Below are 57,671 nucleotides of genomic sequence, written 5' to 3'. Positions count from 1 at the left end.
ACAAAAAGAACTTGCAGAACAAACAAAAGACAAAAAACAGGACAATGAATCGTTAAAGCAGAAACAGGATGCACTTAACAAGGAAATGAAAGACCTGAAAGATGACCTGAAAAAACTGCAAGAAAAAAATCAGTTTCTTGAAAGGCCCAATCCTTTCGAAAATCCTGAAAAAGATGTGCAGGATATACAAAAAGAACAGCAGGATAGTAAAGATGCTTTAGATAAAAAGGATTCAAAAAACGCTAGCCAAAAACAGCAAAAAGCTGGTGAGCAGATGGAAAAACTATCTAAAAAAATGAGTGATATGCAGCAGCAGGGTGAAGAAATGGAAAACAACCTGAATGCTAAAGAGTTACGGCGCCTATTGGAAAATTTATTGACCACTTCTTTTGATCAGGAAAAAGTAATGCTTGCTTTAAAAAAAATGACCGCGGCAGATCCTTCCTATACCAGCAACGTTCAGAAACAGCGCAGCATTAAAGACAACCTTAAAACTATCGCTGATAGCTTATACAGCCTAAGTAAACGTGTTCCCCAGATAGAATCGACAGTTAACGAGGAGATGAACAAGATTAACTTCAACCTGGATAAAAGTTTGGAAAATTTGGGTGATAGAAGAACATCTGAGGCTAATCGTTTCCAGCAATTTACCATGACTTCTATCAATAATCTAACTTTGATGTTGAGCGAAGCATTAAGTCAACTGCAAAATATGCAGAAGAACGGTAAAGGCGGCAGCGGAAAAAAACAAAAACAAGGAATGAAGCAGCTCTCTCAAATGCAGGAACAACTGAATAAGAGCATGCAAAAAGCCAGGGAACAGATGCAAAAACAAGGTGGCAATCAAGGTACAGTCGGTAAAGGACAAATGAGCCAGGAGTTTGGTAAAATGGCGCAGCAACAGCAGATGATCCGCCAGGCACTCGAAAAGATCAACCGTGAAGAGAACAAAGATGGCACCGGTAAAATGGGCAACCTAAACGAAGCCATTAAAGAAATGAAACAGACTGAAAGCGATCTGGTTAACAAACGTTTGCAACAAGAAACCTTAAACAGGCAAAAAGAATTATTAACCAAATTACTAGAAGCAGAAAAAGCTGAACGTGATCAGGAAGAAGATTCAAAAAGAGAAAGTAAAGCCGCTAAGGAGTTCCCTCCATCCTATCAAAAGATGGTCGATCAGTTTAAAAAACAGCAACAAAATGGTAATGATATGCTACAGAAACTACCTCCTAGTTTAAATTATTATTACAAAAACAAAATTGCAGAGTATTTGAAATCGTTGAATATGGTGCATTAATATGATGCGAGAAGTCGTCATTGCGAGAAGGCTTTTTCAGCCGACGAAGCAATCTTACAACGATCGCTAATAGCCTGTGCATTAAGATTGCTTCGTGCCTCGCAATGACGGATCTTTTTATTTAAATATGTATTGGTACGGATGCTGTGTGGTTGAGATAACGACAACTATTTCTTAAGTTTGCAGCCATAAAACAAAAAAACAATGCCTGCAATATCATTTTTTACTGAATCAGTTAGCTATAATCTTCCTCAGAAAATAAAAGTAAAGAAGTGGATTAAAGCTACCATCGAGAAAGAAGGATTTAATTTGCAGGAACTAAATTTCATTTTTTGTAGCGATGAATATCTTTTAGGCATCAACCAACAATATTTAAACCACGATACCTATACCGATATTATTACTTTTGATAATTCTGAAGAAGAAAAACAGATTGTAAGCGATATTTTCATCAGCATTGAGCGTGTTAAAGAAAATGCCAAGACCTTTAAAACAGCAGAATTTGATGAGGTTTGCCGCATTATGATCCATGGAACCCTGCATTTACTGGGTTACAAAGACAAAGGAAAAGATGCCAAGACCCTGATGACCGAAAAAGAAGATGAGTATCTTGGTTATAGAGCGGTAGTTGGATTAGTTTAGTCTAAACTTTTTTCCTGATGGCATTCTGAGCGCAGCGAAGAACCCGGAGGCTCTGCGAAGCAAATCTTTTAATGATTATCACAACACCCCATTTCCATATCCTACCCTTTCTTGGACTTTGTACTCCATAATTTCCATGGCTTGCTAAGACAAGTAAATAATCCCATCTCAATATTTAATGGCGTTCGTCTAACAGTTAAGGGCGTTCGTCGACAATTAGTCTGTACTGGTATAATACACCTGGATTTCATGCAACATTTTCTGTCAACCGCAGTCTTATATTCAAAAAACAACAATTACATGCTGGGGTGTATATCCTGGACATTTCAAGATAAAGTTTAGTTTTAGTTAATGATTGAGACAGCGGCGGAGCGATTCCAGCCGCTGTTTTCTTTTATTGAAACTATTCACTAATACCAATGAATTACTGAATAGACAAACTAATGCATCAATATTCTGCCATTTTTAACTGGTATTAGCAGTCCTTTAAATTTAGAATATGCCGTTGCAACTAATTTATCCTTACCTTTGCACTAATTTTCCTTTATAAATCCGAAATACAAAAAAATTGAGCACACTAATTGCGGCAGAAGGCTTAGGGCATGGTTATCATGACGAATGGCTATTTAAAAATTTAACCTTAGGTATTAACTCTGGTCAGCGCGTGGCGTTGGTTGGAATTAATGGCGCGGGCAAGAGTACACTTTTGAAATTGCTGGCAGAAAGGTTCCCTCCACTCGAAGGTAAAATTGTAAAAAATAAAGCTGTTAAAATTGGTTTTCTTGATCAGGAACCACAGTTTACTGAAGGTTTCTCAATCAGCGACCATATATTTTCTTTAGAAAATAAACAACAGCAGTTGATTAAGGAATATGAAGAATTAATCGAAGACCCTAACCCAGACGAAAAAACACTTAACCGTTTATATGAAGAGTTAAGTGAACATAATGCCTGGGAATATGAGCACGAGATTAAAACCATTTTAAACAGAATGGGTATTACTCACCTTCAACAGAAAATATCTACCCTATCTGGTGGACAAAAGAAACGTTTGGCTCTGGCTAAACTTTTAATTGAAGACCCGGAAATTCTGGTGCTTGATGAGCCAACCAACCACTTGGATATTGATACCATTGAATGGCTGGAGAAATTATTAACTACCGGGCAAAAAACTATTTTACTTGTTACGCACGACAGGTACTTTTTGGATAATGTTTGTAATACCATTGTTGAGTTAGATAGAGGTAAGATTTATAACTATAATGGAAATTACGCTTACTTCTTAGAAAAGAAAAGCGAAAGAGAAGCTTTAGACGCAACAGTTTTACATAAGAACCAACAGCTATTAAAGAAAGAATTGGAATGGATGAGGCGCATGCCACAGGCACGTGGAACCAAATCTAACGCCAGAATCAATGCTTTTTACGATTTAGAGGAAAAATCAAAGAAAAAGTCTGATAATCAGAGTATTAACCTCCAAATGAAGATGTCTCGTCAAGGCGGGAAAATTATTGAGGTAGAACACATCAAAAAAGCATTTGATGGCCGTCCAATCATCAACGATTTTAGTTATACCTTTAAAAAAGGAGATAGAATTGGTTTAGCAGGAAAAAATGGTACTGGTAAATCTACTCTGCTAAATATCATTACGAGTCAATTAAAGCCAGATGCTGGTAAAGTTGATACTGGGGAGACAACTGTTTTTGGTTATTACAAACAAGGTGGTTTAACTTTCGATCCAAAGGAGAGGGTAATTGATATTGTAAAATCGGATGCCGAATATATTAAGATGGCTGATGGTTCAGTAATTACGGCCTCTGCCCTATTAACTCTATTTCTCTTCCCGCCAAAGAAACAACATGGCATGGTTGAGAAATTAAGTGGTGGTGAAAAGAAACGTTTGAACCTGATGAAGGTGCTCATGCAAAATCCGAATTTTTTAATTCTGGATGAACCAACGAACGATCTTGACATAGACACCCTGAACGTTCTTGAAGAATTTTTAGAAAACTTTCCAGGCATATTAATGTTGGTTTCTCACGACAGGTACCTGCTCGACAAAATGAGTGATCAACTATTTATCATGGAGGGAGAAGGTGTTGTTAAAATTTATAATGGTAATTATTCAGAGTACCGTTTAAGTTTAGAACAGCCAAAAGCAAAAACAGAAACTAAAAAAGGACCCGCCCCGGCTGTGGAACAAGCACCCGTTAAAGCTGCAAAAAAACTAAGTTTCAAGGAGCAAAAAGAATTAGAAGATAGCGAAAAAGGAATTGCGGAAACAGAGAAAAAAATAGCATTACTTAACGAAAGTTTAGTTAAAATCGATGCGACCGACTATGTAAAAATCCAGGAAGTTTCCAGCGAAATTGAAACCCTCCAAAGTAAACTTGACGAGTACACCATGCGTTGGCTCGAACTTTCAGAATAAAATAAAGCAATTCAAACCTAATTTACACGTTATGTTTCACGTGGAACGTTAATAAAAATTGCAAGTTTATTCGAGCAAACGAATGAATGATAAGATTACTAATAGGTCTTTAACTATATTCAGACTGAATGTGATTATTAAAATATTACAACTAAAACTATACACGATGCTGAGTTTATTTCAGCATCTTATAAAAGTTAAAACCAATTGTTCCACGTGGAACAATTAAAGAAATATAATATAAAATGTTTTCAAAATACGATTTGATTGTTGTTGGTGCTGGTCATGCAGGCTGTGAAGCTGCTGCCGCTGCTGCCAATTTAGGATCATCTGTTTTATTAATTACAATGAACATGGGCACCATTGCCCAAATGAGTTGTAACCCTGCTATGGGTGGTGTGGCTAAAGGACAGATTGTTCGCGAGGTGGATGCAATGGGTGGTTACTCAGGTATAATCTCTGATAAATCGACCATTCAATTTAGAATGCTCAACAAATCTAAGGGTCCTGCTATGTGGAGTCCTAGAGCACAAATTGACAGAATGCGCTTTGCAGAAGAATGGCGTTTAGCATTGGAGCGAACACCTAACCTTGATATATGGCAAGACAGTGTTGTTGGTTTGTTGGTAAGAGAAAAGACAGTATATGGTGTTAAGACTTCTTTAGGTATTGAGATAGAAAGTAAAGCAGTAGTACTTACCAATGGAACATTTTTGAATGGTGTAATGCACATCGGAGAAAAGAAATTTGGAGGAGGTAGGACAGCTGAAAGAGCATCAACCGGTATTACCGAACAACTGGTTGAATTAGGCATGGAAGCAGGCAGAATGAAAACTGGTACTCCCCCACGCGTAGATGGAAGAAGTTTGGATTACACCAAAATGGAAGAACAATGGGGTGATGAAAATCCAGGTAAATTCTCCTATACAGATACCGAAGTTTCAACCGATCAACGTTGTTGCTGGATCACTTATACCAATGGAGATGTTCATGAAACTTTAAAGGAAGGTTTCGAAAAATCGCCAATGTTTACCGGGAGAATTAAAGGTTTAGGTCCGAGATATTGTCCATCTATTGAAGATAAAATTAATCGTTTTGCTGAGCGTGACAGACATCAGATTTTCGTTGAACCTGAAGGATGGAATACCTGTGAAATTTATGTAAATGGATTTTCAACATCACTTCCGGAAGATGTACAATTTAAAGCACTAAGATTAATACCAGGTTTTGAGCAGGCAAAAATGTTCAGACCCGGCTATGCCATTGAATACGATTTCTTCCCACCTACCCAACTGTCTTTAACATTAGAAACGAAATTGATCAGCAATTTATTTTTAGCCGGACAAATAAACGGAACTACAGGTTATGAAGAGGCGGCTTGCCAAGGCTTCATGGCTGGTATAAATGCGCATCAAAAAATTACAGATAAACATGAGTTGATCATGAAAAGATCTGATAGTTATATCGGTGTTTTAATTGATGACCTGGTAACGAAAGGAACAGAAGAACCTTATCGCATGTTTACCTCGAGAGCAGAACACCGCTTATTATTAAGGCAAGATAATGCCGATATCCGCCTGTCTCCTATCGGACATGAATTGGGTTTAATTTCTGACGAGCGTTTAGAAAAGGTAAATCAGAAAATTGCAAATGCTGATGCTTTGGTTAAGTTCACCAAAAACCAGGGCATAGAAATGAGCGATGCCAATCCAATGCTTGAAAGTTTAGGATCAAGTGTTTTAAATCAAAATGTTAAAATACACAGCCTGGTTGGTAGACCTCATGTTGGTTTGCCCGACCTGATCAAGGTAAGCAAAGCGCTTGCAGTAGTAACAAAAGATTTAGACAATGAGACTATTGAACAAGCCGAAATCAAAATTAAGTATGAAAGCTATTTTGAAAAAGAAAATGAAATTGTAGCCAAAATGCTGAAGATGGAAGACAAAGAAATTAAACCAGATTTCGACTACAATAAAATTGTTTCCATTTCAAAAGAGGCCAGAGAAAAATTATTTAAAATCAAACCACGTACTTTAGGTCAGGCTTCACGAATTTCTGGCGTTTCACCTTCAGATATATCAGTTTTAATGGTATATATTAATAAGTAATTGATTATCAATACTTTAAGTAAATTAAAATAAACTTAAAATAAAGCGATATAAGCTTAAAAAAATATTTTTTAATGTTACGGTTCCAAAAAGTATAAAAATTCGTCAGAACGTTTAAAATATGCCAAATTTAAAAACTCAATACTTTAACCTTAAAAATTTAGCGGTTGTGTTAACCTCGCTCCTATTTTTTGGTTGTGCAAGTATCCAAACACCACAAGGTGGTCCAAAAGATACAAAGCCACCAAAAGTTTTAAGCATGACTCCAAAAAATCAAACGAGGAATTTTAATGCTAAAAAAATTGTGATCGAGTTTGATGAATATTTTAATATTAAAGATGAGTTTAAAGAATTTTCGATTTCTCCTGATCAGGAAAAACTTCCGGTTTTAAAGAAGCGTCAAAAAAGATTAGAAATTGCACTTCAGGATTCTTTGGAAAAAAATACAACCTATACTTTAAACTTTGGAAAATCGATAGCCGATGTCAACGAAGGAAATGTCGTTAAAAATCTATCTTACGTTTTTTCAACCGGTCCAGAAATCGATTCTTTATCCATCAGTGGTAAAGTAATCAATTCGCTAACTGATGAACCAGAGAAAGAAGCTACTGTGTTTATACTGCCACTCGAACGAGATACCATATTCGGAAAAAGACGCCCTTCCATTTATACTACTACCGATAGTTCCGGAACTTATAAACTGAACAACCTGAGAAAGGGTACATATAAGGTATATGCCATTAAAGAAAGCAGTGGTGGTGGTGATAAAATATACCAGCAGATTTCAGATGAAGTTGGATTTATAAAAGAGCCGGTTATAATTGTTAAGAATATAGAAAACATAGATCTGCAGATCTTTAAAGAATTGGCTCCAGAATTCCGTGTATTAGACCGGAAACTAAATAATGACGGTAGCATATCGATTATCTTTAATCAGCAGCTTAAAAGCCCTAAAATTACGGTTACTGATCCTCCTGCGGTTGACGTAGGCAAATACGTCCAGTTCACTAAAAATAATGATACGGCAAAAATATGGTTAAAAGACATGAGTTTTGATTCAGTAAAGGTTGCTATTCAGGATCAAGGCAAGATTTTGCAGACGTTAAACTTTACCAGGGGTAAAAAAGATACTTATACACGCGATTTAACCATAGCAGATAACCTGTCCGGAGGTAAATTAAATCCGTTTCAGCAATTAACGCTGACTTTTCCATTTCCGATGACAGGTGCTGATCCATCCAAGATTACCCTACTGGAGGACTCTGTAAAAAGAACGAACTTCGAATTGGTAAAAGACAGTGTAGATCAACAGAAATACTACCTGAAATATCCCTGGAAAACTAAAAGAACTTACGACTTAAAAATAGGTGCAGGTGCGTTTACGGCTATATTTAATGCAAAAAATAAAGATTTATCCAAAAAATTTACGCTGGAGAGTTCAGACGCCTACACTACCCTGGTATTAAATGTAACTGTTCCGGATACGTCGAAAAGCTATGTAATTCAATTTCTTAATGAAAAAAAAGATATTATAAAATCTTTTCCGGTCAGTAAAAATACTAAAGTTACTTTTTCTAAATACCCTGCAGGTAAGTATATGCTCAGGGTAATTTACGATGACAATAAAAACGGAATCTGGGATACAGGAAGTGTTAAAGGCGGTTACCAACCCGAAAAAGTTTGGTACTTAAAAGCATTAATGGATTTAAAACCCAATTGGGAACGGGAAGATCCTCTAGTGATACCTGCACCTCCAATTAAGTAAAAAAATAGTCATCTCGACTGGAACGGAGAGATCTATCCCGAGACAGATTTCTCCATTCCGTTTCACTTCAGTCGAAATGACGGAAGCTATTCGGTAAACCAGCCCGAATACATAACATAGTTATCAGGAAGTTTATTCAACAAAGCCCTTTGCTCATCAGTAATGGGCTTTATTTTTTTTGCAGGTGTACCAGCATACAAATAGCCTGTTTCGCAGATGGTATTTTCCAGTACTACAGATCCGGCAGCAATAATACAATACTCTTCTATCACCGCATGATCCATTACTATAGCGCCCATGCCGATCAACACATTATCCTGAACAGTACAACCATGTACGATTGCATTATGACCTACAGACACTCTATTACCGATGTGTGTAGATGCTTTTAAGTAGGTGGCATGGATTACTGCACCATCTTGTATATTAGATTCATTTCCGATCGTAATCGCATTTACATCGCCTCTAATCACGGCATTAAACCATACTGAACATTTATCACCTATTATTACATCACCAACTATGGTAGCATTCTCTGCAATGAAATTGTCTTTTCCAATTTCAGGATATTTATCTTTTACGGGTAGTATTAAAGGCATAATATAATGTAAGATGGTTGATGAAAAATGGACGTGTTAAAGTTCCCTTAAGGGGATTTAAAGGTGTACTAAAAAACAGTATCTACCAGTTCCTTAGCATGTTCCGGATAATCTGTAGTATAATGTAATCCCCTACTCTCTTTTCTTTGCATCGCTGATTTAATCACCAGGTAAGCCGTTTGGATGACATTCCGTAGTTCGCAAAGTTTAACCGAAACCTTATTCTTTTTATAAAATTCTTCTGTCTCCTGGTAAATTAAAAACAAACGGCGATGTGCCCTTTCTAAACGGAAATCAGAACGTACAATGCCTACATAATCACCCATCACTTTTTGCAGCTCTCTTAGGTTATGTGTTACCAATACATCTTCATTACTTTGGGTAACCCCTTGAGAATTCCATTCAGGAATGTGATCCGGAATAATATTATTTTTAAAGTTCTCAATAGCATCCTGGTAAATGCGGTGTGCAAAAACTGTTGCTTCAAGTAAAGAATTGGAAGCCAAACGGTTAGCACCATGCAAACCAGTTGAAGAACACTCTCCACAGGCATACAAATTTTTAATTGAAGAGCGACCATATTCATCAACCAGAATACCACCACACATATAATGAGATGCAGGAGTAACTGGTATATAATCTTTTGTCATATCAATCCCTATAGATAAACATTTAGCATATATATTAGGGAAGTGCTTCAGAATATCTTCCTTCTTACGCATCGTAATATCCAAATAAACAAAATCATCACCTGATTTCTTCATTTCATTGTCTACCGCACGTGCAACAATATCGCGTGGTGCTAAAGATTTACGTTCATCATATTCATGCATAAATTCCTCGCCACTCTTACGTCTTAAAACGCCACCAAAACCCCTCAACGCTTCTGATATTAGGAACGATGGATACTCTCCAGGATGATACAAAGCCGTTGGATGGAACTGAATAAACTCCATATTCCTCACTTTTCCTTTTGCCCGGTAAACCATTGCCATACCATCTCCCGTTGCAATAACCGGATTTGTTGTGGCCGAATACACATGTCCGGCACCACCCGAAGCCATCACAGTTACATTTGCCACAATCTTTTCCACATCGTTAAGCTCTGTGTTAAAGGCATATATACCATAACAGTTAATATCTTCGGTACGTTTATCCACAAACTCACCTAAGTGATGCTGTGTTATCAACTCCAGCGCAAAGTAATGTGTTAATATCTCTATGTTGTTATTCTCATGTATTTCACTTAGTAACACCCGCTCAATCTCATATCCGGTGATATCTTTATAGTGCAAAACGCGGTGTTCTGAGTGACCACCTTCTTTAGCTAAATCGTAAAAACCAGCGTTATCCTTATCGAAATTTATACCATAGTCAATGATCTCCTGAATACGCTGAGGCCCCTCTTTTACAACGATTTCCACAATTTTTTCATCGCATAATCCGTCACCCGCAATCAGTGTATCTTCTATATGTTTTTCAAAAGAATCACCTTTATCCACCACAACTGCAACGCCGCCCTGAGCGTATTTTGTATTCGATTCGTCTTCATTCGACTTTGTAACAATTAAAACCTTACCGAACTTTGCAGCTTTAAGTGCAAAACTCAAACCCGCTATACCTGAACCAATTACCAGAAAATCTACTTTCCTCATTAATAAAAACATTTACTTTATCCACGATGTTAACAACTAGTTAATAAATGTTAACTCTGTGTCTAAATTATCCTAACAAATAAATTTGAATGTTTAAAGCTACTCTAAAAACACAATTTGCCACAATCTTTTGCACTATTTTTAAGCAGCTTTATATAAGTAATTAACTTTTTACCCACTTATAAACAATTAACATTCCAGTATTGATAAAAATTGAACCGATTTTCGATAACCCTGGAAATCAAACTTATGATGTTATAAAAATGTAATCTAAATGTTAGTAAACGATTAACAACTTATATAAAAGAAAGAATTTTATCAACTTGCCAACATTATTAACACACTAATAAACAAACAAGATTTATTTATTTAAAATAACTTATTAATTATTGAGACGTGGAAAGCTTTATCTTTGGCCAACGTCAAAATTCAAAAAAGGAAAATTTTAAAATGAACATAGATGTCTTAGAAGAAATCAACAAAAAAGGTTTCGCAGAAGAAGAAATTGATCCTACACTTGATCTTTTTGCAGAGATTGAGAAATTAAAAAAGGAAAAGAATGCCATCATCCTGGCACATTATTACCAAGAGCCTGACATACAGGATATTGCGGATTATATTGGCGATAGTTTGGGCTTATCTCAGGAGGCTGCAAAAACAGATGCAGATGTAATTGTTTTTGCAGGTGTGCATTTTATGGCCGAAACGGCGAAGATTTTATCGCCTGAAAAAACGGTTTTATTACCTGATGTAAAGGCAGGATGTTCATTAGCAGATAGTTGTCCGCCGCATTTATTTAGAAAGTTCAAGGAAAAATATCCGGATCATCTGGTCATCACTTATGTAAACTGCACGGCCGAATTAAAAGCTTTAAGTGACATTGTTTGTACAAGTACCAACGCGGTGCAGATTGTAGAGAGTTTACCGAAAGATCAAAAAATCATTTTTGGCCCGGATCGTAACTTAGGTGCTTACGTTGCGAAAAAAACAGGTAGGGATCTTGTATTATGGAACGGTGCCTGCATGGTTCATGAAATTTTTTCGCAGGAGAAAATTACAAAACTGAAAGAACGTCACCCGAATGCGAAATTTATTGCGCACCCGGAATGTGAAGAAGTAGTTTTAAAAATGGCTGATTATATCGGTTCAACAACGGGACTTTTAAAATATACGATTACCAATCCTGCTACCGAATTTATTGTAGCTACCGAAAGTGGAATTATCCACCAGATGGAAAAAGCAAATCCGACAAAGACGTTTATACCGGCGCCACCAAATAACAGCTGTGCCTGTAACGATTGTCCGTATATGAAAAGAAATACTTTAGAAAAACTATATTTATGTATTAAAAATGGTCTGCCTGAAGTAACTGTTCCTGAGCATATTATTGAACAGGCGCGTAAACCGATCCAAAGGATGTTGGATATTTCGGCTGAATTGGGGTTGTAAGCCTGACTTCCGAAGTTTCCCAGAGTCCGCAGGCTGGCAAAACTTCGGAAGTCTAATTTTTTATTTATGGAAAAAAACAACATCCTTAAAAATTACTCAGGCTTATTATGGCTTTTGGCAGGTATTACTGTTGGAAGCATAGTGGGTTTAATTTTTGGAAAAAGTGTTGAAAGTATTAAACCCCTGGGTGATATATTTTTGAACTTGTTGTTTACCGCGGTTATTCCATTGGTATTTTTTGCAGTTTCATCAGCCATTGCAAATATAGACAGGACTAAAAAACTAGGGAGATTATTAACCGTAATGGTTTTGGTTTTCCTGGCAACAATACTGATTTCTGCGATTTTAACACTGGCAGCGACATGGCTTTTTCCGATCCATCAACAATTGGGAAGTGCAACAATACCGACAGAACCTGAAAAAATTCAATCATTTGGCGAACAAATGACACAACTTTTAACCGTAGGTGAATTTTTCGAGATCGGAAGTAGAAAAAATATGCTGGCACTGATTATTTTTTCAGTTTTGGTGGGATTTTCTACTTTATACGCAGATAAGGAAGGTGAGGGCTTTAAAAAATTCCTTGTTTCTGGTAATGAAGTGATGAAAAAACTCATTATTTTAATCATGAAACTCGGGCCGATAGGTTTAGGTGCCTATTTTGCCTATCAGGTTGGTGTATTCGGTCCACAGCTTTTTGGAACCTATGCAAAAGCTTTAGGTTTGTATTATGGTGTTGGGGCATTTTATTTTATTGTTTTTTTCACTTTATACGCTTTCGTTGCAGGTGGATTTAAAGCCATAAAAGTATTTTGGAAAAATAATATTGTACCTTCTTTAACTTCTATCGGTACCTGTAGTAGTATTGCCACTATTCCGGCTAATTTAGAAGGAACAACAAAAATGGGAGTGCCTGCTTACATCACCAATGTGACGGTTCCTTTGGGATCAACTTTGCATAAAGATGGTTCGAGCATTAGTTCAATCATAAAAATTGCGGTGGTTTTTGCCATTTTTGGTAAAGATTTGGTACATGTGGATACCATTATTTTAGCCTTAGGTATTACGGTTTTGGTGAGTATAGTAGAAGGTGGAATACCAAATGGAGGATATATTGGGGAGTTATTAATGGTTTCGGCCTACCAATTGCCACCGGAAGCTTTGCCACCCGCAATGATTATCGGAACTCTGGTTGATCCGATGGCTACATTGTTGAATGCTACCGGCGATAATGTTGCAGCGATGTTAATTGCCAGGTTTACAGAAGGTAAAAATTGGATGGAAAATATTAAATAGATAAATCCGTCACCCTGAACTTGTTTCAGGGTCTTATTTGTTAAGATGCTGAAACAAGTTCAGCATGACGATAATTGTAATATAATTTATGTTTGAAAATAAAGAGCGTACAGATATTAATGAATTAGGCGAATTTGGGTTGATTAAACACCTGACTACTAATTTTAAAATTAAAAACGATTATTCGGTAAAAGGTGTGGGCGATGATGCAGCCGTTTTGGATGCAAAAGGAAAACAGACCTTGATTTCGACCGATTTATTGCTGGAGGGAATTCACTTCGATTTGGCTTATGTGCCTTTAATGCACCTGGGATATAAAGCAGTGCAGGTAAACTTGAGTGATATTTATGCGATGAATGGAAAAGCCAGTCAGATTACGGTTTCGCTGGGTTTATCAAGTAAATTTCCGCTTGAAGCTGTAGAAGAAATTTATAAGGGCATTGAGCTGGCCTGCAATAAATATAACATTGATTTAATCGGTGGCGATACTTCCTCAAGTAAACAAGGTTTGGTTATCAGTATTACCAGTATTGGTTATGCGGATGCAGATAAAGTAGTGTACAGAAATGGTGCTCAGGAACATGATTTATTGTGTGTTTCTGGTGATTTGGGTGGTGCTTATTTAGGGCTGCAAATTTTAGAAAGAGAGAAATTAATCTATCTGGAAAATCCACAGATCCAACCAGATTTAGAAGATAAAGATTATATCATCGAAAGACAATTGAAACCTGAAGCCAGGATGGATATTATTGCACTTTTAGATGAAATGAATATTAAGCCAACCTCTATGATCGATGTTTCGGATGGCTTGGCTTCTGAAATTTTGCACCTGGCAGAACAATCAGATAAAGGAATGACCATTTACGAGGAGAAAATACCTTTAGATCCAATGACTTATGAAACTGCCCGCGAGTTAGGTTTAGATCCAACGGTTTGTGCTTTAAGTGGTGGTGAAGATTATGAATTGTTGTTTACCATCAGTCAGGAAGATTATAAAAAACTGAAACATGATGTAGACATCACCGTAATTGGCCACGTTACCGATAAAAATTCGGGCTGTAAAATGGTTTCTAAATCAGAAAAAGTACACGAGCTGAAGGCTCAGGGCTGGAATGCTTTTAATAAATAGACTTTAGTTAAAAACGACATGTCGTCATCTCGACTTTAGCGTAGCGAAATGGAGAGATCTGCTGATATAGATTTCTAGACTCGTTGCACTTCGCTCGAAATGACGACATTGTTGTTTTAAAACCTTTTTTTGTATAAATTACAGAAATCTGACGACTTTGCCTTATAATTATGAAAATTATAAATCTTGCGTTTCGTTAATATCCAAATATTTCGCATCAATCTGTTTAGTAGCTTTCGCACCCAATTTCTTAATCTTTTCAGAAGTATTGGTTAGATTACCCGCGCCGATTGATAATTTGTTAATGGCTTTATCATAAGCATCCTGTCCGTTTTTGATGTATTTGCCAATGTTTTCCATGTCGGCAACAAAACCCACAAACTTATCGTACATGCTGCCACTTAAACGGGCAATTTCCATTACGTTGCGGTTTTGGCGTTCCTGTTTCCACATACTGGCAATGGTGCGCAAGGTAGCCAATAGGGTTGACGGACTCACAATTACTACCCTCCTGTCCCATGCAAAATTGAAAAGTTCTGCATCTTTTTGAACCGCAATACTGAAAGAAGATTCGATTGGAACAAACAATAAAACAAAATCCGGAGAATTGATTTTATATAAATCCTGGTAGTTTTTAGCAGATAATTCCTGGATGTGATTCTTAATGGAGGCCAGGTGCTGTTTTACATAGCCTTCACGCTCTTCATCTGTGTCTGCTGATACAGATCGTTCATAAGCGACCAAACTTACCTTAGCATCAACAACAAGGTGTTTATCGTCCGGGAGGTCGATTACCACATCGGGCTGGTAGCGGCTACCTTCTGCGGAGGTATGAGAAGCCTGGATACGGTATTCCTGATCCCTAACTAAACCAGAACGCTCCAGTACCTTTTCCAGAATGATCTCTCCCCAGTTTCCCTGTTTTTTACTATTGCCTTTTAAAGCTTTGGTTAAATTATTGGCATCTTCCTGGATGAGTTTGCTTTGAATCTGCAGTTCTGAAATTACACCTTTCAAAATATTCCTTTCGTCCGATTCGGCTTTGTAAACCTTTTCTACTTTATCTTCAAAAGCTTTTATATTTTCTTTTAAAGGATTGAGAATAATATCGAGGTTGGTGCGGTTCTGTTCAATAAATTTGGTAGATTTTTCTTCCAGAATTTTATTGGCAATTAATTCGAAGTCTTTATTCAGTTTTTGTTGCGACTGCTCATAACTTAATTTTTGTTCAACTAATTTTTCTTTTTCGGCCAGGTAGAATGATCTGGTGCTTTCCAGCTCACGGTTGGCGTCGGCAAGCCGATCGCGTTCAGCCTGTAATTCATCAATTAAGCGTTGTTGTTCTTCTTTTAGCAAGGCAGTAATGTGATCTTTTTCAGTAGATAAATTAGAAACACGTTCGTCGGCTTTGGCTAAACTAATTTTTAAGACTTCATTTTCGCTTTTCATCCGTTCAAAATCTTCTATCGATACAACAGATAGTGCAGCCTGGGGTTTCTTTAGCAATAAAATGACCAGAACAATTAAAATAACAATTAGTAAAGCAATGCCGACAGTCTCCATAATGATAAAAATTTTAGTAAAAATGGAGATTTAAAATAGATATACCAAAAAAAATTAGTCAAAATGAAACATAAAAAAACGTAAATTTTTTCTATAATTGGCTATTAGTATTTTATAAATGAACGCATTAACTGTCCTTATTTCTTGTCCTGATCAAGTTGGTTTGGTTACCAATATTACCCGGGTTCTGGCTGCACATCAATTGAATATTATCGCCATGCGGGAGTTTGTTGATGAAGCAAATAAAGCGTTTTTTACAAGGATTGCCTGTACCGGAGATTTAGAAGATGCGGAAAAATTAAAGGGAAAACTTTTAGAAAATCTTCCCAATGCTGCAGAGGTTAATTTGATTACGGAAAAGGAGAAGCAGATTGCCGTTTTGGTAACTAAAGAGTACCACTGTTTGGCGGAAATACTGATCAAAAACCAGTTTAAAACTTTAGGTGCCAATGTTAAATGTGTCATCGGAAATTATGAAAGCCTGAGGGATTTTACTGAAAAACTGGGCATCCCATATTTTTATGTAGATCATAGCAATAAAGGTAAAAGTGTATTTGAGTCTGAAATAAAAGAAATTATCAATCAATTTGAGGTAGATTACCTGGTATTAGCCAAGTTTATGCGGATTCTGTCAGCTGATTTTGTAAAAGATTATGCGGGTAAAATCATCAATATTCATCATTCATTTTTACCAGCTTTTATTGGTGCCAATCCCTATCGCCAAGCTTTTGAACGTGGGGTAAAAATTATTGGGGCTACTGCACATTTTGTTACCGATAATTTGGATGAAGGTCCGATTATTACCCAACACACCAATCACGTTGATCATAATTTTGGCGTAAAAGAAATGGTTCGTGCTGGTAAAGAGATAGAGAAAAAAGTATTATTAGAAGCGTTGGAACTTATTTTTGAAGATCGCGTTTTTGTGAGTGGGAATAAAACGGTGGTGTTTAAATGATGTAAAATGTAAAATGGATGATGGAATTGATGTCACTCCTTTTCCACTGTTTGTCATACTGAATGCAATGAAGGATCTTTAAAAACAGAAATATAACAGTAAACTCAGCGTGCTCTGTGTTAAAAATGCTATAAGCTTTTCAGCAGCAGATTCGCTACATCTTCTCCTGTTTGAGCACCAATAGCAACGCCCATTCCGTTACACCTCGTGGCACAAAAGATATTCGGCTTAATCTCTTCTATAAGTGGTTCAAGAGTTTTTCCGAAAGCCATAATCCCGCTCCAGCGGTAATCAATTTCGTATTTAGTTGTTGGTAAAATTACTTCTTTTAGTAATTGTTCGAGCGCTGATTGAACTGGTTCCGTTTGGCCAAAAGCAGTAGTTTCTTCAGCTTTAAAATTGAGATTTCTGCCGCCACCCAATAAAATTCTGTTCTTTATATTTCTGAAGTAGTAATAACCTTTATCGTAATGGAAAGTACCTGCTATCTTTAAATCTTTAATGGGTTTGGTAATTAAAACCTGACCGCGGCCTGGGTTAATATCAATATCAGGGTAAAGATCTTTAATAAAGGCATTGGTTGTAACGATCAACCGTTTACAGAAAAAGTTTCCGTTTTTGGTGATCAAGCGGGAACCATTTGATTCTTCTTCAATACAATCTACCGTAAAATTGTTAAAAATGCTAATCCCGAGTTGTTGTGCATATTGGATTAAAGCAAACATCATTTTACCGCTGTCAATCTGCGCTTCATATCGGTTTTCTATCAAAGTTTCAATTGATTCGAAACCAAAAGCTTTTATTTTATTATTGCTAATGCTAAAAGCATTGGATCCAATAATGTCGTTAATAAGATAGTTATAATGTTCAATTTTGGATACACATGTGTCGGCCAAAAAATGGTGTTCCTGTTTAAATAATTCGTATCCGCCCAAACATTGGTAATCAATGGTTTTATCGCCCAATAAGTTACGCAGTTTGAGCAGACCTTTCCACCTTCTTTCTATCAGTGAGGCAAGCTGTTCAGGTCCGCAGGTTTCTTCCTGCACTATGAGTTCAGAAATACTACCAAAACATGCGAAACCCGCATTTTTTGTACTTGCACCAGCAGGGAAAAGGCCCCGTTCCAGTATCATAATTTTTAAGGATGGTACTGATTTTTTAAGGTGGATGGCAGCATTTAAACCCACAATTCCGCTACCGATAATAATGACATCATAATTTAAAAAGGATTCTTTTTCCCAGTATGAAAGATCAATTAACATAATATAAATGTACTGTTTTTTAACATTCAAATAATATGGGAACGCTTTTTGATATATGCCAAACGAAAAACATACATAAGAAAATGGGAGTTTATTTAATATTAATCATCCCGGTATTATTGCTGAGCATGTTTGTACAATGGCGGTTTAGAAACAAGTTTTCCAAGTATGCCGAGATGCAATTAAGCTCTGGTTTATCGGGCAAGGAGGTAGCAGAAAGAATGCTGCATGATAATGGGATATATGACGTGAAAGTGATGAGTACCGAAGGGCAATTAACAGATCATTACAATCCATCAGATAAAACCGTTAATTTAAGTACAGATGTATATTATAGCCGTAGCGTAGCGGCGGCGGCAGTAGCAGCTCACGAATGTGGACATGCAGTGCAACAGGCGAAATCCTATAACTGGTTACAGTTAAGAAGCAGCATGGTGCCGGTAGTGAGCATATCATCTAATCTTTTACAATGGGTATTATTAATTGGAGTATTGTTAATAGGTTTTACCGGAAACCCAATTGTTTTGGCCATTGGTGTAGTGGGTTTAACATTGGTAACCATATTTAGTATCATTACCCTACCAGTTGAATTTGATGCCAGTAACCGAGCATTGGCCTGGCTAAAAAATAATAATGGTGTAATGCAAACACAAGAAGAAAATGCGCAGGCTAAAGATGCACTTTGGTGGGCAGCCATGACGTATGTGGTAGCAGCCGTTGGTGCATTAGCCAATTTATTATATTATGCATCGATGCTTTTTGGAAGAAGCAGGGATTAAGAAATATCCAATTATGAAAAATACAAAGCGGCTGGGATAATAATCCTGGCCGTTTTTGGTTTTCCATCACCCTGACCTGTGGCGCAGCGGAAAGCTACATAGTATTTATTCAGGGTCTTTTTAGCATAGATATATATAAAGTATATTAATCAAACATTGGTTATTAAGTTTTATATCCAGTTTTTTTGGAAAGCAGGTTTTGTGGTAATAGGAGTGCTTCGGTCCCGCTCCCGCTTCTGCCGATAGAAAAATATCGGCATCCCGCTTCGATCGGGTTTAGGTGGCACGGGTAAGTTGGTACTATCTGGGGTTGCAGGGTGCAGAGGAAGGATTTATACGTTATGCTGTTAAACCTTTGATATTAGCAGAACCCCTGCAATTTAAACCTGATTGCAATGGAAAGCCCGTAAACGAGGAACGAGTGCGGACTTGGAATGAAAAGCAGGACTGACTTTAAAATGGAATCCTGAAATTGCTTTTCTAAAAAATGAATGTTGGTTTCGCCCTTCGACTACGCTCAGGGTGACAAAAATAAAGAAAAAAATTAATTTAATTTATAAGGGGCAACCAATTGAAATTCGGGAATATCGACATCGAATTGTGAACCGTCGATATCACGTTTCATCAAATATGTACCTTTCATGCTGCCCATATCAGTTTTTAGGTTACAACCTGAAACGTACACATGCGTTTCGCCAGGTTGAATAATAGGCTGCAAACCGACAACACCCTCACCTTCTACTTCCCTACGGCTGGAGTTCGAATCGAAAATTAACCATTGGCGGCGCATTAACTGCACAGCATAATCAGATAGGTTGGAAATTTCTACGCGATAAGCGAACATAAAATGCTCGTTGGCCGGATTTGAATATTCTGGCTGGTAAACTGTTTCAACTGAAACTTTAACCCCGTCTGTAATAGCTGTAACCATGATGATAACGAATGTATGAAAAAAGCTTTCAAAAATCAAGCCATTACCTTTGTAGCATCATAGTTGGCAAATTTTTCTGCCACTTCTTCTAAAATGCTGTAAATGTTGTTGATATCGGGCTCTGCCACCAAACGCATGCGGTAAGGTTTAAAATCTGGCAGACCTTTAAAATAGTTTGCATAATGGCGGCGCATTTCGAAAATCCCGGTTTTTGGGCCTTTCCATTCCAGTGATTTATCCAAATGGGTACGGCAAACTTCAATCCTTTCTTCAATGGTTGGTCCGGCAAGGTGTTCGCCGGTTTTGAAGAAATGTTTTACCTCTCGGAAAATCCAGGGGTAACCAATGGCCGCACGACCGATCATAATGCCATCTACCTCATATTCCATGCGCCAGTTGGCCGCTTTTTCAGGACTATCAATATCACCATTGCCAAAAATCGGGATTTTGATGCGTGGATTACGTTTAATTTCGCGAATCAAACTCCAATCGGCCTCACCTTTATATAATTGTGCCCTTGTTCGGCCATGGATGGTAAGTGCCTGGATACCCACATCCTGAAGTCGCTCGGCAACTTCGTAAACATTTTTGGTATTGTCATCCCAGCCTAAGCGGGTTTTTACGGTAACGGGCAAATGCGAAGCTTTAACTACAGCATCGGTCATTTTTACCATTTTATCAATGTCTTGCAGTAAGCTGGAGCCAGCACCTTTACATACTACATTTTTTACCGGACAGCCATAATTAATATCCACAAGATCTGGACCTGCGGCAGAAGCAATTTCTGAGGCTTCGCGCATGTGATCGATATCTCCACCAAAAATCTGAATGCCGATCGGTCTTTCATATTCGAAAATGTCAAGTTTTTGTCTGCTTTTTGCCGCGTCGCGAATTAAGCCTTCCGAAGAAATAAACTCGGTATACATCATGTCAGCCCCGTTTTTTTTGCATACGTAACGGAACGGTGGATCGCTTACATCCTCCATTGGAGCGAGCAATAAGGGGAACTCACCTAAATCTATATTTCCTATCTTAACAGACATTTTCTATCTTCAACGATTAATAAAACACACAAAGGTACAAATAATGAATTTTGTAACACCCATCCGCAAAGGCAGCCACCCACTTTTACAGATATTTTTACTTTGCGTTTACTGGGCAGCTGGTGCGGTAATATGCACATTATTAGGCTTTATAGCCATTGCAATTGTTTATGGCACCTCTATCTTTGGCGAATTTGGATCAATTATGAGTGGCGATCCTAAATTTATTACAGCCTTAAAAATAATCCAGATTTCTAGTTCTATAGGAATGTTTATTTTACCTCCTATTGTTTTAGCTTATACAGAAGGACAAAAACCAAATACTTTTTATGGGTTTAATAAGCCTAATTTTCTTCCTTTTGTTTTGGTTTTTGCCATTATGGTGGTGAGTATGCCCGTTATGGAATGGGTAGCTGTACTTAATCAAAAAATGGTGTTGCCAGAGTTTTTAAAGGGGGTAGAAAACTGGATGAAGATGAAGGAACGGGAAGCCATGAAAATGACCATTCAACTCATCACGGTGAGGAGCAACTGGGATTTTGTGGTTAACCTGATTATGATTGCGGTATTGCCTGCTATTGGCGAAGAACTCTTTTTCAGGGCAGGGCTACAGGGTTCGTTGAAAAAAATGCTGGGCAATCATCACATCGCCATTTGGAGTACGGCCATTATTTTCAGTGCAATCCATCTCCAGTTTTATGGATTTTTGCCTCGCATGTTGCTGGGTGCAGGTTTTGGCTATCTGTATTATTATAGCGGAAGCATCTGGTATGCCATGCTGGCGCATTTTTTAAACAATGCTTATGCGGTTTGTGCTGCTTTTTATATGCAAAAACATCACATGCCACTCGATAAAGCTGATGAACCGATTGGTTTTCCATGGTATGGCTATTTAATTAGTGCAATAATTACCATAGCTTTGTTTAAATTTTTTAAAGATAACGCAACACGTGAGCGAAAATTGGGTTAAAGTATATACCACCAGCGATGCCTTTGGGGCAGAGGTATTAAAACAGGGGCTAACAGAGGCTGGCATCCCGGCAGTAACAATAAATAAACAGCTCTCGGCTTATAATATTGGCGAAATAAATGTTTTGGTGAATAAGGTAGATTTCGATAAAGCCATAGAATACATCGTTGAAAACGAAATTGAATAACAGGCTAAACATCATCCATTTTACATCTCCCATCTTACATTTTTAACATGAAAACCAGGGCAATAACCGCTTTCTTTTTTACCATCGTAATGCTTGGCTCTATCTTTTTGGGGAGTTATGCGTTTACAGTCTTTTACCTCATTCTAAGTGTTTTATCCTTGTTCGAGTTTTATAAGCTGATCAAAAATTCAGGTATCAGACCACATCGAAATATTGGTCTGGCAGCAGGATCTTTAATCTTTTTAATGGCTGCAGGCTTACATTACTTAGCATATGATGTTAAATACCTGTTGCTTTGTATCCCACTAATTTTCTCGGTTTTTATTACTGAGCTGTACAAGAAAAACAAAATTCCATTCGCCAATATCTCCTACACTTTTGTTGGTTTTGTTTATGTAACCATTCCTTTCTGTTTTTTCCACGCCCTGGGCTTTTTAAAAAACTGGAATGAATATAACTTTCATTTACCACTCGCATTTTTATTGATGCTTTGGGCAAATGATACAGGTGCTTATCTGTTTGGTGTGAAATATGGTAAGCGCAAATTGTTCGAACGTCACTCGCCAAAGAAAAGTTGGGAAGGTTTTTTTGGGGGTATGTTTACCAGTGTTTTGGTTGGTTTTGGTTTATCTTTTCTCTTTACTGAAAGCCCGGCCTGGGTTTGGGCTGGTATGGCTGTATTAATTGCAAGTTTTGGTACACTGGGCGATTTGGTAGAATCGATGCTTAAACGCAGTTTGGATACAAAAGATAGTGGTGGATTGTTACCTGGACATGGCGGCTTATTAGATCGTTTTGATGGATTGTTATTGGCTGCGCCAGTGGTTTATGCCTATTTGTATCTGATCTTGTATTAAAGGTTTATTTATCGTCCTCGTTTGTAACGAGGATGAATGAGATTCACATTTGTAATGTAGTTTTTGTTATTAGCGATACAATCGCTATTCTCGCTAATCCTCGTTATAAACGAGGACTATAATGTGTTTCTTATGCTGTAGCCGTTACAACATAATATTCCCTTTCTACCTGCTCGCCTGTTTTGCTTTGTACCTGTTCGGTTTTTTTAAGGGTATTTTTAATTTTGAAACCCGCACTTTCTAATAATTCTTTTACTTTTTCTACTTCATAAAGCGTAAAGCCATAAGAAGTAAAAGGAAGATTTTGCATAAAGGTTTTATCGGCAAAACATAAGGCAAGGATGCCGTTTGGTTTTAAAGTGCGCTTAATTTCATTAAGGTATTTACTTGGATTGCTCCAGAAATAAATGGTATTAACGGTAAAAATTTTATCGAACTGATTATTTTCAAAAGGTAGCGTAACTCCATCCGTTAACTCAAAATGGACAGTACCTTTATCAACAAAATCCTGATTGATTTTTTCTGCTTCGACAATAATTGTTTCTGAAATATCAGCACCATAGTACCTTAGATTTTCTGCTTTGGATAATAGTTGGGCAATGTGCCCTCCGTTACCATGTCCAATTTCTAAAACAATATCATGGTTTTGAAGATTTAACGCATTAATGGCCGAGCTGGTCATTCCAAGATTACTGGCATGCATCATCTCTCCTGTTTTAATGCCATGTTCACCTTCAGGACAGCTTAATTGTTTCGCAATATTATTTAACTCTTCTTCTGAATGTTGATGCTCCATAATCAAATTTAGAGATTTAAATCTGATGATTTCTATATCACTTTAATGAAGATTTATAATATTACTTGATTACCTGTACCGGTTTTTTGTTTTCATCGATGGCCACAAAAGTAAAATCGCCGTGTACGGCCAATTCCCTTCCTTCGGCATACATCTGTTCGATATAAATCTCTACATTAACTTTTAAACTGGTGTTACCCACATGGCTTACCTTACCAATAAGCTCTATGATGGTGCCTGCAGGAATCGGTTTTTTAAAATCAATCCTGTCGCTACTTACGGTAACCATAATCTGCCGGCTAAAACGGGTTGCGGTGACAAAAGCAACTTCGTCCATTAAATGCATCGCTGTTCCTCCGAAAAGTGTATCATAATGATTTGTTGTATTTGGGAAAACGGCTTTAAAAATACTGGTTTTTGAATTTTCTATTCTTTTTTCTAATGTCATGGGGTAAATATATGATGAGTAAAAAGCTTTGACAACTTTCGTAGTTATTTTAAGTAGAAAGTTGCCAAAGTAAAAGAATTAATTCGCCTGAAGATCTGCTGATAACACTTCTTCAGTTTTACGCATCTCTTTTGCAGCTTCAACCATTTCGATCAATGCTTTTTTGGTTTCGTCCCATCCGCGGGTTTTTAATCCACAATCAGGGTTTACCCAAAGTTGTTCAGAGGGAATAACAGCCTTTGCTTTTTTGAGCAACTGAACCATTTCTTCCCTCTTCGGAACCCTTGGAGAGTGAATATCGTATACACCCGGACCAATTTCGTTTGGATATTTAAAATCGGCAAAAGCATCCAATAACTCCATTTGTGAACGCGAGGTTTCGATCGTGATCACATCGGCATCCATATCGGCAATATTCTGGATGATATCATTAAATTCCGAGTAACACATGTGCGTATGGATTTGCGTATCGTCTTTCACACCACTCGCTGAAATTTTAAAGGCTTTAACGGCCCAGTTGAGGTAAGTTTGCCAATCAGCTTTGCGCAATGGTAAACCTTCTCTAATGGCTGGCTCATCAATTTGAATGATTTTAATGCCTGTATTTTCCAGGTCACAAACCTCATCACGGATAGCCAGGGCAATCTGTGTACAGGTTTCTGATCGTGGTTGATCATTTCGAACAAATGACCATTGTAAAATCGTTACCGGACCAGTCAACATCCCTTTCATGTATTTTGAGGTAAGTGACTGTGCATAGGCGGTCCATTTTACCGTCATCGGTTTCGGACGCGAAACATCACCAAAAATGATCGGGGGTTTTACACAGCGTGAGCCATAACTTTGTACCCAGCCATTTTTAGAGAAAGCGAAACCATCCAGTTGCTCACCGAAGTATTCAACCATATCGTTACGCTCAAATTCACCATGAACCAAAACATCCAGATCGATTTCTTCCTGCCAGGTTACGGCTTTTGCTGTTTCTTTTGCGATGAGATCATCATACTCTTCAGTGGTAAAAGTTCCGTTTTTAAGCTTTGCTCTCCAGCTTCTTACCTCTGCCGTTTGCGGAAAAGATCCGATGGTTGTAGTGGCATAAATAGGCAAATTAAGCTCCTGTTGTTTTATTTTTCTAGTTGAAAATGGGCTTAAACGTTCCGAATCTTGCTCTTTTAAGGCCAAAACACGCGCTTTTACTTCCGGATTGTGGATGATTTTAGAAACTTTACGATTAGCGATCGCTTTTTTGTTTTCCTCAAGTTTTTGCAGGGTAGATGCAGGGCTTTCGTTGGTGATCAGTTTTTTTAAGGTAGCTACTTCTGCAATTTTTTGTTTCGCATAAGCCAGCCACTGTTTAATTTCTGCCGAGAGGTTTTGCTCATTGGTTTCATTGTCCAGATCAACCGGTGAGTGGATTAATGAGCAGGATGGTGCAATCCACACTTTATCTAATCCTCTTTTTTCTACCACCTGATTAATTATGGATACAGATTTTTCGAAATCACTTTTCCAGATGTTCCTTCCGTCTACTAAACCTAGTGAAAGGATCGTGTCGTCTTTTAACGAGGCTAAGACATCTGTCAATTGATCTTCTGCTCGTACCAGATCGACATGTAAAACATTTACCGGTAATGAAGCGGTTAGTGCTAAATTATTGCCTAAGCCTTCGAAATAAGTGGCTAAAACAATTTTTAATCTTGGGAAAGCCTTTCTAAGTTCCTTGTAAGCATATTCATAAGCTTTCTTGTCTTTTTCGGTAAGGTCTAAAGTCAAAAACGGCTCATCAAACTGAACATATTCTACATCCAAAGCATCTAAACGGGATAAAATCTCGATATAAACGGGAAGCAGATTTTTGATCAGGTCTATTTTTTCAAAGCCGGTTTCTTTTTCTTTTCCCAGTAAAAGGTAAGAAACCGGACCGATTAGAACAGGTTTGGTGGTAATACCCAATTGTTTTGCCTCGTAAAACTCATCGATAATTTTGGTTGAGAAAAGTTTAAAAGGCTGGTCTTTGTAAAACTCGGGCACAATGTAATGGTAGTTGGTATCAAACCATTTGGTCATTTCCATTGCTACCACATCCAATCCCTCTTTCTGATAGCCTCTTGCCATAGCAAAATAGAGATCAAGTTCGGAATTTCCTTTTTTCAGGATCACTTCGTTGTACCTTTTCGGTATTGCCCCAAAGGTTAATGAATGATCAAGAACATGATCATAAAAAGAAAAGTCGTTCGATGGAATGATATCGATTCCCGCTTCTTTTTGAAGGTTCCAATTTTCGTGGCGAATGTTTTTTCCCACCTGAAGTACATTTTTGTCCCCAGTTTTATCTGCCCAGTAATTTTCGCAGATTTTCTTTAATTCCCTTTGGCTACCTATTCGCGGATAGCCCAGATTTTGCGTTAGCATCTCTTTTAAAGATTAAGTAAATAAATCGTTTAAAAGCTCAAATCAGTATTTTATACTTTTCTGTTAAAATAAAAAAGGAAAGGTTACAGCACAGCCTGCCGACTCATCAGCAAAAAGCTTAAAGCAAGCATATAAAATTTTAATTTTATTGTGTACAATCAGACCTGACCAATTACTTTATAACGCGAAAGCACCGTCAATTCAATATAGGCAGGTCTCCTGACTTATTCCCGATCTTATCGCCTTCCCATCCCGGTAAAACGGAACAGTGGCATGAATGATAAGACCGTTGTCTTTTTGCTAAAGACAGAATTTACAGTTGCGCGACAGCTCGTGATTTGCACACGATTCCCTATTAATCCCGGTTGTAATTCCGGGAACCTGTATCGGTTGATGAAAAATAAAGTTAAGAACTTACATCAAGGCAAATGTATGGATTAGGATTTAAAGATTAAGGTATTTTTGTAAGCATTGATTTCGCCTCCTTCCAATCGATGGTATTTATTTCTTTAACCACAGATGCACACAGATAAACACGGATTTTTTATAAATATTAAGTCTAAAGCATCTTAAATCACTTGTAACAAATTTACAGCAAGCGGTTTTTGGTGCCGATTCTCTACTATATTTGATTACCTGACTTAAACTCTTATTATGATGAAAAACTACTTTAAAGGGCTTTACATTGCTTTTTTGATGGTAAATAGCTGTGTGGTACTGGCGCAAGAAGTACCCACGCCAAAATCGCATTTTGGTTTTGATATCGGCGAGGATTATCAACTGGCCAATTACACCCAAACAGAAGCCTACTTTAAAAAGCTTGCAACAGCTTCTAACCGTATTAAACTAGTTGATATTGGGAAAACCGAAGAAGGCAGAAGTCAATATATGTTAATTGTTTCTTCTCCAGAAAATCTGAAAAAATTAGACCATTATAAAGAAATTTCGCAGCAACTGGCCCATGCCGAAATTAGCTCAAAGCAAGCCACAGTGTTGGCGCAGGAAGGTAAAGCGGTAGTATGGATAGATGGAGGCCTGCATGCAAATGAAGTGGTTGGCACCCATCAGCTGATCCAAACGCTATATGAATTTGCCTCCAGAACTGATGCAGAAACTTTGCGTATTTTGGATAATGTAATCATTTTGTTTACTCATGCAAACCCTGATGGTCAGGAGCTGGTAAGCAATTGGTACATGAGGGATAAAGATCCGAAGAAAAGGACAACTTCCGGACTTCCTATTTTGTACGAAAAATATGCGGGACATGATAACAACCGAGATTTCTTTATGTTAAACCTTAAAGAAACACAGAATATCGGTCGCCAGCTTTTTGTGGAATGGATCCCGCAGATTATGTATAACCATCATCAGGCTGGTCCGGCAGGAACCGTTGTTGCAGGGCCGCCCTATCGTGATCCGTTTAATTATGTTTTCGACCCAACACTATTAACCAGTTTAGATGCGGTTGGTGCGGCGATGCACAACCGGATGAATGTAGAAAACAAGCCTGGTTATACGCAGCGTGGAGGATCGGTTTATTCTACCTGGTACAATGGCGGTTTAAGAACTACTACCTATTTTCATAACATGATTGGACTCCTGACAGAAATTATCGGAAATCCTACACCTTCTGAAATTCCATTGGTTCCTTCGAGATTACTGCCGAACGGCGATTCGCCAAACCCGATTACCCCAAGGAAATGGTACTTTAAAAACTCGATCGACTATTCGGTATCGTTAAACTATGCTGTTTTAAATTATGCACAACGTTACCGAGACGAATTGTTGTACAACATTTACCAGATGGGCAGAAATTCGATCGAAAGAGGCAAAAAGGATACCTGGTCTTTCTCTCCAAAGAAAATTGAAGCCATTAACAACGCCGCAAAAGTCGAAAAAGGTGCCCCGGTTGCCGGTGGAGATGCTGATTTTGGCCCAAGGCGACAGATAAGTATGAAAGCTTTTGATACGGTGATGAAAGCTCCGGCAAACAGAGATCCGCGCGGATACATTTTAAGTGCCGATCAGCCCGATTTTAACTCTGCCATTAAGTTTTTGAATGCATTGATCAGAACGGGAATTGTGGTGCAAAAAGCAAAGGCTTCATTTACTGTTGCGGGGAAAAACTACCCTGGAGGAAGTTATGTGGTAAAAACCGATCAGGCTTTCCGTCCGCACGTTTTGGATATGTTTGAACCGCAAGATCACCCAAATGATTTCAAATACGAAGGCGGTGCACCAATTCCTCCTTATGATGCCGCCGGATGGACTTTGGCATACCTGATGGATGTGAAGTTCGACCGTATTCTTGACGATTTTTCAGGACCTTTTGAAAAAAATCCTTATGGGGAACTCTTAAAACCAGAGCATAAACTGCCAAATGGATCAGGTTATGTGTTAAGTGCTGCACAAAATGATTCTTACACTGTGGTTAATGATTTATTGAAAAACAAAGTTGAGGTTTACCGCTCTACTGAAAATGGAGATTTTTATGTTTCATCAGCAGGAAAATCGGTGTTGGAAAAAGCAAATATTAAACTAAAAACTGCTGCTGCTCCAAAAAATAAAATTAAGGTCTCAACAGCCAGAATTGCCCTTTGGGATACCTACGGTGGTTCAATGGCCTCGGGTTGGGTGCGGTTTTTAATGGAACAGTATCATTACAACGCCACAGTAATCTATCCGCAGGACATTGATGCGGGAAATTTAAAATCTAAATATGATGTGATCGTTTTTGTGGGTGGTGCAATTCCATCGGTTCAGGGCGGAGGATTTGGAAACAGATCTTTTGGACAAAAGACGGAAGAAATCCCTCAGGAATTTAGAAACCGTTTAGGCAGGATCAGCACTGATAAATCAATCCCTGAGTTAAAGAAATTTTTAGAAGCTGGCGGCAATATTATAACCATTGGCAGCAGTACCAATTTAGCTTATCACTTAAACTTACCTGTTCGTAATGCAATGGTCGAAATTGTAAATGGAGAGGAAAAACGATTACCCGCTGAAAAATACTATGTTCCGGGAAGTGTGTTAAATGTTGGTGTAGATACTTCTTTGCCTACCAATTGGGGAATGGAAAAACAAGCTGACGTTTACTTCGATAATAGTCCGGTTTTTAAACTCACTGGCAACGCCATTGCTTCTGGTAAGATTAAACCTTTAATGTGGTTCGAAAATTCCACACCTTTGCGCAGTGGCTGGGCCTGGGGGCAGGCTTACCTGCAAGATGGGGTAACCGCTTTTGAAGCAAAAGTTGGGAAAGGTAAATTGATTGCCTTCGGACCCGAAATTACATTTAGAGCACAAACGCACGGTACTTTTAAGTTAATATTTAACCAGTTGTATAAATAGTTATAATTGAGTTTGCCATGTTGAACTTCCTGATCGGTCGTCATTCCCGCGCAGGCGGGAATCGTAATGCACCTGCAAACTACCAAGGCATTAAGATTCCCAATCAAGTTGGGAATGACGGTTCGTCGTAGCAGACCAATTATTAAGATTTTCTTGTCAATGTATATGAATTTTGTACAATAAATTGTCTCTCAGAATGACATTCTATGATTAATATAGAAGCCACTATCCTAAACAATAGTAGCTTTTTACTTTGGCCTTACTATAGCCAATTATAATCCGCTTAATTTTGTGTTATGAAAGTAGAAATCTGGTCGGATGTAATGTGTCCGTTTTGCTATATCGGGAAAAGACATTTTGAACAGGCGATAGAAAAATTGCCCTTCAAAAATGAAATTGAAATAGATTGGAAGAGTTTTCAGCTCAATCCGGAGTATCACAATACCAATAATGAAACGGTATACGATTACCTTTCGAGAAGTAAAGGAATGCCGGTTGAGCAAGCCAAACAAATGACTAAGCAGGTGGTTGATATGGCTGCAAATGCAGGCTTAAGCATCGATTTTGATACCAATATTCCAGCAAATACCTTTAACGCACATCGTTTGATCCACCTGGCAGCCAAACATAGTCTACAGGATTTAGCGGAAGAAAAACTGTTTGAAGCACATTTTGTAAATAGTAAAAATATCGGCGAAACCGATGTTTTAGTTGATCTTGCTGAAGAAATTGGGTTAAATCGTGCTGAAGCAGAAGAGGTTTTAAAAGGAGATCAATTTAGCGAAGCTGTTCGTTATGATATTTATGAAAGTCAGAATTTAGGTATTAGAGGGGTTCCTTATTTTGTAATGGACCGTAAATATGGCGTTTCAGGTGCTCAGCCCGTTCAGGCTTTTACCGATGCGCTTACCCAAAGTTTTACAGAATGGAAAGCTGCTCAGCCTAAAAACACACTTACCTCATTAAATAAAAATGATGATGCGGTTTGTGATGAAAATGGTTGTGAGATATAGATTTGTTTCCCGCAGATTACGCTGATCTCCGCAGATTTTTTTTCTGAGAAATCAATAGAAAAATCGTCATCTCGACTGGAGCGCAGCGCAATGGAGAGATCTGTATATATAGATTTCTCGGCTTCGTTGCACTTCGCTCGAAATGACGTTATCTAGAGGTTATCTCCATTAGCGATCCATCAACGCTGGTTTTTCAATGGGGTTAATAAATACTCCAAACCATTTACCCGTATTTCAAACATCGTAGCCATCAAATCGCCCAATTTACCTTTCGGGAAGCCCTTATCCTTATACCAAAGCAAATAACTTTCAGGGATATTGCAGATCAGGTAACCTTTATATTTTCCATAAGGCATTTGCATTTTCACTAAATCGAGCAATAAGGTTGGGTCTAACATTTTTATTTTAAGGTAGTGCTGATAATTTGAAAAACATTAATTCAGTCAGTTCATTGACCGAATTAACGTTAATTGAGTCAGTCCGTTGACTGAATTAATGTTTTTAGTCGATAAGTTCCAACGTTTCGATTGCTTCCTCAACGGTTTTTACATTATCAAAAGCAATCCTTAGCGTATTTTTTACTTCTTTTAAATTACACATCCGTGGATGGTTTTGTGCAAAAGTTAAAATCCTGGTAAAGGTATTCGAATCGAAATAAGCCGATTGTTTATCGCTTAGGAAATATCCCCGCAAACTATTTTTCTTGAAACTGATTTTCTCGAAGCCCAATTTCTTGCCCAGCCACTGCAAACGCACCACACTCAACATGGTTTTTACTTGTGGTGGAACTGGTCCGAAACGATCTGCCAGATGTTTTTCAAAAATGGCAAGTTCAGCTTCATTATCGAGTTTAGAAAGTTCTGTATATAAATTGTAACGCTCGGTAATATTGGTAATGTAGGCATCCGGAATATATAATTCCAGATCAGTATCTACCTGCGTAAAGCCCACAAACGGACGGGCAGGTTCATTTTCGAACAGACCTTTAAACTCCGCTTCTTTTAGTTCTTGGATGGCTTCATCTAAGATCTTGTGGTACATTTCAAAACCAATTTCTGCAATGAAACCACTTTGCTCTGCACCCAATAAATTTCCACTTCCACGGATATCTAAATCGCGCATGGCAACATTAAAACCACTGCCAAGATCAGAAAACTCTTCGATAGCACTTAAACGCTTACGGGCTTCGGAGGTTAAAGTTGATAAAGGAGGTGAGAGTAAATAGCAGAAAGCCTTTTTATTGCTCCGGCCTACTCTTCCACGCATCTGGTGCAAATCGCTCAAACCAAACATATGTGAGTGGTTGATGATGATGGTATTTGCGTTCGGAATATCTAAGCCTGCTTCGATAATGGTAGTGGCCACCAAAACATCTTTTTCGCCATTAATAAAATCGAGCATTACATCTTCCAGTTGATCGCCATCTAACTGTCCGTGCGCAATACCAATTCTTGCCTTTGGAACCAACTTCTGGATTAATCCGCCCAATTGCATCAGGTCGTTAACCCGGTTATGGATAAAAAATACCTGTCCGCCACGGTCTAATTCGAACTGAACGGCTTCCTGGATCAATTTATCATTAAAAACATGCAATTCGGTACTTACCGGTTGGCGGTTTGGTGGTGGTGTGCTGATGATAGATAAATCCCTTGCCCCCATTAAAGAAAAATGCAATGTTCTCGGAATTGGAGTCGCCGTAAGGGTTAAAGTATCAACATTTACCCTAACAGCTTTTAACCTTTCTTTTGCGGTAACGCCAAACTTCTGCTCTTCATCAATAATCATGATGCCGAGATCCTTAAATTTTACATCTTTGCTCAGCAAACGGTGTGTACCGATCAAAATATCAACTTTACCTGCAGCAGCTTCGGCCAATGTATCCTTGATCTGTTTACTGGTTTTAAAACGGTTAATGTAATCAACTGTAACCGGGAAATCTTTTAAACGGGAAGAGAACGTTTTGAAATGCTGTAGGGCCAAAATGGTTGTAGGAACCAGGATCGCTGCCTGTTTGCCCTCTGCTACTGCTTTAAATGCGGCACGTACGGCAATCTCAGTTTTTCCGAAGCCAACATCACCGCAAACCAAACGGTCCATTGGATGTGGCGATTCCATGTCTTTTTTCACATCCTGAGTCGCTTTTAACTGATCAGGAGTATCCTCGTAAATAAAAGACGCTTCCAGTTCAGTTTGTAAATAGCTATCTGGCGAAAATGCCGTTCCGGCCTGGGTTTTGCGCAAAGCATAAAGCTTGATCAAATCCCTAGCGATATCTTTAACTTTTTTTTTAGTAGTTTTTTTTAGCTTGTCCCAGGCATCCGTGCCCAGCTTATTCATCTTAGGTACGCCACTTTCCTTGCCGCTGTATTTGGCAATGCGGTTTAGGGAGTTAATGTTTACATAAAGCAGGTCGTTATCTGCATAAATTAAACGGATCATCTCCTGAGTTTTGCCATTTACCTCAACCTTTTCAAGTCCGGCATATTTGCCGATGCCATGATCAATGTGGGTAACATAATCACCAGATTTCAGCTCCCTTAAATCTTTTAAGGTAATGGCCTGACTCTTCTGATAACCTTTTTTAAGCTTGTATTTATAGTAACGATCAAAGATCTGGTGATCGGTGTAAAATGCGGTCTGGATCTGCGGATCTAAAAAACCCTCGCGCAACATGCTATTGATCGGCGTAAACTTGGCCGTTTTATCAATATCCTCTAAAATAGCATATAAACGCTCAATCTGCTTTGGCGAATCGGTAAAAATAAAATTGATAATCCCTGCCTTTTCATTCTCCTTTAGGTTATGGATCAGTAAATTGAAATCTTTATTGAACGATGGCTGTGGTTTGGTTTCAAATTCAAAACGGTTATCTGTTTTATAAAAGAACTGTTTGCCAAATTCTACCAAAGGGAAATCCTGAAGATGATCGCCCAATAATTTCTCGTCGCTAAAAGCAAATTTCGGATCAATCCATTCTGGGTTTTTATTCTTATCATCAAGCGAAAGTGCTTTCCAAAGCTCAACCGCTTTTTTATATCCCGCTTTAACAATATCAAGGGTAAACTCAACATCCTTAAACCACAGCTGGGTGTCCTGATCAATATAATCAAGAATGCTGATGTTACTTTCCGTTAAAAACTTTGCCTGAACGTTGGGCACAATGGTAAGCGACTTAACATCGGCAACCGAAAGCTGGCTTTCGATCTCAAAACTTCTGATGCTTTCTACCTCATCGCCAAAAAACTCAATGCGGTAAGGCAAATCAGAAGAGAAAGAAAATATATCTACAATACCCCCACGGATGGAGAATTGGCCCGGTTCGTAAACAAAATCCCTGCGGTCGAAATCGTAATCAATTAAAAACTCGTTGATAAAATCGATGCCCAATTTAGCACCTAAACTAATTTCCAGCGTGTTTTTTTCTAATGCAGAGCGGTCAATCACCTTTTCGGCAATGGCTTCCGGATAAGAAACCACAATTTTTCCGTATTCAGAATCGTGGTTCAGTTCGTTCAACACCTCTGCACGGGCCAATACATTTGCTGTATCTACCTGCGTAAAATCGAAAGATTTGCGGTAAGAAGAAGGAAAAAGTAAAACCTGTTTATCCAGCACACTTTCCAGGTCGGATTGAAAATAAGCCGCCTCTTCCCTATCCGGTAAAACGAACAGGATAGGCTTGTGTAACAGGAAATAAGAAGAAAGAGCAACAATAGCGTCGGCCGAACCCACCAATCCCTTTAATTGTATCTTTGGGTTTTTGGTCGCATTCAACGCTTTGGTAAATTGAGTTACCCTATCGTCGGTTTTGTATCTGTTTATTAAATCGCGAATGTTCAAGGCACAAAAATAAGCTTATCTTTTAATATTAACCCGCAATTTGTGTAAAGGTTTTTTTAACTATTTTTGGCAGGGTTGCGATGTGAAAATTAAATTAAGAAAAGAAATAAGTTCTTGTTCTTAGATTCCATTTCTCGTTTGGTCGAAATATATCCTCCATTCGTCGATTAAGGGCAAATTGATGTAACAAAGGTGGTGTTACAACCTCTAAATTATATAAAAAGTGAAACAATGAAACCATCATGATTCCAATAACACTAAAAATAAATCATGATAGCTTCATCACCATTGAAAATAAATGATAACTGATGAAATACGTTAAGAGCTTTCCACTAGAACTTTTTTTCTGGATAGCGGCTTTAGTATTACTGGCAACAGCGAATAGCCACGAGCATCATTTTACACTTTGTCCTTTAGCTAATTTAGGCTTTAAGGATTGGTGTCCGGGATGTGGTATAGGCAGGTCAATCAGTCATATTTTACATGGCGAATTTACCGAAAGCTTTTCCGAACACTGGTTTGGGTTTCCGGCACTTTTAACAATAGTTTATAGAATTTACACATTGATAAAAAATAAAAATAAATTTAAAATTTCAACCACAAATACATAGAAAACATGGATATATTTCAATCACCTCTAATGTCGTTACCAGGTATAACACCAGAGGAATACTCATATTTACAACAAGCAACAACCGGTTTAACTGAAGAGCAGTTGCGTAATTTCCTGATGGTTTACAGCAGCAAAAGAAAAAACCCATCAGATATGTTGATTTTCTGCTTAATCGGGCTATTTGCTGTTCCAGGTTTGCAAAGGTTTATCATCGGACAGATCGGAATGGGTATTTTATACCTCTTAACCGCAGGTTTATGTTTTATCGGATCAATTATTGACGTAGTAAACCACAAAACACTAGCTTTTGAACACAACCAGAAAATGGTTTTCGAAAGCTTGCAGATGGTTAGAATGGGTGGTGGATTTCAACAGGCAGGAAAATTCTAGCAGAATTATTATCTGATATTTAAACCTCGCAGGTTTCAGAAACCTGCGAGGTTTTTAATAGTAGAATAACCCTAGAGCCACACGCTTTGTTAAATAAACCTGATAAAGCGTAAAGACCGGAGCGAGGAACGAGTGAGGACTTGAAGCGATAGCAGGACTTTCACCTCCGAAGCGCACTCGCACGCTAATTTCCAAATAACATTTGACCACCTAAGACACTTGAGAACATCTAAGGAAAACGCTTTAACTTATTGCTGTCTCTTTTAGCTTTACAAGTTTTCGAAACCTGCAGGCTTTATTTATATTTATCGAATGAAATTAGCTGAAATTACCAATTATTTAGAAAGCATTGCGCCACTTAATTATCAGGAAGATTATGATAACTCCGGTTTGATTGTTGGCGATCCGAATATGGAAATCCGTGCTGCTCTGGTGGCTTTAGATTGCGTGGAGAAAATTGTAGACGAAGCCATTTCTACAGGCTGTAACCTCATCATTACCCATCATCCGATTGTTTTTAAAGGACTAAAAAAGCTAAACGGCAAAAACTACGTGGAACGTGTAGTGCTGAAAGCAATAAAAAACAACATTGCACTTTATGCCATTCATACCAATTTAGACAGCATCCATACCGGCGTAAATGCGAGGATCTGTGAACGTTTGGGTTTAACAGGCACGAAGGTACTTTCGCCAAAAACCGGACTGTTAAAAAAAATGGTTACTTATTGTCCACAGGCACAGGCTGAACAATTGCGGTCTGCATTGTTTTATGCAGGGGCGGGAAACATTGGCAATTATAGCGAATGCAGTTTCAATGCCGATGGTTTTGGCACCTTTAAAGGTAACGAAGATTCAGACCCTTTTGTGGGTGAAAAAGGTATCCGGCACCGGGAAAATGAAGTAAGGATCGAAATGGTGTACCCTACCCAGGCCGAGCGCAAAATTTTGCTTGCTTTGTTCGAAAACCATCCTTACGAAGAGGTAGCTTACGATATTTATAAACTCGAAAACAAACACCAACTGGTTGGTTCGGGTATGGTGGGTTGGTTGGAATACGACATGGATGCATACGATTTTTTACACCTGGTAAAAGACAGGATGCAGGCTAAAGTGGTTAGGCATACTGATGTAATTGGCAAAAGGATTAAAAAAGTGGCAGTTTGTGGAGGTTCAGGAAGCTTTCTGTTAAAAGAAGCCATTGCTGCCGGTGCGGATGCTTTTATTACCGCAGATTTTAAATATCACGAGTTTTTCGATGCAGAGGAAAAATTGATCATTGCGGACATCGGACACTTTGAAACTGAACAATTTACCTCAAATTTATTGCTTGAAATTATTCAGAAAAAATTTACTAACTTTGCAATCCGTTTAACGGAGCAAAATACAAACCCCATAAATTACTTGTTTTAATGGAACAAACCGTAGAACAAAAGCTAAAGGCTTTATACGAATTACAAAATATCCACACAAAAATTGATAAGATCCGCCAGGTACGTGGTGAATTACCAATGGAAGTTGCCGATCTTGAGGATGACGTTTTAGGATTAGAAACTAGAATTGCAAAAATCAAAGGTGAACTTGATGATCTTGAAGATTCGATCGTAACCCGTAAAAATACAATTAAAGATGCGCAAGCTGCCATCAAAAGATACGATACTCAATTAAAAGAAGTTAAAAACAACCGTGAATACGATGCTTTAACTAAGGAAATTGAAATTCAAGGTTTAGATATTCAGGTTTCTGAAAAGAAAATTAAAGAACACGGTTTCGAAATCACTTCTAAAACTGAAATCTACGAAGCAGCTAAAGCAGAGTTAGATGGCAGAAAGAAAGATTTAGAAGTTAAAAAAGGCGAATTGGATGTAATTACTGCAGAAACTGAAAAAGAAGAGCAGGATCTACAAAAGAAAGCTGATAAAGCTGAGCCTCAAATCGAAGAGCGTTTATTGGTTGCCTACAAACGTTTACGCAAAAATGCGGTAAATGGTTTAGCGGTAGTAACCATCGATCGCGATTCTTGCTCAGGTTGTTTCAACCAGATTCCACCTCAACGTCAGTTAGATATCCGTCAACGTAAAAAAATTATCGTTTGTGAACACTGCGGTCGTATTTTGGTTGATGAGGCTTTAACCCACGAAGTAGCCGAAGGTTAATCCGTAAAGAAAAAATAATTAAACGTCCCGATCTAATCGGGACGTTTTTTGTTTAGGTCTGTTTTTTTGCTCACACAAAACAAGAATAACTTTTAAGCGTTTAATGTAGATATTTGTTAACATGTGAAGCTATTGCGGCAGCACAGAACCAATCCGAAATAGAATCCCTGATGAATAAAAGCTTCCGTTTTTTTATAACCTCTGCCCTGCTCTTCTCTCCTTTGTTTTCACTTGCAAACTTCGATTTTAATAACAATTGCCTAAACGCTTACAAGAGCATTTTCGAACTGAAACTCGGTAACGCAAGAGCATATATTTCAACCGAAAAGAAACAGCACCCCAATAATTCTATTATTCCTCTTTTAGAAAATTATGTAGATTATTTTACGGTTTTAACTTCCGAGAGCAAAGCTGATTTTGATCGCTTAAAAGGCAATAAATCTACGCGTTTGGATCAAATAAGTGACGATGATAAAAATTCGCCATACTACCTGTATGCCCAGGCGGAGATCAATTTGCAATGGGCGCTCATTCGCGGACGTTTTGGTGAATATTTTAACGCAGCTATGGAAGTTAAAAAAGCAAACAGTCTTTTGCAGGAGAACAATAAGAAGTTTCCGAATTTTCACTTAAACTTAAAAGGCTTGGGATTGATTAATGCTGTATTGGGCAATCTTCCGGACGGTGCTTTAAAAACGGCGCTTTCAACCTTTGGCATTAAAGGAAATCTGCAGAGTGGGTTAAATATGTTCGAAAAACTAGCCGATAACTTACCAAAGTCATCGTACGAGCCTTTTTATGAAGAAGTGGTGTTTTATTATGCCTATGTATTAACCGATGTGGCACATAGCCCGCAGGCCTATGCAAAAACAATGAAATATACCGTAAGAATTGCCGATACCAGTTTATTAAAAAGTTATTTGCAGAGTTATGTGTGCATTAAAAACGGGCATAGCGAAGAAGCTATTGCTATTTTAGCGAAGCGGCCTGAAGGAGGCGTTTATCAGCCTTTTCCTTATTTAGATTATCTGGAGGGCATTGCGCACCTGAACAAACTTGATCTTAATTCAGGGGTGTATTTTAACCGCTTTTTGCAGACAACCAAGGGTGTTAACTTTGTGAAGGATGCTTACCTCCATTTGGGCTGGATCTCTCTTCTGAAGGGAGATAAAGCAGCTTATACGGCATTTGCAGCCAAAGCAATTAAAAATGGTTATACCTATATGGAAAAAGACAAACAGGCAAAAGCCGAAGCGACTTCAGGTACGCCAACAGTTGACCTGTTAAAAGCCCGATTATTGTTTGATGGTGGCTATTTAAGCAAGGCGCTGCAGATCCTTGATGATAAGAAGGTAACGGATTATACCAACGATAAAGACAAAACAGAACTGAATTACCGTTTAGGTAGAATTTATGATGATTTAGGGAAAGACGATCAGGCATTAACAGCTTACCAGGAAACAATTAACGAAGGAAAAAACCTGAAGTATTATTTTGCTGCAAATGCTGCGGTGCAAATGGGTAAGGTTTATGAAAGAAGGAAAAATATTGCGAAAGCAAAAGAGGCTTTCAATACTGCCATTGCCATGAAAAATCATGAGTTTGAAAGCAGTATTGAAAGCCAGGCTAGGGCCGGTTTAAAACGGCTGGCAAATTAGAACCGGTGAATAAAAGCATTAATATGCATCCCTGCTCCTACTGAAGCGAAAACAGCTACATCACCAGGTTTAACTTTATAGCCTTTAACTTCACCTTTTAAAACGAGATCCAATAAGGTTGGTACAGTTGCAACCGAGCTGTTCCCCAACCAAGAAATCGTCATTGGAACCAGGTTTTCTGGTACGGTATCTTTACCATATAACTTAAACAAACGTTTCATAATGGCAGTATCCATTTTGCCGTTAGCCTGATGAACAAATACGATATTTACATCTTCAACGCTTAATCCTGCTTTATCAATGGCCTTTTTAATTACCTGAGGTACCTGAACAACTGCAAATTCGTACAGCTTACGCCCATTCATTTTTAAGTAGAGGTTTCCATTGGTTTCATCAGGATGAGCGCTCTTGCCCATAGTTAATAAATTGCCATAATTTACGGCATGCGTTTCTGTTTTATGTGCCAGTATTCCTCTTTTTTCTTCTGATTCTTCTGCTTCGAAGATTACAGCGCCTGCACCATCTGAAAAGATCATGCTATCACGGTCATGTGGATCGATAATACGGCTTAAGGTTTCCGCACCAATAACCATAACACGTTTTGCATCTCCGCTTTTAATATAGTAATCTGCCTGTATTGCACCTTGAACCCATCCAGGGCAACCAAAAATGATGTCGTAGGCAACGCAGTCTGGATTTTCAATGCCCAGTTGTTGTTTTACCTTTGAAGCTAAAGACGGCAAAATGTCAATCCGATTGCTACCCAAAGGGATATCACCAAAATTATGACAGAATATAATATAGTCTAAAGTTTCTTTATCAATACCTGCATTTTCAATGGCTTTTTCTGCAGCTTTTGCGCCAATGTGATTGCTTAACTGCTCGGGGCAGGCGTAGCGTCTTTCTACGATCTCTGTAATTTCAGAGAATTTATCAATGATCTCTGAATTCTCCTTCTCTAATAGATTTCCATTCTCAAAAAATGTTGAGTTTAAGAATTCATTACCGGAAATAATATTTTGTGGAATATAACTCCCAGTACCGGTAATTACCGTATTTATTGCTTTGCTCATAATTATAATACCGCATACCAAAACGGTATGTAGTATAAAAATATCAATTATATTCGATATTCGAAAATAAATTTAATTTTAGCGCAGCTTATTTTCAAGGGCAAACTTTAATAATCCTGCTTTTCCCGTCACGTTTAGCTTTTGTGCCATATTTTTACGGTGGGTATCAACGGTGTTTAAAGCTATAAATAATTTTTGGGCAATTTGCTGTGAAGAATAGTCTTCGCTGATCAATTTAAGGATTTCCATTTCTCTCGCTGTTAGGTTGTGGCTTTTTTGAAAATGATCTCCATCGTTAAATACAGATGGCTGGACATCAGATTTTATTTTCTGGAAATATTTTTCACCGAGCTGCAAATCTGATATAATTCTAAACAATGTTTCTGCATCGGTATCTTTTTGAACGAAAGCCTTCACCCCTATACTTTCTAATTTTGCTGCTAATTTAACCGTATAGTACATTGATAATACCATAATTTTTACTGAAGGGAATAATTGTCTTACTTTTTCGGCGGCAATTTCTCCATCTAAAACAGGCATATTTAGATCCAGGATTAAAATATCCGGTATTTGGTGGTTTAAAAGGTGCAGGATTTCCTTTCCGTTTGATGCCATGCCGATTATCTTAAAGTCAGGTTGTTCAGAAAGGATGGCCGATAATCCTTCGGCAAATAGTTTATGATCATCTGCGATCATTAATGTGGTCGGTTTTTGTTCAATTTTGTCCATTATTTCAGCGGGATATCGATAACGATTGTGGTTCCATTTTGATTACTGTCTACCTGAATTTTCCCGTTCAAATAGCTTACCCTCGAGCGTATATTCTGCATACCTAATCCCTTTTTATCCTCTTCCTGACTAAAACCAATACCGTTGTCTTCAGCCATGATATTGATCCTTTCATCAAAAGATAAAACCTGAATGGTCGCTTTTGTTGCGAAAGAGTGTCTGTTGATATTATTTACGAGCTCGTTAACCATACGGTAAATGGTAATTTCCATAGAGCTTTCGATGGGATGTTCTACTTGGTAAACAAATTCGAAAGCAATTTTGCCCGATTGGTTTAAGGCGATGAAGTTTTCTTTCAGGGTTTCAATTAAACCCAGTTGCTCAAAGTTTTTAGGCATTAAATTGTGCGAAATTTCCCTTAAATCGGCACATGCCTTTTCAATCATGCTAATGGTTTGGTCGTAAAATATGCGGTCATTTTCTGTAAGTTTTAAAACTTTGTGCTGAAAAGCGGTGATATTTAGTTTTATAATGGAAAGTGTGCCGCCGAGGTCATCATGAAGATCGCGGGCCAAACGTGTCCGTTCATCTTCCTGTGCATTAAAAATGCCATCGGCCAGGTCTACCTGGTGTTTGCTTTTTTCTTCCAGCAGGATTTCTTTTTCCTTCTTTAAAAAGTTATAGCGTTGTGTTAGTGCAAAAGAAAGGAAAATAATTTCTGCTGTTAAACCTACCACTAAACCATTTGGCTTTAATAAATTAAAGTTGGTGAGTCCTAAAGTGTTAAAAACATAATTAAAAACCCCAAATAACAACATCACGGTTGCAATAAAATAATACCAGCCCAACTTGTAGCCTGATCTTATTCTTTCTACCACACAAATAATAATAATGATTACCGTAAGGAGCGCAAGAAAATTGTTGATGTAAAAAACCGTTTTTTCTAAAATAATAAACGATTTGAAGAGCATAAAAACCGGAATGATCGACATGGCCCAGCAGAATCTTTTGTAATAGTTTGTAAAGCGGTATAACTTACTGTTTGAGCGATTTTGATGTACAAATAGTTGCATCACCTGGATTAACAGGCCACAGCTCAATGATGCCATAATTAATCGCATGTAATCCTGAAGTCCAGGCAAGTTTGGGTAAAACCATTGAAAGGCCAAGCCCTCTTCTTCCAGGATAAAAATTAGGGTGCAAAAAATGTAAATGGCATAATATAAATGGATGTTATCTCTAACTGAAACAAAAAGTAATAAGTTGAAAATCACCGCAAAAACAAAAATGCCTGTGTAAAATCCAAATAAGGTGTGCTGTGGAATTTCTGCCTGAATAATATCAACATCGCGTCCGATAGACATCGGCATATACATATTCTGTCCGCGTTTATCTGCCCACAAATAAAAAGTGGCTTTTTCATGTGGCAAAAGAATCATTGGATAAATGAAGCTTCTGTTGCGATAAGGGCGTTGTTTGAAAGGGAAGTGATCGCCTGTTAAACCTAGTGGATAAATCTTTCCCTGCTCATCTACTTTAAACAGCTGGAGTTGATTAATGCTTGAGCTCTGCTCCTTAAACATCAGGTGTACAGATTGATTTAAGGTGTTTTCGATATCAAAAGCAACCCAGTAATAAGATTGGGTATAACCTTTACTAAAAACTTTTCCTGCTGTTAATGGGGTGAATTTACCGGCCTGCTTATATTTTATAACAGAATCGATGTTCAGGTTTAAATTTTTGTCCTCATAGAAATACCCATGCTTGCTAATATTGAATTTTTTGGCCGTATCGATTAAAATTGGTTTGCCCTGCTGTGCAAAGCATACCCGGAGAGGATTTAGGAAAAATAGAAATAAGAAGAAAATTCTATTCATTGATGAGAGAATTAGCAAACGCAATCAATATTTTATAAATATAATATATAAAACAGATACTAAATATACCGAGTAAAGGGTATATAAATCGTTTGGTTGATCGGGTATTTTTACAATAATTAAACGAACTTAAAATGAAAAATTTCCTGACGACTATTTTGATGCTGTTTGTGGTACAGATGGTCAATGCGCAATCGCATGTTCCTAAAAGTGAATATAACAGATATAACTGTAGGTTCGCACCCAAGGGCTCGAACAATTCAGAAGGGAAAAATATGTGCCCGGCCTGTGCAAAAGAAGATGAGGATGCCAGAAAAAAGAAGATAGCAGATGATAAATCGGCCTATGAAGCAGGCAAAATTAGAAATGCAAAGCTTAAGGCTGAAAGGGAAGCAGACTTTAAAAAGAAACTGGCCGAGACTGCAGAGAAAAATAAAGTGACGGAAGTACGCGTAACGATGGGAAAAATGCCTGTAACAGCAAGCAAAAAGGCTGAAGTGCCCGTAAAAAAAGCACCATCTAAACCCACAAAAGATATATTGTTTTTTGCCGACTATCCCGGATCAATGTCGATGAGTGGTAAAAGTTTAAACTATTTTTTGAACGAAAATGGCGATACGGTTTTAAAAAGCAAGGATTATGACAGCACTTTCGCTGCTTTTGGAGACAATAAAAATAATTTCCCTAAGAATATAGGAATTGTGATTTTGAATGAAGAAAACACCTTAACCAATGGTAAAACGAGAAAGGTTGCAGATATAGTTGACCTGAAGGGAAAACGGCTTTTTAATGATAAGAGCATCAGTACCATCTTTCATCTAATGAACGATTATTTTGTGATTGGCAGAAGCAAAGATTTTGGAGAGGATTCTAGCTGGGGCTATAATTACAGGCGAATTCAGGAAGTAGATATTTACAATGTAAAAACGAAAAAAACCATCAATTTGGATAAAGACCGCTCCAGAGTAGAACTTTATTTAACATTTGATCATCATAAACTGGAAGATGAAGGGCTAAAACCGGTGTTATCAAGAAGATATTCTAACTATGATGAAGACATATATTGCATAAATGCTGCAGGTGAGTTGGTTGTGAAAAGGTTTCAGGGTTCGAGGTAATTACAATATAAAATATTATTCAAAATCTAAATTAGCGCAATCATGAAAAACCTCTTGAGTTTATTATTCCTCCTATTTATTGTTGGCCAATCTTTAGGCCAAACCACAACGAAAGGTACCGATATTATAGGGCAGTCATTTGTAACCAAAACCAGTATTTCTGTAAAGGTTTACAATCCTTTGAGCAAAGAAATAGAGAAAGATTTTTCTTTTTTACTCAACGATGGAACTAAATTTTATATGTACGAAATTGTCGATAACGGGTATATTATTTCTGTTTGGAATTATAAATTAACTGCAAAAAAAGATAGTTTTTACAAAATGTTACCTGCTTTGAAAGAGAGAAATTCAGAGAGTTTGCCAATAAGCGGGGAAAAGATGGATACTAAATCTTATTATAATATATTTAAGGCAGAAGTTGGAATTAAAACTGATGATTCTGCTAAATCGTCGCCCCTAAATAAATACAAGAATTTGGCATATGTAGATTCATGGGGAAATGATATGCAGTTTTTTATTCCGCTCAAAGATTTTAACGATAAGTGCGAATCCATTTACCCACACAAAAGAGGGTTTACATGGGGTTTTTTAACACTACCTATTAAGGCCAGATTTGGAAATTCTAAAGCGCCTTTTACATTTGAAGAGAAGGTAAATTTTGGGATATCAGCGGGGATTAAATGGCAGCACGTTAATACTGTCTATTCTGCTAGTAATTTATTAGGCGGAATATCGGTAGGCGGAGTTAAAGTAGATAAAGATAATAGTGCATCTGCAATATCATTATCAGCTGGTTATATGTACCAGTATGATAAATTCCAGATAGGGATATTTACAGGACTTGATTTTATCGATAAATCTGCAGGAGCAAATTGGGGTTATCAGGGCAAACCATGGCTTGGTTTTGCCATCGGATTCAGTTTGTTTGGAGAAAGTAAAACGTCAGCCTCTAATGATCAGACACAATAAGTTAAAGCACGGGTAATTTTACAATCGATTAATAACTCTCTTATGAAAAATACCTTTCTATCATTATTTCTAATGCTTTTAATAGCCAATGTTTCTTTGGCACAAGAATATGAAAAACCATTGTATCGTGCGGGGATCGTTGTTGACCAGGATTATTTTCTAAAGTTCGTAAAACCATCTTATGCTACGGATAGGAACTACACCATGGGCGCCGGCTTCATTTATCAGAACAAAAAGCTAGGTGGAACATGGGTTTTCGCTCCGCATAGATTTTTAGCAAGAAATGTTTTTAGTGAATATATAAAGGACTATGATGATTATGACGCTACGATAATGCTTGCTAATACCACATTTACACCTGAATATTTAGGTAATTTACATGATCCAGTAAGCGAATTTAAACGCGAAAACGATAGGCCATTTGCAAGCTTAAATGTTATTAGTACAAGTTTAGGCTTGCAGAATGATACTGGGAATGAACTAATTACTTTAGGTATTAATGTGGGGGTAATAGGCTTAAACGTTTCTAAAGCAGTACAAACAACCATTCACCGCGATCATTGGTTCGGCAATACAGCCGATATTCCTTATGGATGGGAAGGTCAGATATCAAAGGGAGGAGAACCTACCCTTTTAGTTATAGGAAAAAAGGATTGGTTGCTTATTGGTAAGCGAGATGGAAATGATGTGGGCTTTTTTCAGTTAAGTACTAATGCTGAGTTACGTTTAGGTTATTATGTAAGTACAGGCTTAGGTTTTAATGTAAGATTAGGCTTGCTTGATAAGAAAAACTGGGCTGTAAATACATTACCAATGGCTAACTTAACAGGCTTAACCGGTGAAAATAAAAATTTGGGAGAGGTATATCTCCTGGCAGGTGTTAAAGGTAATGGTTGGCTTTACAACGCTTTATTAATGGGACAATTTAGAGACAGTCCTTATACTATAAGCTTTAAACAACTAAATAAAGCCACTCTTGACTGGAATTTAGGCTTTGGCACCAAAATATCTACTTGTGGAAAACAGGCAATAAGGCTATCTGCTATGGCTGTTGGACGGTCACCTGAATTTAATACAGTAAGCGAGTTTACCCGATGGCATACATGGGTAAGCCTGCAGGCCTATTATGAATGGTAGTTAACCAAAATCGTCAATCAAAAATACAAAAAGCTCTTTAGGCCCATGTGCACCTAAAACCAATGTTTTTTCAATATCGGCGGTTCTGCTTGGTCCGGTAATATTGCTGATCATCGATGGAATCTGGTTGCCGTATTTGTTTTTTAACAATTGAAAGGCATCTTTAAGATCTAACACCAGTTGGCTTGTTTTTGCAATCACAATGTGGTGGTGTGGGAAAATGCTTAACCTCCTGCCGGCAGCACCACTATTGCTTACCATTACACTTCCGTTACGCGCAACCAATGCTTCGCAAAGGGTAATACCCACCTCAGCCTGCTCAAAATCTTTATCGGTTTGGTAAAAAGGGAATTCGTATTTGCTTAAAAACTGTTGCAATTCGGGTTCCCAGCAATATATTTTCCGCCATTTAAATTTATCGGCCAGCTGCAACATGTTTTCAAAAAAATCAATCCCATCCTCACAGAAGATAAAATTACCCGAAATGGCGGTTAGCTGTTCGGCAAATAATATCTCCAGCTCATCTGTATTTTTCTTATACAATGCACTTTCTTCTAAATTAGGATATGGGTTTTCGCGCTTCTCTAATAGTGCTTTCCTTATCTTTTTTAGTATTTGTTCTTTCGCTGTCGTATTATCCTTCATATAAAAAAAAGCTACCCTAATGATTAAACCAGGGTAGCAAATGTAATAATAGAAATTATTTATTTAAGCCTCAACAGGGGTAATATGTCCCGGTGTGCCGCTTTCGCCTTGACTTTCGAATAAACGTTTTCCGAAAATCACTTCTAAATCATCTTTAAATAAAACTTCTTTTTCGATTAAAATATCCGCCAATTGGATCAGTTTATCTTTATTTTCTTCCAATAAAGAAATTGCTCTCTGGTATTGACCTTCAATTAATGCCGAAATCTCTTTGTCGATCGTTAAAGCGGTATCTTCTGAATAAGGTTTAGAGAAATTATACTCGTTCTGACCAGATGAATCATAATAAGTAATGTTTCCTAATTTTTCGTTCAAGCCGTAAATGGTAACCATTGCCCTGGCTTGTTTATTCACTTTTTCTAAATCGCTCAATGCACCTGTAGAAATGGTATCGAACATCACTTTTTCAGCTGCCCTACCGCCCATAGTTGCACACATTTCATCGAGCATTTGGTGTGGACGAACAATTAAGCGTTCTTCTGGTAAGTACCATGCTGCACCTAAGCTCTGTCCGCGTGGCACAATCGTAACCTTAACTAAAGGCGCCGCATGTTCTAATAACCAGCTTACTGTGGCGTGACCAGCCTCGTGAATCGCAATAGCGCGTTTTTCAGCAGGTGTGATGATTTTGTTTTTCTTTTCTAAACCACCTACAATTCTATCTACAGCATCTAAGAAATCCTGTTTATCAACTGCCGATTTGTTTTTACGCGCTGCAATTAATGCGGCTTCGTTACAAACATTTGCAATATCTGCGCCTGAGAATCCTGGCGTTTGTTTAGCTAAAAATTCGGTGTCAAGCTCTTCTGATTTTTTAAGGGGAGTGATGTGAACTTCGAAAATTTGTTTACGCTCGATAACATCCGGTAAATCAACATAAATCTGTCTGTCAAATCTACCAGCTCTTAATAAGGCTTTATCTAAAACATCAGCACGGTTTGTTGCGGCTAAGATAATAACATGTGTATTGGTGCCAAAGCCATCCATTTCAACCAAAAGCTGGTTTAAGGTATTTTCGCGTTCGTCATTTCCTCCCATTACACCGTTTTTACCACGGGCACGGCCAATAGCATCAATTTCATCAATAAAGATGATACAAGGAGATTTATCTTTTGCTTGTTTAAACAAGTCGCGAACACGAGATGCGCCAACTCCAACAAACATCTCTACAAAATCAGATCCTGACAGCGAGAAGAATGGAACCTGCGCTTCACCTGCAACGGCTTTAGCCAATAAGGTTTTACCAGTACCAGGTGAGCCTACCAATAAGGCACCTTTGGGGATTTTTCCACCCAGGTCAGTATATTTCTTAGGATTTTTAAGGAAATCTACAATTTCCATCACCTCTGTTTTTGCTTCTTCTAAACCTGCAACATCGTTGAAAGTAATATTTACCTGACTTTCTTTATCAAATAAAGTAGCTTTTGATTTTCCGATACTGAAAATCTGTCCGCCACCGCCAGCACCGCCGCCCATTCTGCGCATCATAAAAATCCAAAAACCGATTAAAAGCAATACAGGTAAAATGATGCTTAAAAACCAGCTTGCCAACGGATTGCTGCGGTTTTCTGATTGGAATGAAATTGGTTTTCTGCCAGCTGGTAATGCTTTTTGCGATTCGGCCAAAGCAGCCCTTAAATCAGCAAATTTTCCACCGTAAGTAAAAAAAACAGTCGGTCCGTTTGATACATTAAAAGAACTGGTGTTTTTGAATGCTTTATACTGAGGTTTGTTTAAACTATCTTTTTTAATGTATACCTCAGCTTTTACTAAATCTTCGGTTTGGTAAGCAACAATCCTGTCAACATCACCTGTTAACAACATTTTGCTTTCGAAAGTATCGTATTTTACTTCTTTACCACTATCGCCTGTAAATAAAAACTGCGCAGCTATAATGGCTATGATAATGGCCGCATACACCCAAAAAATATTAAATTTTGATCCTTTTTGTGGTTTTTTAGGGATGTTTGGTATTTTTCTTCCCTGTTTTTCGTTGGTGTTTTGATTATCGTTCATTTGTCTTTGTCAAAATGGTTCTATTAGGTTATGCGCTTTGATAATTTGTGCTTTCTGCATCTCCCCAAAGTTCTTCTATGCCATAAAAGTGGCGCTTTTCTGTTTTAAAAATGTGCACAACCACATCGAAGTAATCAAGAATAATCCAATCTGCTGATTCGAAACCTTCTTTATGTCTCGGATCGGCCTGAGTGGCTTTATATATTTCTTTTTCTACACTATCGGCAATAGCTTTTACCTGGGTGCCAGAGTTGGCACTTGCTATAATAAAGTAATCAGCCACTGAAGTATGAATATTTCTAAGATCTAACCGCACTATATCTTCTCCTTTTTTCTCTTGTATGCCGTGAACGGCCAACTCTGAAAGGTATGTAGAAAGGGCTACAATTTTCTTTTTTACCATTAAAATGCTTTAATTTTGGAATTACAATATTATAAATTCAACACTTGCAAAATAACACTTTTTCGACACTATTTGTTGGTCAAAATTTAATCAAATTAAAAGAAGTTGATTCTACTAATAACTTTTTAAAAAACTTGGTGTCAAAATCCGAGCCATTAGCCGAAGGAACTGTAATTATGGCAGACAATCAGTTTGCCGGAAGAGGGCAGCAGGAAAGCATTTGGCAAACCCAGGCAGGTAAAAATATTAGTACAAGCATTTATTTAAAGCCTTCTTTTTTGCCACTAGATAAGCAGTTTTATTTAAATATTGCCGTTAGTTTGGCTGTTAGTGATGCACTAGCTTGTTTTATACCGGAAGGGATCAAGGTAAAATGGCCCAATGATATGTATTACCATAATAAGAAATTAGGCGGGATATTAATCGAAAATACACTGACAGGCAATTCTTTTAAATCATCAGTTATTGGCATTGGTTTAAATGTAAATCAATCAGAATTTTCTGAAAGTATTAGTGAGCGTGCCACTTCAGTCATTCAAATTTTACAAAGAGATGTGCCTTTAATGGATATTATGGAGAAAATATTCATTTTTATGGAAAAATACTACTTAATTTTGAGGGCAGGGAAATACAGTATTTTACAAAATGATTACCTTGCGAGACTGTATAACTATCAGGTTTCTGCGTTATATAAATATAACGGCGAGGTTTTTGAAGGAATCATTAAAGGAGTTGAAGACAACGGCAGACTAAACGTTGATACTGAAAAAGGTTTAAAAGTTTTTAACTTTAAAGAAATTGAATTTACACACACAAAATAAACACAAATGAAAAAAATCACCCTGGTGCTTTCGATGGTACTTTTTACTGTTGCTGGCGCATTCGCTCAAATTGAAAAACCGGTAACATGGGCTTACTCAGCAAAGAAAGTAAGTAAAACTGAAGCTATAATTTATTTAAAGGCGACAATTGATGACAGATGGCATATTTATTCTCAGAATGTGAAAGATGGAGGGCCGGTAAAAACCACTTTTACTTTTACCCCTTCTAAAGATTTCAGCCTTGCAGGTAAAACAATTGAGCCTAAAGCTATTGTTAAATATGAAAGCACTTTTAAAATGAATGTAAGTTATTTTGAAAAAGCGGTAATTTTTCAACAAAAAATTAAGCTAAACAAAGCAACTACAGTAGTTAAAGGTGTGGTAGAGTTTATGGTTTGTAACGATAAACAATGTCTTCCGCCAGAAGAAGTTGAGTTCAGTATTCCGGTTAAATAGTTGAAATCAAAATATTTGCAAACAGTTCCGAATTTTCGGGACTGTTTCTTTTTAAAGTAAAATCTACGAAGTGTTGTGGTTTAAAAAAAATCGTTTCTAAAATTATTCTTAATTTCACGGATTCAAAACACACACACAAAACACACAAATGAAAAAGGTTTTATTATTGTTGTTAATGGCTACAATGTTTATTGCATTGCCAGCTATTAAGAGTTACGCCCTCGTAACACAAGATACCACAGCAACCGCCCCTCCTGATGATATTGTTTTTACCGAAGTAGGTTCAGCACAGGATAGTGCCGCCAATAAGCAGGTAAAAACGGAAAAAGATACCCTTAAAAAGGATACGGTTAAAGCAGGAAAAGCTACTGTAGCTGGCAAAGATGCTCCAAAACAATCGCTTTGGGTAACCTTTGGTTTAGGCCTTTTGGCCGGTATTGCTGCTTTTTTTCTTCCATGTATTTTTCCGATGGTTCCGCTTACTGTCGGTTTCTTTACCAAAAGAGCCGAAAGCAGGGCAAAAGGAATCAGGAGTGCTATTATTTATGGTTTATCGATCATTGTAATTTACGTGGGTTTAGGCGTAATTATTACCTTGATCTGGGGCGCCAGTGCATTAAATGAAATATCGACCGATGGATTTTTTAATATTTTCATCTTCCTCATCCTAATCGTTTTTGGTGTATCATTTCTAGGTGCTTTCGAAATTACGCTGCCTAGTTCATTTGTAAATAAACTGGATGCAAAATCGGATGCTAAAGGTTTAAGCGGAATCTTTTTTATGGCAGCAACCCTGGCTGTTGTTTCCTTTTCTTGTACAGGGCCTTTAATTGGAACCTCATTGGTTGCCATTAATACCGATCTGTTAACACCTGTTATCGTTATGTTCGGCTTTTCGCTATCATTGGCGTTAATTTTTACCATGTTTGCTATTTTCCCAAGTTTAATGACAGGGCTACCAAAATCAGGTGGTTGGTTAAATTCAATCAAGGTTTTTCTGGGGTTCTTAGAATTGGGTTTATCATTAAAATTCCTTTCAACAGCCGATTTGGCCTATCACTGGGGAATATTGGACCGTGAGATATTCCTGGCCATCTGGATTGTACTTGCCTTAATTTTGGGCGTTTATTTATTGGGAAAAATTAAGTTTTCTCATGATAGTGACCTCCCTTATGTTTCAGTGCCAAGATTATTTATTGCAACAGCAACTTTTGTATTTGCCATTTATCTCATTCCGGGCTTATGGGGAGCACCTTTAAAAGCAGTGAGTGCATTGGTGCCGCCTTTATCCACTCAGGATTTTGTAATCGGGCAAGATGGTGGCGGTGGCTCAAGCCCAGCAATTACACATGCTAAACGAAAATATTCAGAATTCTTGCACATTCCGCATAATATCGACGGGTTCTTCGATTACCAGGAAGCCCTTGCTTATGCTAAAGAGGTAAAAAAACCATTGTTTTTAGATTTCACAGGACATGGATGCGTAAATTGCAGAGAAATGGAAGCCAGGGTTTGGTCTGACCCAAGAGTGCTTAAAAAATTGAAAGAAGATTATATTGTGGTATCGCTTTATACAGATGATAAAACCAGTTTGCCTGAAGCAGAACAATTTGACTCTAAAATTTTAGGCACAAAAGTGAATACTGTTGGTAAAAAATTCAAACATTTGCAGGCTGAAAGATTTAATACCATTTCGCAACCATATTATGTACTTTTGGGTACTGATGAAAAAGAATTAGTTTCGCCTCCTATTGGAGTAGAATTTGATATAGACAAATATTTGCAATATCTGGATAATGGATTATCAGAATTTGCTAAGAAACAAACAAATGAATAAGATTAAGAATATTGGTGTTTTAACCTCTGGCGGAGATTCGCCAGGCATGAACGCCGCAATTAGGGCTGTAGTAAGAGGCTCTATTTATTATGACATTGAAGTAACTGGTTTTATCCGTGGCTACGAAGGGCTGATCAACAATGATTTTATCCCTATGGACCGCAAATCTGTAGCAAATATTATCCAGCGCGGAGGAACCATTTTAAAAACCGCACGTAGTGAAGCTTTTAGAACCGTTGAGGGCAGAAAAAAAGCTTATGAAAACCTGAAAGCTAAAGGCATTGATGCTTTAGTGGTAATTGGTGGTGACGGAACATTTACGGGGGCCAATATTTTTTCTAAAGAGTTCGATTTCCCGATTGTAGGGTTACCTGGAACAATTGATAACGATTTGGCAGGTACCGATTTTACCATCGGTTATGATTCTGCCATCAACACTGTTATTGATGCGGTAGATAGGATCAGGGATACAGCCGAATCGCATGACAGGCTTTTTATTGTGGAAGTGATGGGTCGTGACTCCGGATTAATTGCTTTAAGAAGTGGAATTGGCGTAGGCGCAGAAGCGATTATGATCCCTGAAGCCAATATGAATGCCGATGATATTTTACATAAATTAGAGCATAGCCGTAAAGATAAAGCCTCGAAAATTATTATTGTTGCCGAAGGTGATGATACCGGAGGTGCATTTAAAGTTGGCGAAATTTTGCAGGAAAAATACCCACACTACGATACAAAGGTTTCGGTTTTGGGTCACATTCAGCGTGGAGGTAAACCAACTTGTATGGACCGTGTATTAGCAAGCCGCTTAGGTGTTGCTGCTGTAGAGGGCTTAATTAGCGGCGAAAGCGGCGTAATGGCCGGGCAGGTAAACCGCGAAATTATTTTTACTCCCTTCGATCATGCCATTAAACACATTAATGCCGAAAAAGTGAGTGCCAAATGGCTTAAACTCATCGATATACTTTCGTTTTAAAAGGAAACAGGATATAAAAAGAAAAGTCTTTCCCGCACCGGAAAGACTTTCTTGTTTTTGCTTAGTTTTCGCAATAAGCAATTTCTTAATCTGCTAAAATTACAGCAGTACCATTGGCGCTTACCATGAGCATGCTTCCGCCGCTCCCTACTGTTTCGTAATCTAAATCAACACCAACAATAGCATTTGCACCCAAAGCGGCTGCATATTGTTGCATTTCGTTAACGGCTGTATCTTTACCCTCTCTTAAAACGCGTTCGTAAGAACTCGATCTACCCCCTACTATATCTGTTATGCCTGCAAATAAATCTTTAAAAATATTTGCGCCAATTATCGTTTCTCCGGTAACCAGACCGATATATTTTATAATTTTTCTGCCCTCAACTGTGGGCGTTGTGGTTACTAACATCGTTTCAGTTTTTATCATTAGAACAAATTTTTTAAAAAATGTTACATTTTTCAGAAAGCTTTTTTAAGTATTTCTAAAGTGGTTTTGTGCTGCTAAATCTAAGGCCGCTAAGCACTTCTAAAAAATAAATTTATGAAATCGCCAATGCTTTTGCATCACTATTAAAAATCAATGCTATGAGCACATCTAGAACTTTACTCCTCCTCCCCTTATTATTGGTTGCTTTTTTTGCTAAGGCGCAAATGCCAGTGTTAAAGGTACAACAGGCCGAAACTGCAGAACAGAAAGAATCTGTTAAACTTAAGAAACTGAATATCGATGTACAGATAACAGGAAATATTGCCACAACGGTGATGACAATGACCTTTCATAATAGCAGCAACCGCGTTTTAGAGGGCGAACTTACTTTCCCGATGCCGGAGGGAGTGAGTATTAGCCGTTATGCTTTAGATATCAATGGGAAAATGCGCGAAGCCGTACCCGTGGAAAAAGCAAAAGCAACCGAAGTTTTCGAAAGTATTGAGCGCAGACGGGTCGATCCGGGGCTGCTGGAGAAAGTTGAAGGGAATAATTTCCGTACCAGAATATATCCTTTGCCTGCAAATGGGAGCAGGACTATCATTGTGGGTTATGAAGAAGAATTAAGTTTTAATAACGCAAATGTTTTAAGGTATCACCTGCCCTTAGATTATAATCAGGCCATTGAAAATTTCAGCTTAAAAACCACCGTTTTTGAAAGCGTTATCAAACCAGAGCTTGGCGAACAGCCTGATGGCAGTTTTAATTTAAAGGCCAATGGGAATACCTATGTTGGCGAGATTAATAAAACCAATTACCAGCCCCAAAATGGCCTCACCATTAATCTGCCAAAGCGAAATAACCTCCCTGAGGTACAAATGCAAAAAGCATCATCTGGCTACTATTTTCTGGTGAATGTTTTTCCTAAAATTGAAAACCGGCAGCGGCAGTGGGCCAACCATATTGGCCTGCTCTGGGATGTATCGTTAAGTGGTCTTCAACGCAACACCGATAAAGAAATGGAATTGCTTGATTTAATCATCAGGCAAAAACAAAACTTAAATATCCAGTTGGGCCTGGTAAATAATGGTTTTAAAAATGGCGGAACATTCGTCATATCAAATGGCAATTGGTCTGCATTAAAAGATAAACTGAAAAAACTGGTTTACGATGGCGGCACAAATTTCAGCGCAATAAATGCAAAGGCCATCCAGGCAGACGAATATCTTTTATTTACAGATGGCTTATCTACCTTCGGAAGCAATAGTATTGCTTTAAATAAACCTGTTCATTGTATTAATACGGCGCTAAAAGCAGATTACAGCACTTTAAAATATATCACCTTAAAAACTGGCGGACAGTTTGTAAACCTCAATTCCATAACGGTTAACGATGCTTTTAAACAATTAAATCAGCAGAACCTTCAGTTTTTAGGAATCAAAAATGGAGCGGATGTAAGGCAGACTTATCCTTCAATGAAAGTAAATGTAAACGGACATTTCTCTTTATCTGGTATTATGAATGAATTTAATACTGAATTTACGTTGCAGTTTGGTTTTGGAAATACTGTTGTTTCAGAACAAGTGATTCGCTTAAATGCTACTGAGCATACTTTGAGCAGTATTGATGTAAGCCGCGTTTGGGCGCAGAAGAAAATTGCTGAAATGGATATCCAGTACGAAGAAAATAAAGATGATATCAGCGTTTTAAGTAAACAGTTTGGTATTGTTACCCGCAATACCAGCCTAATAGTGCTTGAAAATCTTGATGATTACCTGCGTTATGATATTGTGCCTCCTATTGAACTTCAACAGGCCTATAATGCGGTTTTGAAGCAACGCAGAACGGCTATTTTGGAACGTAAGCAAGATTTGATCGATGCTGCGGTAGCCATGACCAAAGAACTGAAAACCTGGTGGAATACCGACTTCTACTATAAAGAATCAGGAAAGAAGAAAGAGAGATACCCTGACCCTGGGCAGAGAGATGTAAATGGAATTCCGACAGCTGATATCGTAATGAGCGAACCAGTTGGTGACGCACCAAGTCGAGAAGTTGCGAAAGCAGCTGAAATGGTAGTTCCACCTATGCCACAAGCGGTAACGCCTGCTCCAGCTACTGGAGCTGCCAGAAGAGATAAAGAAACGAATCAATTAAATGAAGTGGTGGTTGTAGGCTATGCCGCTCAGCAAAAAACTGCTGTAACGGGATCGGTCACGATCATTAGAAGCAATGCTTCAAGCGCTCTTCAGGGTAGGGTTGCGGGTGTTCAGATAGCAAGAGTAGATGCCATGAAAATGCCGCCGCCTGCACCACAACAGCAACCCGCCATCATTATCCCTGAATTTAAAAGTGATAAAGATTATATGAAGAACCTGGTCGGTAAACCAGATAGTGCTTACCGGGCTTATTTAAAAATGCGCTCAAAATACATTTCAACACCGATGTTTTATTTTGATGTGGCGAATTGGTTTTACCAGCAGAAAGACAGTGTAAGGGCCTTAACCATTTTAAGCAATATTGCCGATTTAGATTTGGAGAATGCCGATCTATATAAAACCCTGGCCTATAAATTAAAGCAAACCGGAAATTATAAAGATGAGCTTTTTATTACCCAAAAAGTCTTGCAATGGCGTCCTATGGATGCACAGAGTTATAGGGATTATGCCTTGGCGTTGGCTGATAACGGGCAATATCAACCAGCATTAGATAATTTATATAAGGTACTTACCCAAAGTTATAATGCCCAGATTGCCGATAGAGACCAGGGCATCGAAGAAATCATCATTTCGGAAATGAATAACCTCCTGGCAAAACATGGCAATAAACTCAGTACAAAAGAAATTGATAAACGGTTGATCCAACCTTTATCTGTTGATGTGCGTGTAGTGCTCAACTGGAATAAAAATGATACCGATATCGACCTTTGGTTAACTGACCCAACGGGAGAAAAAGGATATTATGGAAACTCCAGAACGAAAATTGGCGGAAGGATCAGCAACGATTTTACCTCAGGTTATGGCCCGGAGCAGTTTATGATTAAAAAAGCGATAAAAGGAAAATATAAAATTGAGGTGAATTATTATGGCGATAACCAGATTAATATTAGCGGTCCAACAACCGTTACCGCTGAGATTTATACCCGATATGCTACTGGTAAACAGCAAAGAAAAGTAATTGTATTGCCGCTCGCAGCTGAGAGTAGCGGGGGAAACCTGGTAGGTGAATTTAATTTTTAGGATTATATTGATTAATTGTATTCATAGGGGTCGACTTAAGTCGACCCCTATGAATTATATTATAGCAACAAACCCGCTACCTCTTCCCAGGTATTTACACGTTCGTATTCTGTTACAAGCAAATTGTGGGGCGATGAAAATAATAAAGGTCGACCGTTAAAATTTACAAAGTTTTTAATGCGGTCGTCAATGATGATGTCAACATTCACAATTTTATTTCCGCAGAACATGATGTGCTGCCAATCAATGAAAGGAAAATGTTCGGCCATCCAATCGTATTTGTCGAC

At 37.9% G+C, this 57,671-nt stretch carries 47 protein-coding genes and 1 riboswitch (2 of these 48 cut by a window edge); of the genes, 28 read left to right on the top strand and 19 right to left on the bottom strand.

The annotated features are described in order from the left end of the window. The 5 genes from IM793_RS01725 to IM793_RS01705 form a co-directional block, all read left to right on the top strand. Positions 1–1,300: the end of a DUF4175 family protein gene (locus IM793_RS01725; protein ID WP_193419445.1), read on the top strand. It extends 2,018 nt beyond the left edge of the window; only the last 1,300 of its 3,318 coding nucleotides appear in the window; the start codon falls outside the window, past its left edge; the stop codon is at positions 1,298–1,300. Between the two features lie 204 nt (positions 1,301–1,504). Beyond that, positions 1,505–1,942: an rRNA maturation RNase YbeY gene (gene ybeY, locus IM793_RS01720; protein WP_193419444.1), complete on the top strand. Its 438-nt coding sequence runs from the start codon at positions 1,505–1,507 to the stop codon at positions 1,940–1,942. Between the two features lie 568 nt (positions 1,943–2,510). Then, the gene (locus IM793_RS01715) at positions 2,511–4,373 is read left to right on the top strand and encodes an ABC-F family ATP-binding cassette domain-containing protein (RefSeq protein WP_193419443.1); all 1,863 of its coding nucleotides are present in this window, start codon (positions 2,511–2,513) and stop codon (positions 4,371–4,373) included. Positions 4,374–4,618: 245 nt separating this feature from the next. Further along, positions 4,619–6,481 (top strand): tRNA uridine-5-carboxymethylaminomethyl(34) synthesis enzyme MnmG, encoded by a 1,863-nt coding sequence (gene mnmG / locus IM793_RS01710; protein ID WP_193419442.1) that lies wholly within the window; start codon positions 4,619–4,621, stop codon positions 6,479–6,481. A gap of 121 nt (positions 6,482–6,602) precedes the next feature. After that, positions 6,603–8,246 carry an Ig-like domain-containing protein gene (locus IM793_RS01705; protein WP_193419441.1) on the top strand — a complete coding sequence of 548 codons (1,644 nt, stop codon included), beginning with the start codon at positions 6,603–6,605 and terminating at the stop codon, positions 8,244–8,246. A gap of 86 nt (positions 8,247–8,332) precedes the next feature. Here IM793_RS01705 and IM793_RS01700 read toward each other — a convergent pair whose 3' ends face one another. Together IM793_RS01700 and nadB are read right to left on the bottom strand one after the other, a co-directional pair. After that, a complete protein-coding gene (locus tag IM793_RS01700; RefSeq protein WP_193419440.1) occupies positions 8,333–8,845 on the bottom strand; it encodes a gamma carbonic anhydrase family protein in 513 nt (170 codons plus the stop codon). 68 nt (positions 8,846–8,913) lie between these two features. After that, the gene (nadB, locus tag IM793_RS01695; protein WP_193419439.1) at positions 8,914–10,500 is read right to left on the bottom strand and encodes an L-aspartate oxidase; all 1,587 of its coding nucleotides are present in this window, start codon (positions 10,498–10,500) and stop codon (positions 8,914–8,916) included. Positions 10,501–10,950: 450 nt separating this feature from the next. On the opposite strand from nadB, the gene nadA reads away from it, so the two are divergent. The 3 genes from nadA (at position 10,951) to thiL (ending at position 14,374) form a co-directional block, all read left to right on the top strand. Continuing rightward, complete coding sequence (gene nadA / locus IM793_RS01690) at positions 10,951–11,949, top strand: quinolinate synthase NadA (protein WP_193419438.1); 999 nt, start codon at positions 10,951–10,953, stop codon at positions 11,947–11,949. A 66-nt stretch (positions 11,950–12,015) separates the two neighbouring features. Beyond that, positions 12,016–13,245: a dicarboxylate/amino acid:cation symporter gene (locus IM793_RS01685; RefSeq protein ID WP_193419437.1), complete on the top strand. Its 1,230-nt coding sequence runs from the start codon at positions 12,016–12,018 to the stop codon at positions 13,243–13,245. Between the two features lie 88 nt (positions 13,246–13,333). Continuing rightward, positions 13,334–14,374: a thiamine-phosphate kinase gene (gene thiL / locus IM793_RS01680; protein WP_193419436.1), complete on the top strand. Its 1,041-nt coding sequence runs from the start codon at positions 13,334–13,336 to the stop codon at positions 14,372–14,374. A gap of 177 nt (positions 14,375–14,551) precedes the next feature. Here thiL and IM793_RS01675 read toward each other — a convergent pair whose 3' ends face one another. After that, positions 14,552–15,937, bottom strand: coding sequence for a DNA recombination protein RmuC (locus IM793_RS01675; RefSeq protein ID WP_193419435.1), 1,386 nt, complete (start codon positions 15,935–15,937; stop codon positions 14,552–14,554). A 118-nt stretch (positions 15,938–16,055) separates the two neighbouring features. Here IM793_RS01675 and purU point away from each other — a divergent pair, with 118 nt between their 5' ends. Continuing rightward, positions 16,056–16,895 carry a formyltetrahydrofolate deformylase gene (gene purU, locus IM793_RS01670; RefSeq protein WP_193419434.1) on the top strand — a complete coding sequence of 280 codons (840 nt, stop codon included), beginning with the start codon at positions 16,056–16,058 and terminating at the stop codon, positions 16,893–16,895. A 128-nt stretch (positions 16,896–17,023) separates the two neighbouring features. On the opposite strand, the gene IM793_RS01665 is transcribed toward purU, so the two are convergent. Next, positions 17,024–18,160, bottom strand: a complete 1,137-nt coding sequence (locus tag IM793_RS01665; protein ID WP_227256100.1) for an FAD-binding oxidoreductase — start codon at positions 18,158–18,160, stop codon at positions 17,024–17,026. An 83-nt stretch (positions 18,161–18,243) separates the two neighbouring features. Here IM793_RS01665 and IM793_RS01660 point away from each other — a divergent pair, with 83 nt between their 5' ends. Continuing rightward, positions 18,244–18,939: a zinc metallopeptidase gene (locus IM793_RS01660; protein ID WP_138820781.1), complete on the top strand. Its 696-nt coding sequence runs from the start codon at positions 18,244–18,246 to the stop codon at positions 18,937–18,939. 544 nt (positions 18,940–19,483) lie between these two features. Here IM793_RS01660 and apaG read toward each other — a convergent pair. Together apaG and dusB are read right to left on the bottom strand one after the other, a co-directional pair. Continuing rightward, complete coding sequence (apaG, locus tag IM793_RS01655; RefSeq protein WP_193419433.1) at positions 19,484–19,870, bottom strand: Co2+/Mg2+ efflux protein ApaG; 387 nt, start codon at positions 19,868–19,870, stop codon at positions 19,484–19,486. A gap of 35 nt (positions 19,871–19,905) precedes the next feature. Then, complete coding sequence (gene dusB, locus IM793_RS01650; protein ID WP_193419432.1) at positions 19,906–20,913, bottom strand: tRNA dihydrouridine synthase DusB; 1,008 nt, start codon at positions 20,911–20,913, stop codon at positions 19,906–19,908. A 43-nt stretch (positions 20,914–20,956) separates the two neighbouring features. Between dusB and IM793_RS01645 the strand changes: the two genes are divergently transcribed. From IM793_RS01645 to IM793_RS01635, 3 genes are read left to right on the top strand one after another with little or no spacing between them, the layout of a single operon-like run. After that, positions 20,957–21,883 carry a CPBP family intramembrane glutamic endopeptidase gene (locus IM793_RS01645; protein WP_193419431.1) on the top strand — a complete coding sequence of 309 codons (927 nt, stop codon included), beginning with the start codon at positions 20,957–20,959 and terminating at the stop codon, positions 21,881–21,883. After that, positions 21,864–22,070, top strand: a complete 207-nt coding sequence (locus tag IM793_RS01640) for a putative signal transducing protein (RefSeq protein ID WP_193419430.1) — start codon at positions 21,864–21,866, stop codon at positions 22,068–22,070. Before IM793_RS01645 ends, IM793_RS01640 begins: the two co-directional genes overlap by 20 nt. 47 nt (positions 22,071–22,117) lie before the next feature. After that, complete coding sequence (locus IM793_RS01635) at positions 22,118–22,927, top strand: phosphatidate cytidylyltransferase (protein WP_132395804.1); 810 nt, start codon at positions 22,118–22,120, stop codon at positions 22,925–22,927. A 130-nt stretch (positions 22,928–23,057) separates the two neighbouring features. Here the strand turns inward: IM793_RS01635 and IM793_RS01630 are convergent, their stop codons facing one another. The 3 genes from IM793_RS01630 to metE all read right to left on the bottom strand — a co-directional run bounded on the left by IM793_RS01630 (position 23,058) and on the right by metE (position 26,583). Then, complete coding sequence (locus tag IM793_RS01630) at positions 23,058–23,723, bottom strand: class I SAM-dependent methyltransferase (RefSeq protein WP_193419429.1); 666 nt, start codon at positions 23,721–23,723, stop codon at positions 23,058–23,060. A gap of 61 nt (positions 23,724–23,784) precedes the next feature. Then, positions 23,785–24,171: an acyl-CoA thioesterase gene (locus IM793_RS01625; RefSeq protein WP_193419428.1), complete on the bottom strand. Its 387-nt coding sequence runs from the start codon at positions 24,169–24,171 to the stop codon at positions 23,785–23,787. A 78-nt stretch (positions 24,172–24,249) separates the two neighbouring features. Next, complete coding sequence (gene metE, locus IM793_RS01620; protein WP_193419427.1) at positions 24,250–26,583, bottom strand: 5-methyltetrahydropteroyltriglutamate--homocysteine S-methyltransferase; 2,334 nt, start codon at positions 26,581–26,583, stop codon at positions 24,250–24,252. Between the two features lie 191 nt (positions 26,584–26,774). After that, positions 26,775–26,983, bottom strand: a riboswitch (cobalamin riboswitch). 254 nt (positions 26,984–27,237) lie between these two features. Between metE and IM793_RS01615 the strand changes: the two genes are divergently transcribed. Both IM793_RS01615 and IM793_RS01610 read left to right on the top strand, forming a co-directional pair. Then, positions 27,238–29,934, top strand: coding sequence for a M14 metallopeptidase family protein (locus tag IM793_RS01615; protein WP_193419426.1), 2,697 nt, complete (start codon positions 27,238–27,240; stop codon positions 29,932–29,934). Between the two features lie 296 nt (positions 29,935–30,230). Next, the gene (locus IM793_RS01610; RefSeq protein WP_193419425.1) at positions 30,231–30,947 is read left to right on the top strand and encodes a DsbA family protein; all 717 of its coding nucleotides are present in this window, start codon (positions 30,231–30,233) and stop codon (positions 30,945–30,947) included. 179 nt (positions 30,948–31,126) lie between these two features. On the opposite strand, the gene IM793_RS01605 is transcribed toward IM793_RS01610, so the two are convergent. Together IM793_RS01605 and mfd are read right to left on the bottom strand one after the other, a co-directional pair. Continuing rightward, complete coding sequence (locus IM793_RS01605) at positions 31,127–31,345, bottom strand: DUF3820 family protein (RefSeq protein ID WP_025141651.1); 219 nt, start codon at positions 31,343–31,345, stop codon at positions 31,127–31,129. 103 nt (positions 31,346–31,448) lie between these two features. Further along, positions 31,449–34,787: a transcription-repair coupling factor gene (mfd, locus tag IM793_RS01600; protein WP_193419424.1), complete on the bottom strand. Its 3,339-nt coding sequence runs from the start codon at positions 34,785–34,787 to the stop codon at positions 31,449–31,451. 308 nt (positions 34,788–35,095) lie between these two features. Between mfd and IM793_RS01595 the strand changes: the two genes are divergently transcribed. The 5 genes from IM793_RS01595 to IM793_RS01575 all read left to right on the top strand — a co-directional run bounded on the left by IM793_RS01595 (position 35,096) and on the right by IM793_RS01575 (position 39,601). After that, on the top strand, positions 35,096–35,398 hold the full coding sequence (locus tag IM793_RS01595; RefSeq protein ID WP_193419423.1) for a DUF2752 domain-containing protein: 303 nt from the start codon (positions 35,096–35,098) through the stop codon (positions 35,396–35,398). Positions 35,399–35,403: 5 nt separating this feature from the next. Beyond that, entirely contained in the window at positions 35,404–35,790 is a 387-nt protein-coding gene (locus tag IM793_RS01590) for a TM2 domain-containing protein (protein ID WP_090497432.1), read from the top strand. A gap of 312 nt (positions 35,791–36,102) precedes the next feature. Beyond that, the gene (locus IM793_RS01585; protein WP_193419422.1) at positions 36,103–37,200 is read left to right on the top strand and encodes a Nif3-like dinuclear metal center hexameric protein; all 1,098 of its coding nucleotides are present in this window, start codon (positions 36,103–36,105) and stop codon (positions 37,198–37,200) included. After that, positions 37,200–37,943 carry a zinc ribbon domain-containing protein gene (locus IM793_RS01580; RefSeq protein ID WP_121285379.1) on the top strand — a complete coding sequence of 248 codons (744 nt, stop codon included), beginning with the start codon at positions 37,200–37,202 and terminating at the stop codon, positions 37,941–37,943. The genes IM793_RS01585 and IM793_RS01580 overlap by 1 nt, the downstream gene beginning before the upstream one ends. 170 nt (positions 37,944–38,113) lie before the next feature. After that, positions 38,114–39,601: a tetratricopeptide repeat protein gene (locus tag IM793_RS01575; RefSeq protein ID WP_193419421.1), complete on the top strand. Its 1,488-nt coding sequence runs from the start codon at positions 38,114–38,116 to the stop codon at positions 39,599–39,601. Here IM793_RS01575 and IM793_RS01570 read toward each other — a convergent pair. From IM793_RS01570 to IM793_RS01560, 3 genes are all read right to left on the bottom strand, one after another. Continuing rightward, positions 39,598–40,674 (bottom strand): 3-oxoacyl-ACP synthase III family protein, encoded by a 1,077-nt coding sequence (locus tag IM793_RS01570; RefSeq protein WP_193419420.1) that lies wholly within the window; start codon positions 40,672–40,674, stop codon positions 39,598–39,600. The two genes, IM793_RS01575 and IM793_RS01570, sit on opposite strands and share 4 nt — an antisense overlap. 78 nt (positions 40,675–40,752) lie before the next feature. Then, the gene (locus tag IM793_RS01565) at positions 40,753–41,403 is read right to left on the bottom strand and encodes a response regulator transcription factor (RefSeq protein ID WP_121285383.1); all 651 of its coding nucleotides are present in this window, start codon (positions 41,401–41,403) and stop codon (positions 40,753–40,755) included. Then, positions 41,403–43,280, bottom strand: coding sequence for a 7TM diverse intracellular signaling domain-containing protein (locus IM793_RS01560; protein ID WP_193419419.1), 1,878 nt, complete (start codon positions 43,278–43,280; stop codon positions 41,403–41,405). Before IM793_RS01560 ends, IM793_RS01565 begins: the two co-directional genes overlap by 1 nt. A 134-nt stretch (positions 43,281–43,414) precedes the next feature. Between IM793_RS01560 and IM793_RS01555 the strand changes: the two genes are divergently transcribed. From IM793_RS01555 to IM793_RS01545, 3 genes are read left to right on the top strand one after another with little or no spacing between them, the layout of a single operon-like run. Further along, positions 43,415–44,398, top strand: a complete 984-nt coding sequence (locus IM793_RS01555; RefSeq protein ID WP_193419418.1) for a cell envelope integrity protein TolA — start codon at positions 43,415–43,417, stop codon at positions 44,396–44,398. Positions 44,399–44,440: 42 nt separating this feature from the next. Beyond that, positions 44,441–45,367, top strand: coding sequence for a hypothetical protein (locus IM793_RS01550; protein ID WP_193419417.1), 927 nt, complete (start codon positions 44,441–44,443; stop codon positions 45,365–45,367). 42 nt (positions 45,368–45,409) lie between these two features. After that, a complete protein-coding gene (locus IM793_RS01545) occupies positions 45,410–46,504 on the top strand; it encodes a lipid A-modifier LpxR family protein (RefSeq protein WP_193419416.1) in 1,095 nt (364 codons plus the stop codon). Here IM793_RS01545 and IM793_RS01540 read toward each other — a convergent pair whose 3' ends face one another. The 3 genes from IM793_RS01540 to rsfS form a co-directional block, all read right to left on the bottom strand. After that, a complete protein-coding gene (locus tag IM793_RS01540; RefSeq protein WP_193419415.1) occupies positions 46,505–47,149 on the bottom strand; it encodes an LUD domain-containing protein in 645 nt (214 codons plus the stop codon). 63 nt (positions 47,150–47,212) lie between these two features. After that, complete coding sequence (gene ftsH, locus IM793_RS01535; RefSeq protein ID WP_193419414.1) at positions 47,213–49,225, bottom strand: ATP-dependent zinc metalloprotease FtsH; 2,013 nt, start codon at positions 49,223–49,225, stop codon at positions 47,213–47,215. A gap of 28 nt (positions 49,226–49,253) precedes the next feature. Then, positions 49,254–49,628: a ribosome silencing factor gene (gene rsfS / locus IM793_RS01530; RefSeq protein ID WP_057930976.1), complete on the bottom strand. Its 375-nt coding sequence runs from the start codon at positions 49,626–49,628 to the stop codon at positions 49,254–49,256. Between the two features lie 44 nt (positions 49,629–49,672). On the opposite strand from rsfS, the gene IM793_RS01525 reads away from it, so the two are divergent. The 4 genes from IM793_RS01525 (at position 49,673) to pfkA (ending at position 53,718) form a co-directional block, all read left to right on the top strand. Continuing rightward, a complete protein-coding gene (locus IM793_RS01525) occupies positions 49,673–50,449 on the top strand; it encodes a biotin--[acetyl-CoA-carboxylase] ligase (protein WP_193419413.1) in 777 nt (258 codons plus the stop codon). Between the two features lie 6 nt (positions 50,450–50,455). Beyond that, on the top strand, positions 50,456–50,905 hold the full coding sequence (locus IM793_RS01520; RefSeq protein WP_193419412.1) for a protein-disulfide reductase DsbD domain-containing protein: 450 nt from the start codon (positions 50,456–50,458) through the stop codon (positions 50,903–50,905). A gap of 148 nt (positions 50,906–51,053) precedes the next feature. Further along, on the top strand, positions 51,054–52,742 hold the full coding sequence (locus tag IM793_RS01515; RefSeq protein ID WP_193419411.1) for a protein-disulfide reductase DsbD: 1,689 nt from the start codon (positions 51,054–51,056) through the stop codon (positions 52,740–52,742). Continuing rightward, complete coding sequence (pfkA, locus tag IM793_RS01510) at positions 52,735–53,718, top strand: 6-phosphofructokinase (protein ID WP_193419410.1); 984 nt, start codon at positions 52,735–52,737, stop codon at positions 53,716–53,718. Before IM793_RS01515 ends, pfkA begins: the two co-directional genes overlap by 8 nt. A gap of 85 nt (positions 53,719–53,803) precedes the next feature. Here pfkA and IM793_RS01505 read toward each other — a convergent pair whose 3' ends face one another. Further along, positions 53,804–54,127: a heavy metal-binding domain-containing protein gene (locus tag IM793_RS01505; RefSeq protein ID WP_090497467.1), complete on the bottom strand. Its 324-nt coding sequence runs from the start codon at positions 54,125–54,127 to the stop codon at positions 53,804–53,806. 176 nt (positions 54,128–54,303) lie between these two features. On the opposite strand from IM793_RS01505, the gene IM793_RS01500 reads away from it, so the two are divergent. Continuing rightward, a complete protein-coding gene (locus IM793_RS01500) occupies positions 54,304–57,384 on the top strand; it encodes a VIT domain-containing protein (protein WP_193419409.1) in 3,081 nt (1,026 codons plus the stop codon). Positions 57,385–57,443: 59 nt separating this feature from the next. Here the strand turns inward: IM793_RS01500 and IM793_RS01495 are convergent, their stop codons facing one another. Further along, positions 57,444–57,671: the 3' portion of a 5'(3')-deoxyribonucleotidase gene (locus tag IM793_RS01495; protein ID WP_227256099.1), read on the bottom strand. Its footprint extends 294 nt past the window's final position; only the last 228 of its 522 coding nucleotides appear in the window; the start codon falls outside the window, past its right edge — the gene reads right to left on this strand; the stop codon is at positions 57,444–57,446.

The organism is Pedobacter sp. MR2016-19 (genome assembly GCF_014947265.1).
In the GTDB taxonomy this organism is placed as follows: Bacteria; Bacteroidota; Bacteroidia; order Sphingobacteriales; family Sphingobacteriaceae; genus Pedobacter.
The sequence above is the reverse complement of the archived record's forward strand: the minus strand, read 5'-3'. Positions and strand labels throughout refer to the sequence as shown.

Excerpts from the sequence above, each read along its gene's own strand:
- IM793_RS01540 (WP_193419415.1), bottom strand. The coding sequence starts at position 47,149 with ATGAAGGATAATACGACAGCGAAAGAACAAATACTAAAAAAGATAAGG.
- IM793_RS01610 (WP_193419425.1), top strand. The coding sequence starts at position 30,231 with ATGAAAGTAGAAATCTGGTCGGATGTAATGTGTCCGTTTTGCTATATC.
- purU (WP_193419434.1), top strand. The coding sequence starts at position 16,056 with ATGAACGCATTAACTGTCCTTATTTCTTGTCCTGATCAAGTTGGTTTG.
- IM793_RS01500 (WP_193419409.1), top strand. The coding sequence starts at position 54,304 with ATGAGCACATCTAGAACTTTACTCCTCCTCCCCTTATTATTGGTTGCT.
- pfkA (WP_193419410.1), top strand. The coding sequence starts at position 52,735 with ATGAATAAGATTAAGAATATTGGTGTTTTAACCTCTGGCGGAGATTCG.
- IM793_RS01615 (WP_193419426.1), top strand. The coding sequence starts at position 27,238 with ATGATGAAAAACTACTTTAAAGGGCTTTACATTGCTTTTTTGATGGTA.
- IM793_RS01515 (WP_193419411.1), top strand. The coding sequence starts at position 51,054 with ATGAAAAAGGTTTTATTATTGTTGTTAATGGCTACAATGTTTATTGCA.
- IM793_RS01560 (WP_193419419.1), bottom strand. The coding sequence starts at position 43,280 with ATGAATAGAATTTTCTTCTTATTTCTATTTTTCCTAAATCCTCTCCGG.
- IM793_RS01665 (WP_227256100.1), bottom strand. The coding sequence starts at position 18,160 with ATGTTAATTGATCTTTCATACTGGGAAAAAGAATCCTTTTTAAATTAT.
- metE (WP_193419427.1), bottom strand. The coding sequence starts at position 26,583 with ATGCTAACGCAAAATCTGGGCTATCCGCGAATAGGTAGCCAAAGGGAA.
- IM793_RS01685 (WP_193419437.1), top strand. The coding sequence starts at position 12,016 with ATGGAAAAAAACAACATCCTTAAAAATTACTCAGGCTTATTATGGCTT.
- IM793_RS01590 (WP_090497432.1), top strand. The coding sequence starts at position 35,404 with ATGGATATATTTCAATCACCTCTAATGTCGTTACCAGGTATAACACCA.
- IM793_RS01580 (WP_121285379.1), top strand. The coding sequence starts at position 37,200 with ATGGAACAAACCGTAGAACAAAAGCTAAAGGCTTTATACGAATTACAA.
- IM793_RS01630 (WP_193419429.1), bottom strand. The coding sequence starts at position 23,723 with ATGGAGCATCAACATTCAGAAGAAGAGTTAAATAATATTGCGAAACAA.
- mnmG (WP_193419442.1), top strand. The coding sequence starts at position 4,619 with ATGTTTTCAAAATACGATTTGATTGTTGTTGGTGCTGGTCATGCAGGC.
- IM793_RS01555 (WP_193419418.1), top strand. The coding sequence starts at position 43,415 with ATGAAAAATTTCCTGACGACTATTTTGATGCTGTTTGTGGTACAGATG.
- IM793_RS01705 (WP_193419441.1), top strand. The coding sequence starts at position 6,603 with ATGCCAAATTTAAAAACTCAATACTTTAACCTTAAAAATTTAGCGGTT.
- IM793_RS01575 (WP_193419421.1), top strand. The coding sequence starts at position 38,114 with ATGAATAAAAGCTTCCGTTTTTTTATAACCTCTGCCCTGCTCTTCTCT.
- ftsH (WP_193419414.1), bottom strand. The coding sequence starts at position 49,225 with ATGAACGATAATCAAAACACCAACGAAAAACAGGGAAGAAAAATACCA.
- thiL (WP_193419436.1), top strand. The coding sequence starts at position 13,334 with ATGTTTGAAAATAAAGAGCGTACAGATATTAATGAATTAGGCGAATTT.
- nadA (WP_193419438.1), top strand. The coding sequence starts at position 10,951 with ATGAACATAGATGTCTTAGAAGAAATCAACAAAAAAGGTTTCGCAGAA.
- IM793_RS01675 (WP_193419435.1), bottom strand. The coding sequence starts at position 15,937 with ATGGAGACTGTCGGCATTGCTTTACTAATTGTTATTTTAATTGTTCTG.
- apaG (WP_193419433.1), bottom strand. The coding sequence starts at position 19,870 with ATGGTTACAGCTATTACAGACGGGGTTAAAGTTTCAGTTGAAACAGTT.
- IM793_RS01595 (WP_193419423.1), top strand. The coding sequence starts at position 35,096 with ATGAAATACGTTAAGAGCTTTCCACTAGAACTTTTTTTCTGGATAGCG.
- IM793_RS01605 (WP_025141651.1), bottom strand. The coding sequence starts at position 31,345 with ATGTTAGACCCAACCTTATTGCTCGATTTAGTGAAAATGCAAATGCCT.
- rsfS (WP_057930976.1), bottom strand. The coding sequence starts at position 49,628 with ATGGTAAAAAAGAAAATTGTAGCCCTTTCTACATACCTTTCAGAGTTG.
- IM793_RS01545 (WP_193419416.1), top strand. The coding sequence starts at position 45,410 with ATGAAAAATACCTTTCTATCATTATTTCTAATGCTTTTAATAGCCAAT.
- dusB (WP_193419432.1), bottom strand. The coding sequence starts at position 20,913 with ATGTCTGTTAAGATAGGAAATATAGATTTAGGTGAGTTCCCCTTATTG.
- IM793_RS01570 (WP_193419420.1), bottom strand. The coding sequence starts at position 40,674 with ATGAGCAAAGCAATAAATACGGTAATTACCGGTACTGGGAGTTATATT.
- IM793_RS01565 (WP_121285383.1), bottom strand. The coding sequence starts at position 41,403 with ATGGACAAAATTGAACAAAAACCGACCACATTAATGATCGCAGATGAT.
- nadB (WP_193419439.1), bottom strand. The coding sequence starts at position 10,500 with ATGAGGAAAGTAGATTTTCTGGTAATTGGTTCAGGTATAGCGGGTTTG.
- IM793_RS01585 (WP_193419422.1), top strand. The coding sequence starts at position 36,103 with ATGAAATTAGCTGAAATTACCAATTATTTAGAAAGCATTGCGCCACTT.
- IM793_RS01550 (WP_193419417.1), top strand. The coding sequence starts at position 44,441 with ATGAAAAACCTCTTGAGTTTATTATTCCTCCTATTTATTGTTGGCCAA.
- IM793_RS01660 (WP_138820781.1), top strand. The coding sequence starts at position 18,244 with ATGGGAGTTTATTTAATATTAATCATCCCGGTATTATTGCTGAGCATG.
- IM793_RS01625 (WP_193419428.1), bottom strand. The coding sequence starts at position 24,171 with ATGACATTAGAAAAAAGAATAGAAAATTCAAAAACCAGTATTTTTAAA.
- IM793_RS01635 (WP_132395804.1), top strand. The coding sequence starts at position 22,118 with ATGAAAACCAGGGCAATAACCGCTTTCTTTTTTACCATCGTAATGCTT.
- IM793_RS01520 (WP_193419412.1), top strand. The coding sequence starts at position 50,456 with ATGAAAAAAATCACCCTGGTGCTTTCGATGGTACTTTTTACTGTTGCT.
- IM793_RS01700 (WP_193419440.1), bottom strand. The coding sequence starts at position 8,845 with ATGCCTTTAATACTACCCGTAAAAGATAAATATCCTGAAATTGGAAAA.
- IM793_RS01645 (WP_193419431.1), top strand. The coding sequence starts at position 20,957 with ATGAATTTTGTAACACCCATCCGCAAAGGCAGCCACCCACTTTTACAG.
- IM793_RS01505 (WP_090497467.1), bottom strand. The coding sequence starts at position 54,127 with ATGTTAGTAACCACAACGCCCACAGTTGAGGGCAGAAAAATTATAAAA.
- ybeY (WP_193419444.1), top strand. The coding sequence starts at position 1,505 with ATGCCTGCAATATCATTTTTTACTGAATCAGTTAGCTATAATCTTCCT.